This window comes from Caballeronia novacaledonica, from assembly GCF_900258035.1.
Taxonomy (GTDB): Bacteria; Pseudomonadota; Gammaproteobacteria; order Burkholderiales; family Burkholderiaceae; genus Caballeronia; species Caballeronia novacaledonica.
In genome coordinates, this window is the sequence record NZ_OGTP01000005.1 from 172,348 (window position 1) to 230,018 (window position 57,671).

At 56.2% G+C, this 57,671-nt stretch carries 45 protein-coding genes (1 of these 45 running past the window's edge); 21 read left to right on the plus strand and 24 right to left on the minus strand.

The genetic code is table 11. From position 1 onward, the window contains the following. The first annotated feature begins 276 nt into the window (after positions 1-276). Positions 277-501, plus strand: coding sequence for a rubredoxin (locus NOV72_RS10385; protein WP_106854616.1), 225 nt, complete (start codon positions 277-279; stop codon positions 499-501). 216 nt (positions 502-717) lie between these two features. On the opposite strand, the gene NOV72_RS10390 is transcribed toward NOV72_RS10385, so the two are convergent. Beyond that, positions 718-1,692 (minus strand): Bug family tripartite tricarboxylate transporter substrate binding protein, encoded by a 975-nt coding sequence (locus NOV72_RS10390; protein ID WP_106854499.1) that lies wholly within the window; start codon positions 1,690-1,692, stop codon positions 718-720. Positions 1,693-1,807: 115 nt separating this feature from the next. After that, a complete protein-coding gene (locus NOV72_RS10395) occupies positions 1,808-3,133 on the minus strand; it encodes an NAD-binding protein (RefSeq protein WP_106854500.1) in 1,326 nt (441 codons plus the stop codon). Between the two features lie 545 nt (positions 3,134-3,678). Here NOV72_RS10395 and NOV72_RS10400 point away from each other — a divergent pair. The 7 genes from NOV72_RS10400 to NOV72_RS10430 all read left to right on the plus strand — a co-directional run bounded on the left by NOV72_RS10400 (position 3,679) and on the right by NOV72_RS10430 (position 14,575). Continuing rightward, on the plus strand, positions 3,679-5,046 hold the full coding sequence (locus NOV72_RS10400; protein WP_216858873.1) for an MFS transporter: 1,368 nt from the start codon (positions 3,679-3,681) through the stop codon (positions 5,044-5,046). 57 nt (positions 5,047-5,103) lie between these two features. Continuing rightward, positions 5,104-6,957, plus strand: coding sequence for an NAD-binding protein (locus NOV72_RS10405; RefSeq protein WP_106854502.1), 1,854 nt, complete (start codon positions 5,104-5,106; stop codon positions 6,955-6,957). Positions 6,958-7,075: 118 nt separating this feature from the next. Beyond that, positions 7,076-8,146: an amidohydrolase family protein gene (locus NOV72_RS10410; protein WP_106854503.1), complete on the plus strand. Its 1,071-nt coding sequence runs from the start codon at positions 7,076-7,078 to the stop codon at positions 8,144-8,146. A gap of 698 nt (positions 8,147-8,844) precedes the next feature. Then, positions 8,845-10,203, plus strand: coding sequence for an MmgE/PrpD family protein (locus tag NOV72_RS10415; protein WP_106854504.1), 1,359 nt, complete (start codon positions 8,845-8,847; stop codon positions 10,201-10,203). Between the two features lie 116 nt (positions 10,204-10,319). Further along, a complete protein-coding gene (locus tag NOV72_RS10420; RefSeq protein WP_245932981.1) occupies positions 10,320-11,297 on the plus strand; it encodes a Bug family tripartite tricarboxylate transporter substrate binding protein in 978 nt (325 codons plus the stop codon). 169 nt (positions 11,298-11,466) lie between these two features. Further along, the gene (locus NOV72_RS10425) at positions 11,467-13,164 is read left to right on the plus strand and encodes an NAD(P)-binding domain-containing protein (protein WP_181290969.1); all 1,698 of its coding nucleotides are present in this window, start codon (positions 11,467-11,469) and stop codon (positions 13,162-13,164) included. After that, positions 13,151-14,575, plus strand: a complete 1,425-nt coding sequence (locus tag NOV72_RS10430; protein ID WP_106854506.1) for an aldehyde dehydrogenase family protein — start codon at positions 13,151-13,153, stop codon at positions 14,573-14,575. The genes NOV72_RS10425 and NOV72_RS10430 overlap by 14 nt, the downstream gene beginning before the upstream one ends. A 778-nt stretch (positions 14,576-15,353) precedes the next feature. On the opposite strand, the gene NOV72_RS10435 is transcribed toward NOV72_RS10430, so the two are convergent. The 3 genes from NOV72_RS10435 to NOV72_RS10445 all read right to left on the minus strand — a co-directional run bounded on the left by NOV72_RS10435 (position 15,354) and on the right by NOV72_RS10445 (position 19,449). Next, complete coding sequence (locus NOV72_RS10435; protein ID WP_106854507.1) at positions 15,354-16,574, minus strand: porin; 1,221 nt, start codon at positions 16,572-16,574, stop codon at positions 15,354-15,356. A 324-nt stretch (positions 16,575-16,898) separates the two neighbouring features. Next, the gene (locus NOV72_RS10440) at positions 16,899-17,939 is read right to left on the minus strand and encodes an amidohydrolase family protein (RefSeq protein WP_106854508.1); all 1,041 of its coding nucleotides are present in this window, start codon (positions 17,937-17,939) and stop codon (positions 16,899-16,901) included. 169 nt (positions 17,940-18,108) lie between these two features. Further along, a complete protein-coding gene (locus NOV72_RS10445) occupies positions 18,109-19,449 on the minus strand; it encodes an MFS transporter (protein WP_106854509.1) in 1,341 nt (446 codons plus the stop codon). Positions 19,450-19,781: 332 nt separating this feature from the next. On the opposite strand from NOV72_RS10445, the gene NOV72_RS10450 reads away from it, so the two are divergent. Next, the gene (locus tag NOV72_RS10450) at positions 19,782-20,756 is read left to right on the plus strand and encodes an NAD-dependent epimerase/dehydratase family protein (RefSeq protein WP_106854510.1); all 975 of its coding nucleotides are present in this window, start codon (positions 19,782-19,784) and stop codon (positions 20,754-20,756) included. A 46-nt stretch (positions 20,757-20,802) separates the two neighbouring features. Here NOV72_RS10450 and NOV72_RS10455 read toward each other — a convergent pair whose 3' ends face one another. The 14 genes from NOV72_RS10455 to NOV72_RS33115 form a co-directional block, all read right to left on the minus strand. Continuing rightward, positions 20,803-21,675, minus strand: coding sequence for an IclR family transcriptional regulator (locus NOV72_RS10455; RefSeq protein ID WP_181290971.1), 873 nt, complete (start codon positions 21,673-21,675; stop codon positions 20,803-20,805). Between the two features lie 289 nt (positions 21,676-21,964). Then, the gene (locus NOV72_RS10460; protein ID WP_106854512.1) at positions 21,965-23,338 is read right to left on the minus strand and encodes an MmgE/PrpD family protein; all 1,374 of its coding nucleotides are present in this window, start codon (positions 23,336-23,338) and stop codon (positions 21,965-21,967) included. 127 nt (positions 23,339-23,465) lie between these two features. Continuing rightward, positions 23,466-24,380 (minus strand): NAD(P)-dependent oxidoreductase, encoded by a 915-nt coding sequence (locus tag NOV72_RS10465; protein ID WP_106854513.1) that lies wholly within the window; start codon positions 24,378-24,380, stop codon positions 23,466-23,468. A gap of 23 nt (positions 24,381-24,403) precedes the next feature. Beyond that, entirely contained in the window at positions 24,404-24,976 is a 573-nt protein-coding gene (locus NOV72_RS31885; RefSeq protein ID WP_146149980.1) for a carboxymuconolactone decarboxylase family protein, read from the minus strand. Beyond that, the gene (locus NOV72_RS10470) at positions 24,963-25,832 is read right to left on the minus strand and encodes a carbon-nitrogen hydrolase family protein (protein ID WP_106854514.1); all 870 of its coding nucleotides are present in this window, start codon (positions 25,830-25,832) and stop codon (positions 24,963-24,965) included. Before NOV72_RS10470 ends, NOV72_RS31885 begins: the two co-directional genes overlap by 14 nt. Next, positions 25,829-26,713, minus strand: a complete 885-nt coding sequence (locus NOV72_RS10475; protein ID WP_425428724.1) for a beta-keto acid cleavage family enzyme — start codon at positions 26,711-26,713, stop codon at positions 25,829-25,831. Before NOV72_RS10475 ends, NOV72_RS10470 begins: the two co-directional genes overlap by 4 nt. A 120-nt stretch (positions 26,714-26,833) precedes the next feature. Then, a complete protein-coding gene (locus tag NOV72_RS10480; protein WP_106854516.1) occupies positions 26,834-28,258 on the minus strand; it encodes an aldehyde dehydrogenase family protein in 1,425 nt (474 codons plus the stop codon). Positions 28,259-28,336: 78 nt separating this feature from the next. Further along, positions 28,337-29,161 carry an SDR family NAD(P)-dependent oxidoreductase gene (locus NOV72_RS10485; RefSeq protein ID WP_106854517.1) on the minus strand — a complete coding sequence of 275 codons (825 nt, stop codon included), beginning with the start codon at positions 29,159-29,161 and terminating at the stop codon, positions 28,337-28,339. A 73-nt stretch (positions 29,162-29,234) separates the two neighbouring features. After that, complete coding sequence (locus NOV72_RS10490) at positions 29,235-30,320, minus strand: ABC transporter substrate-binding protein (RefSeq protein WP_146149981.1); 1,086 nt, start codon at positions 30,318-30,320, stop codon at positions 29,235-29,237. Positions 30,321-30,375: 55 nt separating this feature from the next. Then, on the minus strand, positions 30,376-31,245 hold the full coding sequence (locus NOV72_RS10495; protein WP_106854519.1) for an ABC transporter permease: 870 nt from the start codon (positions 31,243-31,245) through the stop codon (positions 30,376-30,378). Beyond that, positions 31,245-32,036 (minus strand): ABC transporter ATP-binding protein, encoded by a 792-nt coding sequence (locus NOV72_RS10500; protein ID WP_087086944.1) that lies wholly within the window; start codon positions 32,034-32,036, stop codon positions 31,245-31,247. The genes NOV72_RS10495 and NOV72_RS10500 overlap by 1 nt, the downstream gene beginning before the upstream one ends. 605 nt (positions 32,037-32,641) lie before the next feature. Then, a complete protein-coding gene (locus NOV72_RS10505) occupies positions 32,642-33,430 on the minus strand; it encodes an SDR family oxidoreductase (protein WP_106854520.1) in 789 nt (262 codons plus the stop codon). After that, positions 33,414-35,150, minus strand: a complete 1,737-nt coding sequence (locus NOV72_RS10510) for a GMC family oxidoreductase (protein WP_106854521.1) — start codon at positions 35,148-35,150, stop codon at positions 33,414-33,416. The genes NOV72_RS10505 and NOV72_RS10510 overlap by 17 nt, the downstream gene beginning before the upstream one ends. 32 nt (positions 35,151-35,182) lie before the next feature. Then, a complete protein-coding gene (locus tag NOV72_RS33115; RefSeq protein ID WP_106854522.1) occupies positions 35,183-36,538 on the minus strand; it encodes a beta propeller repeat protein in 1,356 nt (451 codons plus the stop codon). A gap of 434 nt (positions 36,539-36,972) precedes the next feature. Between NOV72_RS33115 and NOV72_RS10525 the strand changes: the two genes are divergently transcribed. From NOV72_RS10525 to NOV72_RS10535, 3 genes are all read left to right on the plus strand, one after another. Beyond that, positions 36,973-38,031, plus strand: coding sequence for an amidohydrolase family protein (locus NOV72_RS10525; protein WP_106854524.1), 1,059 nt, complete (start codon positions 36,973-36,975; stop codon positions 38,029-38,031). Positions 38,032-38,270: 239 nt separating this feature from the next. Further along, a complete protein-coding gene (locus tag NOV72_RS10530) occupies positions 38,271-39,362 on the plus strand; it encodes an ABC transporter substrate-binding protein (RefSeq protein WP_106854618.1) in 1,092 nt (363 codons plus the stop codon). 206 nt (positions 39,363-39,568) lie between these two features. Further along, positions 39,569-40,918 carry an MmgE/PrpD family protein gene (locus NOV72_RS10535; protein ID WP_106854525.1) on the plus strand — a complete coding sequence of 450 codons (1,350 nt, stop codon included), beginning with the start codon at positions 39,569-39,571 and terminating at the stop codon, positions 40,916-40,918. A 134-nt stretch (positions 40,919-41,052) separates the two neighbouring features. Here NOV72_RS10535 and NOV72_RS10540 read toward each other — a convergent pair whose 3' ends face one another. Further along, positions 41,053-42,036 carry an NAD-dependent epimerase/dehydratase family protein gene (locus tag NOV72_RS10540; RefSeq protein ID WP_106854526.1) on the minus strand — a complete coding sequence of 328 codons (984 nt, stop codon included), beginning with the start codon at positions 42,034-42,036 and terminating at the stop codon, positions 41,053-41,055. Positions 42,037-42,394: 358 nt separating this feature from the next. Between NOV72_RS10540 and NOV72_RS10545 the strand changes: the two genes are divergently transcribed. After that, on the plus strand, positions 42,395-43,303 hold the full coding sequence (locus NOV72_RS10545) for a LysR family transcriptional regulator (protein ID WP_106854527.1): 909 nt from the start codon (positions 42,395-42,397) through the stop codon (positions 43,301-43,303). A 355-nt stretch (positions 43,304-43,658) separates the two neighbouring features. Here NOV72_RS10545 and NOV72_RS10550 read toward each other — a convergent pair whose 3' ends face one another. The 3 genes from NOV72_RS10550 to NOV72_RS10565 form a co-directional block, all read right to left on the minus strand. Next, the gene (locus tag NOV72_RS10550; protein ID WP_342753388.1) at positions 43,659-44,843 is read right to left on the minus strand and encodes an arabinose transporter; all 1,185 of its coding nucleotides are present in this window, start codon (positions 44,841-44,843) and stop codon (positions 43,659-43,661) included. 295 nt (positions 44,844-45,138) lie between these two features. Then, positions 45,139-45,513: a DUF2255 family protein gene (locus NOV72_RS10560; protein ID WP_106854529.1), complete on the minus strand. Its 375-nt coding sequence runs from the start codon at positions 45,511-45,513 to the stop codon at positions 45,139-45,141. Positions 45,514-45,719: 206 nt separating this feature from the next. Next, a complete protein-coding gene (locus NOV72_RS10565; RefSeq protein ID WP_106854619.1) occupies positions 45,720-46,073 on the minus strand; it encodes a cyclophilin-like fold protein in 354 nt (117 codons plus the stop codon). A gap of 411 nt (positions 46,074-46,484) precedes the next feature. On the opposite strand from NOV72_RS10565, the gene NOV72_RS10570 reads away from it, so the two are divergent. The 8 genes from NOV72_RS10570 to NOV72_RS10605 all read left to right on the plus strand — a co-directional run bounded on the left by NOV72_RS10570 (position 46,485) and on the right by NOV72_RS10605 (position 55,460). Next, positions 46,485-47,471, plus strand: a complete 987-nt coding sequence (locus NOV72_RS10570) for an aldo/keto reductase (RefSeq protein ID WP_106854620.1) — start codon at positions 46,485-46,487, stop codon at positions 47,469-47,471. 72 nt (positions 47,472-47,543) lie between these two features. After that, entirely contained in the window at positions 47,544-48,209 is a 666-nt protein-coding gene (gene paoA, locus NOV72_RS10575) for an aldehyde dehydrogenase iron-sulfur subunit PaoA (protein WP_106854530.1), read from the plus strand. Then, a complete protein-coding gene (locus NOV72_RS10580; RefSeq protein WP_106854531.1) occupies positions 48,206-49,156 on the plus strand; it encodes an FAD binding domain-containing protein in 951 nt (316 codons plus the stop codon). The genes paoA and NOV72_RS10580 overlap by 4 nt, the downstream gene beginning before the upstream one ends. A 3-nt stretch (positions 49,157-49,159) precedes the next feature. Beyond that, the gene (gene paoC, locus NOV72_RS10585; RefSeq protein WP_106854532.1) at positions 49,160-51,370 is read left to right on the plus strand and encodes an aldehyde oxidoreductase molybdenum-binding subunit PaoC; all 2,211 of its coding nucleotides are present in this window, start codon (positions 49,160-49,162) and stop codon (positions 51,368-51,370) included. A 114-nt stretch (positions 51,371-51,484) separates the two neighbouring features. Then, a complete protein-coding gene (locus tag NOV72_RS10590; protein ID WP_106854533.1) occupies positions 51,485-52,252 on the plus strand; it encodes a glucose 1-dehydrogenase in 768 nt (255 codons plus the stop codon). Between the two features lie 135 nt (positions 52,253-52,387). Further along, entirely contained in the window at positions 52,388-52,894 is a 507-nt protein-coding gene (locus NOV72_RS10595; RefSeq protein ID WP_106854534.1) for a (R)-mandelonitrile lyase, read from the plus strand. A 97-nt stretch (positions 52,895-52,991) separates the two neighbouring features. Next, positions 52,992-53,669 (plus strand): carboxymuconolactone decarboxylase family protein, encoded by a 678-nt coding sequence (locus NOV72_RS10600; RefSeq protein ID WP_106854535.1) that lies wholly within the window; start codon positions 52,992-52,994, stop codon positions 53,667-53,669. A 984-nt stretch (positions 53,670-54,653) separates the two neighbouring features. Next, positions 54,654-55,460, plus strand: a complete 807-nt coding sequence (locus tag NOV72_RS10605; protein WP_106854536.1) for an H-NS family nucleoid-associated regulatory protein — start codon at positions 54,654-54,656, stop codon at positions 55,458-55,460. A gap of 1,296 nt (positions 55,461-56,756) precedes the next feature. Here NOV72_RS10605 and NOV72_RS10610 read toward each other — a convergent pair. Next, positions 56,757-57,671, minus strand: partial view of a hypothetical protein gene (locus NOV72_RS10610; RefSeq protein WP_106854537.1) — the 3' portion only. 432 nt of this gene lie beyond the right edge of the window; the window shows 915 of its 1,347 coding nt (coding positions 433-1,347); its start codon lies beyond the right edge, outside the window — the gene reads right to left on this strand; its stop codon occupies positions 56,757-56,759.

Here is a 57,671-nt window from a genome sequence, read left to right on the forward strand (position 1 = left end):
GTTTCGATGGATGAAACCGGTGCTGTTCAGTAAAACCAATGATACCATTGGTGGTGTGGGGCAGGCTAACGCTAAATTGGGAGGAGACAGAGGGGTGGTGGTTGATGTGCTCGGGGCGGCCGGCTTTAGCACGGTTTCGGTGAAAGCCTTCTCGGGCTCGTTGTCTCGTGGGCGACGATCTGCCCGTGCAGCTTTTTAATCGACTCTGAGTCGCAGGGCGCGTTTTCGGCTGGCGACGTTTTATACCGGCTAGTGGTGCCGGTTGTTGAGGAAAATATGAACGCGAAATTGAACGAACTTGACGATGTCTCGGCGGCTGCGCCGGTTCAGTCGGACTTTAAGGTGTGGCAGTGTGTCCTTTGCGGTTTCATTTACGACGAGGCCGAGGGTATTCCCGAGGACGGTATCCCTGCTGGCACGCGTTGGGAAGATGTGCCCGCCGACTGGCTGTGCCCGGAATGCTCGGTGGGAAAGAGTGATTTTGAAATGGTGGAGGTTTGATGTACGAGGGAGCTTGCGCCGATACTTCGTTATTTGGAATCGAGCGTCTGACTCGGGCCGCAAGAACGCGAGATCTCCGCATGCTTCCTTGTCTCGAGGATCTTTTATAATCACCCGCGCCGAGCATAGCGGGCAGCTCGGCGCAGGTCCCCTTGGTTCTCGCGATTCTTAGAGGCACGGAACAGCGCGCGTTACGCGCCCTAACAATGTTCCGCGTTATTGTTTTTGTATTCCGAGATTGGTAACGACTCGGCTCACTTCTGACACTTCATTCCTAAGGTACTTATTAAACTCCGGGGGCGTCATGGGAGACGTCTCAATGCCTTGACTAGCCAATCGCTCTCGAAGCGAATTATTGTTTATCGAGTCGCGCAGTGCCTCTGAAAGACGTTGAACCGCGTCTTTCGGGGTTCCGACGGGTGCGACAAGGCCCATCCAGGTGTAGAAACTATACCCGGGAGCTCCTTGCTCAGCCAAGGTTGGAACATTCGGTAGCGCCTTGAGCCTTGAGTTTGACGTAACTCCGAGGGCTCGAAGCTTACCTCCGTCCAGATAGCCCTTACTGCTGCTGTAAGCTTCGAAGATCATATTCACACGACCGCTCATCACGTCAGGCATCGCTGGTCCGTTGCCCTTGTAAGGGACGTGCAGAAGTTGCAACCCGGCCTTCTGAAGATAGAGTGCCGCCCCTAGATGTGTCCCGGTTCCGATGCCAGCCGAAGCATACGAAAGCTTGCCTGGATTCGCTTTCGCGCGGCTTATGAAGTCTGAAAGGGCTTTCTCTGGTTCGCTGGTAGAGACTTCGAGAAGTAGGGGCGATCTGCCGATGAACCCGATTCCGGTGAAGTCGCTCAAGAGGTTGTAGCCCGGATCCTGTCGCACCGATTGCTGATAAACCATAGTGCCCGCGGATGCTAACAGGGTGTATCCGTCGGGCCGAACCTCCTTGACGACGTTGATGCCTACCAGACCATCGCCGCCGGCCCGATTTTCGACGATGACGGACTGTTTAAGGCTGAGACTCATTTGCTGGGCAATCAGACGTGTCGTTACATCGAGCAGGCCGCCCGGACCGGTGTTCACAATGATCCGGACAGGGTGTGAAGGAAATGAATCTTCAGCGTGCACCTGGCTCGTTGAAATAAGCGAAATGCAAAAGACGTGCGCAAGGTTGACCAGAAGCTTTGACATTGAAGGCGACTCTTGAGAGGAAAATGTTTCTCAAATCCCGGCACCGGTCAGTTCGAAATTACCAGAAAAGGCCGATGCTCGAGATCGGTGTCTCTAACGTTGGCTTGCCGAGGCGTCACTCTTGTCGCCGCATCTTGACTCCGGCCGTGTCCTCATACATGCGAGCGAGTTGCTCAACGCTGGAGGAGCCTCCAAGCTGATTTTTTGCCTGTTCGAAGATCGCGAGGACCACATTCGGTATCAGCGTGGGCGCGCCCACTCGGTTGGCCAGGGAGGAACATGCCTTGAGATGACCGAGGTAAGAATCTATGGCAGCCCCAGATTCTGACTTGCCAGACGCAAGCGCCGGAAGAAGCGTTCGCGAAGCGTCGCTCCAACCCGAGCCTTTATTCACAACCAGCGCTATGTCATCGAGCTTGAGCCCGTACTTCAGCCCGGCGGATACGCATTCGTAGGTCACAGTTCGCCCGAGACATTCAAGACTGTTGATCAGAACATCCTCAATTGCTGGCAGGGGGTCCGTCGAACCTGCAAGGTCAGGCTTTGTCGTCTCCTTAGCCGCGGCCAGCTTGGTCGCTGCCATAGACTCGACGAGACCAACCATGTCTTCCAAACGTGCGCGATCGCCAATGGTGTTCAAACCAATCTGCAGCAGTCCGCGGGTAATGTTCATGATGGGCATCGGCACTGAGCGAGTCATGCCAAGTGACACCGCCTGATTGACATCCTTCAGCATCAGGGAGAGGGCAAAGTTGGTCGACTCCTTTCCTTCGACCAGAGCCGGAAGCATCTTCAATGTCGTTTGATTGCGAGCAGGTTCCCGGTTCAAAAATTCACTCAGGTATGCGAGCGAAAGGCCGGCCTTCACTCCCAGAGCGGCGATCTCCAAAGTGCCAAGGCGACAGGCCGCGTTCATCGCATTGTTGACCATCTTCATGGCTTGTCCGTCGCCAACGCGAGTGCCGCAGCGGAAGATTGTTTCAGTGATGGTTCGAAGCGCTGGAAGCGCCTTCTCAACTACATCGTCGGGGCCCGAAACCATGAGTGTTGCGCCACCGCTGGCAACAATGGATGGAGAAGCCGATACAGCGGCATCGATCATGCCAACGTCTTGACGAGCAAGAAGCTCTGCAATTTCTCGAGTCTCCTCGGGAACACCGCTGGTCTGATCGATAACAACTTTTCCGGCCGAAAGTCCTTCGCCTAAACCGCCAGGCCCGAAAATCAGTTCTCTTACATCGGAGCTTCGTGGAAGGCAAAGAAGGATCACGTCGCTCTCAGAGGCGAGCGCGGCCGCCGACGGAGCGACCTTCGCGCCCGCCTCAGCGAATGCCGTTGCAGCGTTCGCATTCAAATCCCACACGCAGAGCTCGTGCGCTGATAAAAATCGACGTGCCAGTTGACCGCCTAGCGCTCCCAGTCCGATGTAACCAATCTTCATCTTGCGTCGCCTCCCTAGTCGTTTGCCTATCTTTTCTACAGAACCCGCCTTCGTGGGCCGAGATCAAACGCCGGCTGAAGTGTTTCGGGTGTATGCGAAGCATCGTAGCACGCATTCTACTCATCAGTATCGATTCCATACAATGAAACCAAAAATGAAAGACGGCAGTCTGACGTCGTCGCGCTTACGGTTTCGTTGAATGGAACGGATTCCATTTATATTGACGTAGAAGCGCCCCGGATATAAAGTTGATGCAAGATTTCGTGGCGGCGCCAACCGTTGTATAGGACAGGGGTTAACCCTTTGTTTGTTCAGATGTGGCGAACGCGAAGTTGACATTCACAAAACTTAGGAGACGACCCACCATGCGGCATTCGACAATCTTCCAGACCGAGCGTTGACCGAAGGCATCCGTACGCTCGCCCTCTGCATGCTGTTCAACGCAGTGGACAGCCAGGCACGGGCCCTTTGCCTTTCGTGTCAAATGAGAACACCCTTGTGAACACAGACCAGTACGCACGATAACTGGCGGGATGGAGCAGACCATGGAGCAATCAGTACAGCCCCCTGTACAGGGTTGGAGCGGTGATCAGCCTGCTGAGGCATCGGCGACTGACAAGGAGGTGAAGGCAGCGTATCGGAAGGTCACCCTGAGACTTGTTCCGTTCTTATTTCTTTGTTGGGTAGTTAACTACATTGACCGGGTGAACCTCGGGTTCGCGAAGATTCCGCTGTCGAGAGATCTCGCGCTCTCGGACGCAGCCTACGGATTGGGGGTAGGGTTATTTTCGATCGGCTATGTCCTGTTTGAAGTTCCGAGCAACCTGATGTTGGAGCGAACCGGTGCGCGGCTCACCATGGCGCGAATTATGTTTCTGTGGGGCTGCATCACTTGCTTGATGATGTTCATACAGACGAGCACGCAGTTCTACATCGCCCGAATTGCGCTTGGAGCTGCCGAAGCCGGCTTCTACCCTGGTCTATTGCTCTATCTCACCTATTGGTTTCCGTCCGCTCGTCGCGCACGCATCACGTCGCGCTTCTTGCTCGCAATTGCGGTATCAGGAATGATTGGAGGACCCTTGGCCGGTTGGATCCTCAACACGTTCGTCGACGTTGGCGGACTTCGTAACTGGCAATGGCTGTTCTTGCTTGAAGGGATACCCGCAGTCCTGCTCGGGGTCTTCGCTTACTTTTATCTCGATGATAAACCCGATCAGGCAAAATGGCTGACGGACGCGGAGCGCAAGATTATCTTGGATAACATCCAAGCGGATCGCGCATTCAAAGGCAAGCCTGCTCATTCTGGACTGGTCGCGGTTCTTCGCGACCCACGCGTCTATGTGGTCGTGCTCGCATCGTTGGTTACGCCAATGCTGGGCATCGTTATGAATTACTGGACGCCCACTATCATTCATCGAGCAGGTGTCACCAACATCCTGCACCTATCTCTACTTTCTGCGATCCCGTCCGTTATCGGTGCGATTGGGATGATTGTCATTGCCCGACACTCCGACCACCGCGTCGAGCGCCGCTGGCATTACCTGTTCTCGATATCTATTGGGGCAGTGGGGCTCGTCCTGCTTCCGAGTGTGGTCCACAGCCCGGTCTTGACAATCGGCTGCCTTTCGCTGCTGGCAATCGCATATTACGCGGGTAGCACAATGTTCTGGACGATTCCCCCGGCGTATTTCCCGGCAGCATCTGTTGCGGCTGGCATCGCGTTGATGAGCAGCTTGGGACAGGCAGGTTCACTGCTGACACCGACCTGGCTGGGCTGGCTGATGACCAATACTCATAGCATCGCCATCGGGCTATACACCATTGCAGCAATCGCACTTGCCGGTGGCTTCATCATTGTGTTGGGGGTTCCGGCTTCCAAGCTGAGGGAACGGCGTGATGAGTCCGTGTAGCAGAAAGGCTTGGCGCTGTCCAAGAGATAATTGAATCTTGTCCTCTCGAGTTTAACAATGACTGAACCAACCGCTCCTGCAAACCACGTTATCTCTGAGCCGATCGGATTTATCGGCCTTGGGGCGATGGGCGCCCCAATGGTGCGTCATCTTGCGACGCTCGGGTACTCGTTGCTCGTGTACGACACCAACGCATCGGCCGTCGCTTCGGCTGTCGAGCGAGGTGCGCAATCGATGACGTCAGCCAAAGCGATTGCTGATCGCGCCGCAATCGTGTTGACTTGCTTGCCATCACTGCCGGCCATCAAGGAAGTCGTTTTTGGAGAAGAAGGTGTTTCGAAAGGCGGCGCCGCACGTATCCTGGTTGATTTCTCGACGACCGGGGCACGATTCGCTCAAGACCTCGCAGCGGATCTCAAGTCCTTCGAAATCGACCTGCTTGACTCTCCTATTACAGGCAACGTGACAACGGCGGGGAATGGCAAACTCGGAATCATGTGTTCTGGGCCCGAGCGCGCGTTCGAACGTGTTGCTCCCATCATGCGAGACCTGGCAAGCCTGGAGGTGCTGTATCTAGGTGAGGAGACCGGAAAGGCTCAGACGCTCAAACTTCTCAATAACTCGCTGTCGGCCACCGGCATGGCGTCCGCCTGCGAAGCGTTCATTCTGGGCGTCAAGGGCGGACTAAACCCTCAACGGATGCTTGAAATCATAAATTCAGGCGACGCAAGCAGCAGCGCGACCCGAAATAAGTTCGGACGGTCGGTGCTGCCGCGCAAGTTCGATTTCGGAGCTCGCATGGCCATTACGGCCAAGGACATCTCACTGACGGTCGAAGAGGCCCAAAATCGCGGGGTTCCGATGTGGGTTGCACAAACCGTGCAGCAAGTCTGGAAGTATGCAGCAATGCAGGGGGGAGCGGACCGCGACGGAACTTCGCTTATTACCTATCTTGAGCCGTGGTCTGGGGTCGAGGTGGCGAGCCGCGGAGAGGCCATCTCTTGCGAGCGGGCGGTTTCGGTGGGCGCAACCTTCGTTCCCCACATTCTTATATGTGACGAATCCGAGGCTGAGCCTATTTCTCTCCGATTGCGTGAGCAGGGATTTAAAGTCGAGATACCGCACGGTGAGGCAGGGGCGGCGCAACCTACGACCGTGCCAGCTCGATCTTTCGGGACGTGCGTCTTGATCGGCGTGAAGGAAAGTGACGAACAGTCCCTTCTTGTGAAGCGCATTCGCCAAGCAGCCGGCGAAGGCGGGGTTGTCATCAACACTCGAACGATGTCCATAGCCGAATCCACTCGTTTTCACCAGCAGACACGAGAGCTCGGCCTCAAATGCGTTGATGGCTTGCACACTGGACCGTCCCACGAACGTCGATCGGGCCAAGGGGTAATCATCGTCGGCGGCGCGGCCGCTGCCATCGACGCAGTAGTGCCACTACTGGCCGCGTTGAGTCGTCGAGTGTTTGTGATCTCGGAGCGGCCAGGGGACGCCCAGTTGATGCACATGATTCACGCGTCGTTGTTTGCGACACTTCTTGTCGTTACGTCCGAGGCATTCGTCGCAGGGGCCAAGGCTGGACTGACTCCGTTGCAGATGAGAACGATTATGGGCATCGAGACCGGAAGAAACGCCGCGAGCGCTCGGATCCTCCCAGAGCAGGTAGCGACTCGCCGCTTTGACTATGGGTTGACCCTCGCACAGGCTAGGCGCCACCTGACTATGGCAACGGATGCGGCGCGTCAACTGGGTGTTACAACGTGGATTTTCGACAAGGTCTTGGGAGTCTATGGCCTCGTGTGCAGTGGCGGACATTCGCCTGAAGACGTGAGTTCTATCGCAAAGCAGTACGAGTCCTGGGCGCAAGTCAAGGTCGAAAACGTCGATCGCGCACAGCAGGCCGCGTAGAAACGTTTTTGTCAGCGAGTATCTCTAGTCGTCGAAGTGCCGGGGGCGGCGAGGCGAAGCTTCTGCCGGCCCGACAGTCGACAGCCAGCATCAGCATTGAACGAAGAGAGGTTCCGAAGTGACGACGCAGAACGAGACTGACACCAGCCCAGCGACAGTGGTGGATTTTCGGGGCAACAACGATCGAGATCTCAAAGCGCTGGATTCCTGGACAAAGCGACGCGTCGAAGAAGCCCTGGAGCCTGAGCTTCCTATCATCGACCCGCATCACCATATTTGGAATGACGAGCGCGGGCGCTATCTCGCGGACGAACTGCTAGCTGACATAGGAACGGGCCATCGGATCGAGGCGACCGTGTACATGCAGTTTAAAGCGAACTACCGTGAGACCGGTCCAGAGTCGATGCGCCCAGTTGGTGAAGTTGAGTTCGCTAGCATGTTTGCCGATGCATGCGCGACCGAGCGACCGGAAGGCCCCAAGTTGTGCGCCGGAATTGTCGGGCATGCAGATCTTCTGCTCGGCAGCGATGTGCAAGCTGTACTCGATACGATGCTTGAGGCGGGTCGCGGCCGCTTGCGCGGAATCCGGCACGGTGCAACGTTTGATTCGGGACAGGCCGGATTTGGGCGCGCGTTCGCCCGTCCTCACGTTCTTCTGGATTCCAACTTCCGAGAAGGATTCGCGAGGCTCGCGCCACTGAACCTATCATTCGATGCGTGGATTTTCTATCCCCAATTACCAGATCTGATAAGCCTTCTTCGCGAGTTTCCGGATACGAATGTCATCCTTGACCACGCGGGTGGCATCCTCGGCGTTCCGCCGCATGTGAATCGTCCCGAGGTGTTCTCGACTTGGCGCGCGTACATCCAGCAGCTTTCGCAGCATCCAAATTTGACGGTCAAGATCGGTGGGCTCGGGATGCTCTACTGCGGCTGGAACTATCATCTGTATTCGGAACCCCCGACATCCGAAGCACTAGCCGCATCTTGGAGACCGTACATTGAGACCTGTATCGAATTCTTCGGCCCTGAACGTTGCATGTTCGAGAGCAACTTTCCGGTCGATAAGCAAACCTGCGGATACGGTGTGCTTTGGAATGCCTTCAAGCGCGTAACGCGACACTACTCCGAATCTGAGAAGCGCGCGCTTTATCGCGACAATGCCGCTCGGATCTATCGGCTTCAGTAGGGGTTCAGAACCTCCGGTGAGGTGCAATACCTGTTAGTTGGAAGCTTCGGTTGCTATGTGGAACGTGTTACGCCGTGAGCTTCACCGCCGCGTAAATTTAATCGGTGCGCTCATCGGGGAGTCGTTTGAGGAAACCTACCAAAGATTTCCGCAAGCGACTTTTTTTCACCCGCAGCTCAGCGGCGAGCAGGCATTTCTAGCTGGATATATCGTTCGCACCAACGTACTGGCCCGACGTTGGCCGCTCGGAGCTGTCGATAAGCGTTTTCGTTTTGAGCATCGAGCGCTGCGTGCGCCCAGGAATGTTGACCGACGCGGCAAGACTACGACTGCTGTGACATAGGAGGCGTGGCCGAACACAAGCAGTCGTTCAACCGCTCAAGTAGAAATGCGAGTCCCGTCCAGCCTCGCTCCTCGATCAGCGCTCGGCGGTTCGAGAGTGCGGCGCTCACCAAAAACATTGTAAAACGCGGTCATCTTCAGGGCCGGCGACAGCGTTTTCACACCATATCTGAGCCTCGATAGCCTTTCCGTAATCTACGGTCTCACCGAATTCGTAAGTTTCACTCAATGAAACGCGTTCCTTTTTCGTTGACACTGCGGTACCTTCGACGTACAGTCGATTCTGACGCTGCCGAGATTGCACGGCACCGATACCCTCCAGCTAATTCGCAGAGATGTGGGAACGCTAACCATCAATGAGTGAATATCTCTCTCTCCGTTACGCCAGCTTCATAACGGAATCGAATATTGAGCATATGCCGCCAGACGCGGTCGACTACGGGAAGATGCTTCTGGCAAGTACGCTCGCCAGCGCGGCGTTGGGATCAACTCTCGATTCGAGCAAGCTCATCAGGTCGCTGGAGCTGAGCAGAGGAGGAGCGTCTGAGAGTTCGGCGTGGTTCGGCAAGTGGGAGCATTTGCCAGTGGTGGCAAGTGCTAGGTTGAACGCGCTAATGAGCGACGCTGCTGCGTCTGACGATAGCGACCTTCGTAACATCGTGCATAGCGGAACCCAAGCATGCGCAGCGGCGATGGCAGTGGGAGAAGCGCGCGGAGCATCGGGCGCCGAAATCGTTGAGGCGATCATTGTTGGGTATGAGATCGCGGGCAACATCAACACAGCGATGATTGGCGGGTTGCAGCGCAAGGGTTTCCACGGGTGCGTTGTTGCGACTTTTGCGGCGGCGGCGGCGGCCGCGCGTTTGCTCAACCTGAGCCGAGACGCTGCGGCGCATGCGTTATCGTTGGCCGCCACTTCCATGGGCGGCCTGCACGCAGCGGCAGCGACAAGTCTTGCTCGTGAATACCACGCTGGCAATGCTGCAATGATGGGCGTCTACAGCGCTCAGGCGGCCGGGCTGGGATACGAGGCAGAGCTCGGAACATTCGAAATGAAGCGTGGTTTCTTCGAGACTCTGGGTGGGGAACACGATGCCAGCGCCGTGATCGACCAGTTGGGAAGTAAGTGGAGCATTTTGACTGAACTCGGAATCAAGATGGTCCCGGGCGGCTCTCCGTTTCATGCGGTGGCAGAAGCGGCGGCCCTCGCCGCAAGAGAAGGAGAGTTGGATGTGACTGACATCCACCACATCTCGTTCACGTTGCCCGACTACCCGTTTCCCGGACCAAAGAATCCAACCGATCTAATTGGCATCGCACATAGTCCCTTCTACTTTGCTGCGGCCGGCGCAGCTGATCAAGATTACAGTTGGCCGCATGCATTCCCCGAAAAGATTTCTGACCCCCGCATTAGATCTCTGTTCGATCGCGTGACGCGGGTCGACTACGACGTCCCAGATAAGAACCTGTACAAAAGCGGCGCTATCGTCAAGATTGAGACGAATGATGGACGTGTTATTGAGCGGTCGATCCGCTTTCCGAAAGGCGCTGCCGTGCGCGGCATCGAATGGGATCAGGTCGAATCTAAATATAGGGCGCTCATGCCATACGGAGGCGCCAATGTGGACGCGATTGACAGAAGCTTTCAATTGATACGAGGGCTGACCGCACTTGATGATATTAAGGTTTTGGTCGACACGCTAAACAACGAGTAAGAAGATTCTAAGATCCGTTGGTCGTCGCCTGCATCGAATCGAGCGAGCCTTCGGGAAGAGATGCAGGCGGAAGAGGTCCAGTAAGCGAGACACAAAACAAGATTAGGAGACAGTTAATGACTAGGTTGACGAGACTTATCGCAGGAGTGATCATTTCGGCTACTGTGGCCGCGCCCCTCGGCGCTTGGGCCGCCGATGACTTCCCGACACGCTCGATCCGCGTTATCGTGCCAGTCGCTGCCGGCGGCTGGGGAGACGTGACGACTCGTGTGATTTGCCAGCGGCTCGGAGAAATCTTGGGGCAATCGATTATCGTTGATAATCGTACTGGGGCTGGGGGCTTGGTAGGAATCCGTTACACCAAGGAGCAACCGGCAGATGGATATACTTTGATGTCGACAGGTAGCACGCTCGCAATCCAGCAGTCCCTCAATAAAGAACCCGGCTACGACGCACTGAAAGATTTCATCGATGTAGGGACGATGGTTCGGTCACCGGCGCTGATCGTGACGAGCAGCAAGTCAACCTACAAGTCTCTCTCAGACTTGCTTAAAGACGCGAAGGAAAAGCCAGGCACTATCAGCTATGGCTCTGCCGGCGTCGGCACTACGACACACATCGCTGCCGCAATGCTGCTGAAGAAGGCGGGCGTACAGATGCAACACGTTCCCTATAAGGGGAATGGTGCAGCGATGCCTGACGTAATTGCAGGTCGGGTCAGTTTTTTGATTGATGCGTACGGCAGCAGTCAACCCGGTTTGAACGGCGGACTGCTGCGTGCCTTGGCAGTCACGTCCGACGCGCCGGTCAGCGTGCTTCCGAATCTCCCGACGGCAGCGCAACAGGGAGTTCCTGGCTTCAGTTACTACTACTGGCTCGCGCTCTTCGCACCGGCGGGCACACCTCCCGACAGAGTAAAGAAGCTATCCGACGCGTTAGCGAAGACGTTGAACGATCCGAAAATCAAGTCCAGACTTCAGTCCGAGGGAACTGAGCCTTTTTACGCATCGCCCACGGAATCCGAGGCCTTCTTGCGAAAAGATCTGGAAACCACTAGTCAAGTCATCAAGGATACGGGCATTCCGAAGCAATAGATTTCGAATCCGCCAAGGCATAAGTCAGGAGCAGACGATGATTTCGGTAGCATACATTGGACCGAGTGGCGATTGGGCGAACCGCCTGGAGTGCCTTCCCGAGTTGACGAGATGTAATCCAAGTGAGGCCGGGACGGCACCGGGAGGAGGTGGTCACCGCCGAGCGCTTGTGGCTATTGAACAAGCCCTCGGTTGCAACATCGTGTTCTTACGCCTCGGCGAAGCAGATAAAGCAGAGCCTGCGAAGTTCGATAGGGAAGAATGCCTTAGCCGGCTTTCGCCAGGGACAGTACTTGTCGACCTGGACGGTGAGGCGAATTGGTGGAGTGAGGAAGCCGAACTTCGACTTAAGCAGCACGATGTACTTTTTATATCGGCGACCACCATTCGCGACCTTGGATCAGAGGTGAGTACGGTACTCATTTCGGGGCACCAAGATGCCTATGCGAAGGCCTTACCTATTCTTCAAGCAATCGACTCGGTCGTATACTGCGGACCGCGATTGGTGCATGCGCACGCAGTGGCGTTGATGAACCAGACGATGTACCTCACGGGTCGGCTTTTGAACTTGGAATCGGTGGCGATGGGGTTCCGAGCGGGACTCGCGTTGGCCGACATGGTCGAGGCGATAAACCTGAGCAGCGGACGAAGTCGAATCTCCGAAAAACTGCTTCCCGTCTTGTATAAGGATGGTCGCACGAGTGAGCAATCTTTAACCTCCGCGATTGGCGATTTGAATCGGATGATCGACCTCGGCACGGCACTGGGTGTTCCCATGCCTCTGACGACGCACACACGTTCGTTGCTTACAATGGGTGCAAATATGGTCGGGGCTGGCGCAGACCTAAACGACATGCACACCGTCATTGGATCCATGGCGGGAATTTTGGTCGGCAAACAGCCGGTTGAAGTCGTTCCCAGCCATCGCTCAGAACTTTTCGATAGAGACGTTTCCTCCACTACGCAAGCGCCGATAATTGGCTACGTGGGCCTAGGAACGATGGGAGCGGCTTTGGCGCGGCAAGCGTTGAGCGTGGCAAGCGAACTCTATGTCTTTGATGTGAGTCAGGCGCGTGTCAGACAACTTGTCGAGATGGGGGCTTTTGCTGCGAGCGACATTCTCACGCTCGCGCGAAAGTGTGACGTCATCATGCTTTGCGTGCCGACTTCGAAGGACGTTCAGAATATCCTTTTTGGTGAGCGAGGAATAGCTGACGAATTAAGGACGGGAAAGATTGTCGTTGACCAAACGACAGGAAGTCCGTTCGATACGCGGATGATGGCTGAGAAGCTCCGAGAGCGGGGCGTTGCGCTAATTGATGCGCCTGTAACAGGCGGTCCAAAAGGAGCAGCCGAAGGTACGTTGGTCACTCTGTGTGGAGGGGACCCTACGGCGTATGCGGTCGTAGAGCCGCTATTGCAGAGGATGGGTGGGAAAGTTTCATATTTTGGCCCGAGCGGTAGTGGGCAAGCTGCCAAGCTGGTTAAGAACGCCCTAGGCGCGAGCAATCGAATCATTGTTTATGAATCGCTTGCATTGGCGTCAAAGATTGGCCTGCGTTTAGATCTACTGGATCACGTCATCGAACGAAGTTCGGGCTGGACTGCAGGCTTCCGCCGTGTCATTGCCGCAATTCGAACAGGTAAACCCACGGCCGACGTCAAGCTAGCATGGTATGTCAAAGACCTGGTACTGGTTTCGCAGATGGCGTCCGCCTTCTGTGTTCCGATGTCGCTGGCAAATACTGTTCGCGCCCGTGTTGAGGCAGCGCAGAACGTGCTTGGGGCAAATGTAAACGTCGATGCGCTAGCCGCTCTGTTTAAGATTCCACTCACGTATAGCGAAGAGAAAAATGAAACAATTTGATAAGTTCTATATTGACGGACGCTGGTGCGAGCCGGTTGGCAAGGAGAGCTTCGAGCTAATTGACCCCGCAACTGAGCTTCCATACGGACGCGTAGTTCTTGGCGCTCGGGAGGATGTTGATCGTGCAGTCGCGGCGGCGCGCAAGGCGTTCGAGTCCTTTAGCCAGACGCAGAAGGAACAGCGCATCGAACTGCTACAGAACGTCGTTGAGGCGTTCATACGTCGGCAGGATGACCTTATGTCGGCAGTCACGCAGGAGATGGGCGCGCCTGCTGCACTAACCGCACAAACGGGTACCGCATTGCAAGCCTTTCGGCAGGCTATTATCACACTCGGCGACTATTCGTTTGAACAGATGATGGCCGACAACATCGTTCGGAGAGAACCGATCGGTGTCTGCGGACTGATCTCGGCATGGAACTGGCCCCTGCAATTGCTTTGCACCAAGCTTGGATCCGCTCTGGCCGCAGGCTGTACTGTGGTGGTAAAGCCGAGTGAATACACGCCGGTCAGTGCATTGGTATTGGCCGAGGTCTTCGATTCTGCGGGCGTACCACCCGGAGTTTTCAACCTTGTCAATGGTGATGGTCCGACGGTCGGAGAGGCCATATCGAGGCACCGCGGGATCGACATGGTTTCGTTCACTGGGTCCACTCGAGCAGGTGTGCTCGTAGCCCAGGCTGCAGCCGATACGGTCAAGCGGGTGTGCCAGGAACTCGGCGGAAAGTCCGCGAATATCATTCTTCCAGACGCCGACCTGGAGGCCGCCGCGCGCTTTAACGTGACGAGAGGCTTTTCCAATACGGGACAATCGTGTCATTCTCCGACCCGTATTCTCGTTAAAGATGATCAACTTGAAACTTTTCTCAACTTCGTTCGCCGTGAAGCCGAGAAAGTGCGGGTCGGAAATCCACAGGACGCCAACACCACGATTGGGCCGGTTGTCAACCGAGCTCAATTCGATCGGGTCCAAAGCTATATCGAAAAGGGAGTACAAGAAGGGGCGAGGTTGATTTTCGGCGGACCCGGGAGGCCTGAAAGGCTCGATCGAGGTTACTTCATTCGTCCGACAGTATTTGCTGACGTCACGCCCGACATGACAATCGCTCAAGAGGAAATCTTTGGGCCCGTCCTGTCTGTAATCACCTATCGCGACATTGAACAAGCGATTCAGATTGCAAACGGAACGTGCTATGGCCTTGGTGGTTATATCTTTGCCGGAGATCTTCAGGCGGCGCGAAAGGTGGGTGAACGCATGCAGGCTGGCCGCATATTCTTGAACGGCGCACCGTCCAATAATGTAGCTCCGATGGGCGGATACAAGCAGTCGGGAAATGGTCGTGAAATGGGCGTTTTCGGTCTCGAGGAGTACCTCGAAGTCAAAGCAATGATTGGCTTTGCCAGTTCGTGAGAGAGGCCAAATCGGGCATCTGACTGCCCTACCTGTGTGTCCCTCTGCCGTCTTCACGTCCTGAGACGAATTATTCGACCTTCGAAAAGGAGGCCACCGAGCGCGCTTGTTTCCGGCGCGTTCGGCATTCACCTGCGGCAAACCAAGACCCGGCGTCGCGCGTCGACACGTTGCATCAATGGGGTGAGCGGATCAAGGGAGTGATCAACCGAGTTTAACTCATCGGACGGGCGCTGCAAAGTCAGCTCCTGTAATTGGAACGGCGACATTAAGCAATGGCGCAGGCGAGCTTTTGGTATCGATTCACGCATGCTCTGGACGGTGGAGTCGCGTACGATTACACGCATCAGTGGCGCAATTGAGTTTTGGCTGCCCAACATACCATCAGGCCGCCGCTGGCTCAGGTTACTTTCGCAGCAAACCGATGCGTACACGGCGGCACCCTTCAAGAAAGGGTGGAATCGATTCGACGGTAAGACAGCGGTTGCGTCGATAAACCAACTGACTCCGTCTGACTCGATTGAGGGCGAACGCCGATGGAAAAGGCTCCGCTCGCACTTCGGCGTGGCAACATGCTGCTCGCGCGCTAGATAACACGATCTCGGCTTCGCTCCCTCTCTCGAGGGGCTTCGACCGCGAGCTCTTCGCGGTAGCACAGACGCTCTTGTCGAGGCCGAACAATGTTCATCACGTGTTGGTCGGGATAGGTTGGTCGAGCGTACCAACGGATGACAACCGCGCCGTACGGCGCGGCTGGTCAAGAGATGACGCAGATGGCTCAGAACCGGTGAATAATCCCCACGCCCGCAGCAAACATACTTCTGGACGACGACGGGGTTGAACTGAAACCATCACCGATGGTGGCGGTTGCGTTGATAATGTTGCCAGCACCGTTAGTGCCTAGAGTCTGCCCGTTCGCGCGTTGATAGGCTTGAAGGGCATACAGACCCGTGCGCTTTGATAATGCATAATATTCAGAAAGATTAAACTGCTGATATTGGGCACTGCTGCTGATTCCGTTCGCTTTCGTGGCGCGGGTGTAACTGTACGCGGCAGCGAGGTCCAACGGTGTGCTCGGCTTCCAGTGCAACTCAACGCCCCCGGTATTGAAAATCTCAAGATCACGGAATCTTGATCCCAGACCCGGAATGTATTGCACGTTGGTGTACGTCGCTCTGATGTCGAAAGAACCGCTAAAAGCGTAGCTGGCGCCGACACCGAATCTTTGTTGCGCTTGAGCGGTTTGATAGCCGTTCGTGACAGCCGACACGCCGGCTTGGGCACCGTTATTGGACGTGGCGGAGTCTGCGCCGAATGCGCCTCCGCCAGGAGTCGAATTGTTGATTCGAGAAAAAGCAACCCCGAATCCAATAGGGCCCTGAGTGTATTGAAGCCCCGTCGCCCAGGTCGAGCCTCTATACACACTCCCCGCTACGTTCCCGAAGGAATACGAACCGCTAAATCTGAAGCCGGCGATGGTTGGAGACATGTATTCCAGGGTGTTGTTCGCGCGGTACGTCGTGTCAAGGCCGTCAACGTCGCCAGGATGCGCGGCGAAATACCCTGATGTCCAACTGGTCGGTCCAAATTGCTGCAGGATCTGATAATACGAAGCATATTGGCGGCCCGCCGTGAGTGCCCCATATCGATCGTTTGTCAACCCGACAAAGGCCTGTCGGTTGAACAGTAATCCGCTTACGGACTGTGCGCCAGTCGAAGAGCTGAATCCTGCCTCCAACTGCGAAATTGCTTTAGTACCGCCACCAAGATCCTCGGCTGTCTTAAAGCCGAAACGGCTGCCTGCCCAGACACCGGTTGTCATTTTGATAGCGGATCGACCACCGGAGGTTGATCCCAAAGTGGTCTGGCTTGACTGATAGCTAAACCCCTGGTCTACGATCCCGTAGAGCGTGACGCTACTCTGCGCGTGTGCCGCGGACTGCCAAAGCGCCGCTGTACCCGCAACAATAAGCGCCGCTTGAAACTGCTGCCTCTTCATCTCCAATTCTCCTTTGTGGTTAGCTTTCGAGGGAAGCCTAATCTTTTACTGTGTGAGTAGTACTACTATAGAAACACGGGGCGCGATAGGCTAACGCGCTGTATTGCGGGACTGCAGCTTTAGGCAAGCAGATCCCGTTCTTGGAAAGCTTAGTAAGCGTATTGAGGCGCCGATACGATCGGAAAACTTGCGCGCCCCGATGATCCCTCTCTCGCCATTCTTCGAGCAAGGGATGCGATTTATTGTTGGGGCGCAAACAGGCGGACTCTAATCATCGGACCGACGGTGGTCACGCCCCGTGATGCGTGAAGTACGTGTCCGCCTTCAGTCCGCCAATCGATAAACACGAGCAGCAGTACCACTGAAAAGACATTGACGCTCGGTTTCCGAGAATTGACGCGTCAGTTTTTTGAACGCGTTCCAAAGCACCTGGTAACTACACATTCCGCGATCTACGGGAAAGTTGCTTTCGAACATGCAACGTTGCGGGCCGAATAGTTCGATACAGACATCAAAATATCGCTTCCAGTTTTCGACTAGTAAGTCGGAGGAAGGTGGTTCAGGAAGTTCGTTAAACGCGAATCCACCATACCGCATGGCGAGTCCGCCGAGCTTGATCACCGCGTTTTCACAGCGCGAAACGATTTCCAGCTTCTTTCGCCATTCGACGAAGACGTCTTCGCGCCGATCTGCATAAGGGCCAATACCGAGCGGACCGCCTGCATGATTAACCACGACGGTAAGGTCGGGGTTGTCGCGACAGACTTGAGCGACTTCGTCGAGTTGGGTGAAGAACGCCCAAAGGTCCAGCGAGAGCCCAAACTTGGAGATTGATTTCACAGCGGCCATCGCCTCAGGACGCGAGAGGACGTTCGGTACGTTATCGGCTGGCAAGACTTCCTTGCTCTCGTGCCAAACGATAGTCGGACGCACTCCGCGAAATCGGTCACCTCCAGCCGCCAAGTGAGATTCCAGCACAGGCTCGACCCGATTCCCAAGTAGCAGGTCGACGGTTCCAACGATGCCGGCACAAACCTTTGTCGGACCATAGAGGCCGCTGGCGCTCTGAGCCGCAATTCCGTTGATGAACTCCGTTTCTCCAACCGGCTTAAACTCTTCAGGACTAGAGGCACGGTACATGGATCTGCACTGTAGATGTACAGTTGCGACGACGTTATGCCCGGATGTGAAGTCCTGCAGGGCCTCGTCGAGGAGGTACCGGTCGCCAGGATGATCCCAGAGATGATGGTGCGGATCGATAATCGGTAGCGCAGGCTCTACGATTTCTTCTTTGCGCCGTGCAAGCCATGCTAAGTCTGCAACTGGGTGAGCTTTCAGCGCCGCTTGGATTGATTCGTCAGGCATGGGTGATTGGGTACTCGTGAGGGTTCGCAGTTTCGAGAGCAAGACGCTCGCAATCGGTCATTACTGATCTCGATAGGGCAAGACGCTCGCAATCGGCCATTACTGGTCTCGATAGGGCGTGGGTGCAATGGGATAGTCCACTCAGTCGCACCCCGCCTTCTTGTGGGACTCAGGTCGAGGCGTTTGCTTGACGCGACTTATCATCCTGCCCGGCTGAACGATTAACGAGAGAGTAATGAGGTTTGCTAGCCATGATTGCGACCAGGCTAACGAACCCAATGAACATGGTGTATCCAAAGAACAGGCGAATGCCTCCACCTTGCGCTGCGATGAGTGCGGTTGCGACGATGGGAAGCGGGCCTCCGAAGATTGCGCCAGAGGTTTGGTATCCAGCGGAGATTCCAGTGTAGCGAACAGAAGTCGGAAACATGTCTGCAAAAAGGGAAGCTTGAGAGCCGTGACAGGCCGCGTGTCCAATACCCAGCACGAAGACATAGCCCACTACGATTCCAATGTAAGACTTTGCTTCAACTGCGAAACAGAAGGGGAGCGCAGAAGCGAGGAGTACAAAGATGCCCCACACGAAGACCTTTCTTCGACCAATCTTGTCTGCCAGCGCACCGTACATCGGGATGGTGAACATCTCGACTGCCGCTCCGATACATACGGCGATCAGCATATCCGACTGGTTCATGCCGAGCTTTGATACGGTGTAGGAAACCATTGCTACAGCGCATGTATAGAAAAAGGTGTTCGGCGCTGCTTGGGCAAACATTACGCCGAAGAGCTGCCTCGGATATTCGCGAAGGACGGTCATGAACGGAACCTTCTCGATGTTTCCCGAAGCTCTGGCCTTGATGAAGGCAGGGGACTCAGAAACCTTATTTCGGATGTACATGCCTACGCCGAGCATCCCTGCGCTGAGAAGGAACGGGACTCGCCATCCCCAGTCCATAAGAGCCTGCTTGTCCAGGTTGATCATCAGCAGGAACGTTGCGTTTCCGAGTAGCAAGCCAAAAAACGAGGCGCTCTGCGGAACGCTGCCGAAAAGCCCGCGTTTCGACTCATCAGCGTGCTCGACCACTGCGACGATAGCGCCGCCATACTCGGCACCAGCGGAAAGGCCCTGCAGGACGCGAAGCAAGACTAGGAGAATCGCGCCGACCGATCCCGCAGTCTCATAGGTGGGGAGAAAACCAATCAGAGTGGTCGCCGCGCCCATGATGATGAAGCTCCAGAGCAGCGTCGTTTTCCGCCCAATCTTGTCACCAAGGTGACCGGCAATAACGCCTCCGATCGGACGAACCAACCAGGCCGTGGCAAATGCCATGAACCCCAAGATGGTTCCAATGGTGGGATCGAAGGTCGGGAAAAATAGCTTGTTTAGAAAGAGCGCGGAAATGATCCCGAAGATAAAGAAGTCGTACCACTCGATGGTGGAACCAATGAAGGTCGACGCGACGATCAAGCGCCGCTGGCGGACGCTAGAGCTAGGGGCAGATGTATCCATGTAGTGTCTCCGTTCGACCCGGTCTGAGTCTGTTTTATTGAGGCAACCGCAAAATTTCGAAAGCGAGATCAATCTAGCTCGGTTTACGGTTGTGGTCAATAAATTCAGAATCGGTTCCGAGCAGTGAAACTTGATGACTATCGTCTCACGCACGCATAATGCATATGGCTCGAGACCTAGAAGCTTCGGCAAGGCACCTATTGCGTATCAACTTGTCTCACTATACAGTACTTTTTAACGCCCGAACTCAGGGTATTCGCGGGGATGCGTGAGCGGTTCTTTGGCAGGATAGGTGCTGCCGCATTCCTTTGGATTGATGGAGAGGAAACTAGATGAACGTTCTTGTCACCGGCGGTGCTGGCTTTCTTGGCGCCTATCTCTCGAATGCGCTCCAGGCAGCTGGGCACGTGGTCTACACCTATGACATTGCATCGCCGCCTAAGGAGCTCTTGCATATTTCTCCCTTTTTGGAGAGCAACCTGCGTCGCGGGGCGATCGGTGACATTGACCGTTTGCTTGCTGTGTGCCGGTCGGACAAAATTGATGCCATCGTGCACGCGGCTGCCAGGGTGGGGCTCGAACCATCGCTGGACGATCCGGGTGGGTTCTATCAAACCAACGTGATGGGTCTGGTCAACGTCTGCGAGGTGGCTAGACAACTAGGCCTAGGCAAGGTGGTCTTTGTTTCAAGCAACACTGCATGTCATGCGGGGGTTGGCACCGTTCAGAAAGAGACGGACCCGGCGTTCTCTATCACGCGAGCTAACCCTTCGGCGCACTACGGAACGTCCAAGATGATTGGCGAAGCCATCGGGTTGTCGTACGCCGACTTCCACGATCTGGAGTTCGTTGCGCTTCGGGTTGCCGCGGTGTATGGCTTTGGCATGCGCATTCCGCTTTACATCAAGCCAATGGTTGAAAACTCTGTCGCGGGAAGGCCGACGCGCTTTGAAACCGGAGGGCGGATGAAGAGGGATTTGACTCATGTGCTGGACGTGAGCCGCGCCGTCGCACTCGCGCTGGACTGTCCGAAAATCGCTCGTGGAACGTCTCGGGTTTTAAATATTGCGGCGGGGCGGCTTGTTTCGCCTGCGGAGATTGCGGAAATCGTCCGTCGAGTCGTTCCCGGAGCGGATATCGAGATTGGCAACGAGCTCACGCCAATCGAGGAAGAGAACCTCAAGTCGCGTGTTCCTTTGGACGTAACCTTAGCTCGCGAGGTCCTTGGCTGGTCTCCAGCCTGGTCTATCGAAGAAGGAATCGAAGAATTCGCACAGCGCTTCCGGGATTATCTTAAGGCGACTTAAAGGCTGCGCCATGGCGTCTGCTAACGCCATGGCTCACGACGCAGCATTAGCGCGACGGAACGGACCCGTAGGCACGCGGTGGCAAGATGAGTTCGTCACCAGCATCGGCAATCGCCTCTGTGAGCATCTGGCCTGCTTTCACAACTTCGTTGCAGTAGGCCGGTAGGTTCTTTCGTTCCAATCGGTCCTCCCCGCCTGCGATGCCGACACTTCCGACGGCGAGTCCTTCTGCGTTGAAAACGGGTGCCGACACGCCGAAAACGCCTTGATTGAACTCGCCGTGGCTGACAACAAAGCCGTCCTTTCGGATTGCCGCGAGTTTTTCTCGGAAGCCTTGCCAGTCAGTGCCCAGTGCCGCGCGCGCGATTATGCGCTGATGTTGCTGAAAGATGCTTCTGAGCCGATGAGGGGGCACATACGGGAGGATCACCTTGGATGCAGCCCCAGAGAAGAGCGGCCGCCGTTGGCCTCGTGAGAAGAGATTAGGCGGGCTTCCTTCGGATAGGTCCTCCCTGATGCACATTACCGAATCCCGATATAGCGCACAAAGAAGGGCTGAATGCCCTGTACGCTTTACCAACTGGCGAAGAATCTTCCCCCCGGCCTTGTACAGCGGGTCGGACATCCGGATTTGACGATCGAACTCAACGAATCGCGGGCCCAAGACGTATTTTCCGTTGGCAACCGCTTCAATCAGACCAGCTTCGTGAAGCGCTTTTATGTACCGATAGGACGTTGATCGTGACGTACCCAAGTAGTTCACCAGGTCGCTCACGGGTCGGACGGGTGCCGCTGGCGTAAACAGGTCGAGTATGCCCAACATGCGCCCGATGCTCGTCTGTGCTTCGCTCTCTTTTTTCGAGGCAGCTTCCGTGGAGTCGCTCAACTGTGATGTTTGCTTTGCAGTCGCTTTGGCCATTTTCTGCATTCCGTGTGGCTTAACCTGCGAAAAGTGGACCGGTTTGCTGCATCGGCCCATCTACTCGAGCGCTCACTGCTGAGGTTTTGAGGATCGGCGTTGTCATCGCAATAAATGCGACGCAATTATATCAGAATGCGGGAATTTATTCGTATAATGAATAATTGCGTTTGGAACTTTCGATCCGCGCGGATGGCTGCGTTCGACCGAGCGAGCCAAACGAGCTACTATCGCTACGACGGTTCCCTTCGCTGTCCACCACTCGAAGAATTCCGCCTTCGCTGTCCAGTTAGATCGAGCTTGGCGCGGCTGCACGTATGATGTCTGCTGCGTCCTCAAGCTCCTCAATGCGCCAGGAGCGCTGGCACATGGTCGCTGCCTCTGACATAGGTATGTGAAGAAGCGCTTGATTGTAAAACTTTTCGTTGATGTCATCGTTGGACATCGGGTTCGTTACGCTTCCCTTGCAGTGTCCGATACAAACAGTTTGCTCCTCGCCGCTATCGAAGAGGACGTGCAAAACAGCGCTTTCCGGTGCGATGGCATCATCCGTCAGCACATTGATGCGATCCCTAAGTTGCGCGATGACCGGATCCTGAACCACTTGCAACTGTCCTTCAGCGATGTCCGCGCGGCCGTACCGGAGGGCGGTCGCCACCCAATGAAAAAGACTGACTTTGGCCTCGAGTACGTTCTCCGGATGCCGCCGAAATCCAAGTGCCATTGCGGACGGATGCGTGTGTAGGCGGACCTCTCTGATCTGGCGACTGCGGTCTGCGCCTTGAGAGTGGTGCCATTGAAGGGCCGCATTGACAACCGGATGTATGACGGCCCCACACGGATAGGGTTTGTAAGCGAGAGCTTCCACCTCGAACGGGCTGCCAAGGGGAGGTAAGAGATATTCAAAGTGAGGCGTGCTGGAGAACAGACTCAAATATCCGTACTTTCCTTCCAATGGAGCACGCGGGCCGTCGAACCCGTGCTGCGCGAGAATCGCCGCGCGCAACCCGGTTTGTGCCGCGTGACCAAAAATTAAGGTGGCACTCATGCTGCCATGAGCAGCTCTAAATCCGGACGACTGAGTGGCGGCGATTCCTATCGCCCAGCCAATCTGCTCGGAGGTCAGTCGCAGTGCTTTGGCCGCAGCCGCCGCTGCGCCAACGCCGGCGGCAATGCCCGTCTGCGACCATCCGATATCGCCCCGAGCGGGAGGAACCGATACCGCCTTGCTCAACCGACTGGCGATTTCGATGCCGAGCACCATCGACAGCAAGAAGTCGCTGCCAGTCAGTCGCTGCCGTTCTGCGAGGGCCAGAAGGGTCGTAGCGACTGCGCCACTGGGGTGTAAGAGCGCTTCCGAATGGGTGTCGTCAAACGAATAGGCCGCGGAGCTTAGGGCATTGATTAAAGCGGCCGTAAGAACATCTACGCGTTCAGGTCGGCCGAGAAGCGTACAGGTTTGGCCTCCGGCAAGCGGGATCAGTGCTCTAGCAGCCGTCTCGACGATTTCATGGTGGGATCCGCCAATACAACATCCTAAGATATTGACCAAGGCTCGCTTCGCTGATTCACGCGACGACGGCGATAGATCGTTTGATGTCGTGCGAAAGACGAACGAGGCAACGTCGTGAGTGAGCGTATCCGGCGGTGCTTTATCGTTCATGAGGTTTCCGTTGATCCGAATGCAGGTGCATCACTGGCGTCTGGTCATTGTTTCAGCCGACGCCGGTGGGCTAGACAGTTACATAGATGATCGAGTTGCTCGAATTGCTCTCTAAGAGGCCCAAGGGCTATTGTTTGCCGCCGTTCAACTCTTCCGTTTTGCGCAGTGACCGAGACTGCATGTAGAGGAAAACCTTCATGCTATCTTCGTCGCGATATCCGGCTGCCGCGGCTTCCTCATAGAGTTCAAGGATGCGCGGGGCGATCCAGGTAGGGGCGCCACACCGCTGCGCCTCCTCTAACAAGAGCGCTTCATCTTTTAGGCCAATGGTCAACGGGCCGTTGAACTTAAAGGTTCCCGTAAGAATTGCCGCCGGTACCTTGTCAGTGGTGGTGTAGTTGCGCGCAGAACCAGCATTGAAGACATCGTTAAGGACCTTCGGGTCAAGTCCAGCCTTGATACCCATCGCAAGGCCTTCAAACACCGCCAGGCGACCGGCCGCGGAGATGTGATTATTGATCACCTTTGCGACTTGGGAGACCCCCGGTTTGGCGCCAAGATAGAACAGCTTGGCTGCGAGTTTTTCTAGCAAAGGTTTCCCAAGTTCGAAATCGCCCTCGGCGCCCGAGGCCAAGATTGCGAGAGTGCCGGCGCGTGCTCCAGGCGGACCGCCACTGACTGGCGCATCAATCATTCCGACACCGTCATCCCGTAGACGCGAAGCAATCGACTCGATCGTGCTGCTTCCAATGGTCGAGGTTTCAATATAGACGCATATTTCCTTGCCTTTGACCACGCCGAACTCGCCAAGGGCGACATCTAGGCTTGCTTCTCGCGACGGCATCGATGCGATCACGATCGAACATGCATTCGCCACTTCCAACGGGCTCGCTGCAACCTTTGCTCCCAATCGCTGTAGTTCCTGCACTGCTTCGGGATTCCGGTCGCACACAGTGAGATCGACACCTTGCTCGAGCAGGCGTAGAGCCATCGGCTTCCCCATGTTGCCTACGCCAATTAGTCCCACTCTTAACGGATTCATTGATGCCTCACACAAAAAATAATTTATTCAACGCTTGCCGCTTTTTGCCCCCAACCTGCTGGCAGCTTGCCCGATGGCAGGGGAAGTTCTGCGGCATTAAGAATGAAAGCAAGCGTCGTGTAGTAGCCGCATACCGCGAGAACATCAAGGCTCGTCGCGCTACCGAATCGGCTTTTCAACGCACTGAAGGCGGAGTCCGACGGGCGGCCCTGCCAGGCAGTTTCGTACGCAAAATCGTAGATTAGTGAAGCATCCGAATCCAGCGGATCCGGCCTTCGTCCCGTGCCCAATGACGTAATAACTTCATTTGACAAGCCAGCCTCCCGCCCAATACGCGCATGGGCAAGCCATTCATAGTCGCTGGACCATCGATGAGCGGTGATTAGAACAGCTATCTCGACCAGATGTCCTGGCAATCCTGTTCGAAAACGCAGATGTTCCCCGAGCGCCTGCAAGTGATTTGCGAGTTCAGGGTTATGAATCAATGCGATAAAAGGACCTTTTATCGATCCTCTGGGGCCAGCGGCAATAGCGTCAGCGACTTGTCGCTGACGAGGTGACATTTCGTCTCGAGTCAGGATTTCATATTTGCTCATGCTTGGTCTCTATGCTGTTCGCGAAAATATGGCTCGTTTCAAAAGCGCGATCATGCGTAAGTGACGGCATGCGCGCCCTTGCGACCGACACCACGTCAAGGTCGATCTCTGCGCAGATGACATCTGGCGCTTCGCCGGCCGCGGCAACCTCCCGCCCGTCCGGGTCGACGATTAGGGAGTGTCCGTAAGTTTCGTGACCGCCTGGGTGCGTTCCGCAGGTGGCCGGAGCGACAACGAACGCGCGATTTTCGATCGCGCGCGCTTTCAACAGGGTATGCCAATGTAGCGATCCTGTCGCCCGGGTGAATGCGGACGGCACAAGGAGAATCTGAGCACCCGACTGCGCTAAGGCCCGGTAAAGTGCTGGAAAGCGTAGGTCATAGCAGACAGTGATTCCCAACCGCCCCCAGGGAGTGCTAACAAGAACGGCTCTTGTCCCCGGCGTGTAGGAAGACGATTCGCGAATTGTCCTGCCGCCTGGTAACGTGGCGTCGAACATATGGATCTTGTCGTATCGCGCAACGATTTCCCCTTGAGCCGAGATGACAATTGATCGATTAACGATATTGCCTTCGTCTGTGCGAATGACGAGGGAGCCGAGTATCAGCCAAATGCGATGCTTTCGAGCAATCGAGACGAATTGAGGCAGTGCTGGATGATCTTCCTCACGAGCTGCGCTGTCGCGCATCGAACGGCCGCTCGCATGTAAGAAGAAGCTATATTCAGGGGTGGCGACTAGTGTCGCTCCCCTTTGGGCCGCGATCTCAATCGAACGTGAGACCTGATCTATGTTGGCTCGTAGGTCATCTGTCGGCGTAGTTTGCACACAACCGACGATGAAGTGTTCGTTGCTCATGACTTTGCGATACCAAGGATCAATCGAGCTTCGTCCGGAGTGGCCAAACGTGTTCCGAGAAGCTCGACAAGCTGTGAAGCTTTGCGCACAAGGGAGGCGTTGTCCGGGGCAAGCACCCCTTTTTCCAGATAAAGGTTATCCTCCAGGCCTACGCGTACATGGCCGCCGAGAAGCACCGATTGCGCGACCATTGGAAATTCCGACCTCGAGACTCCGAACGCTGCCCATTGTGAACCGACCGGCAATAGACTCTTCATCGCCGCGAGTATCTCGGGAGTGGCTGGTGCTCCCCACGGCACGCCAAGGACCATCTGAAAGAGCGGCGTCGGTTCGAGCAGGCCTCGACGGATCATATCGATAGCCAACGCCACGTGTCCCGAGTCGAAGACTTCCAGTTCCGGTTTAACCCCAGCTCTGCGGACTTCTGCCGCAATGGCCTCCACGTGCGCCGGCACGTTGATGAGCGCACCTTTGCCGAAGTTCAGTGTGCCCATATCCAGACTGCAAATCTCAGGCTTCAATTCCAAGATGTGGTGGACGCGCTCAACTGGTGGACGGAGGTTGGACCCCGCGCCCGCCAGGTTTGCTTCCGTGTCGCTAGGCACGAACCGGGCACCCGGGCCGGTTGTGAGGTTGACGATGACGGGACTTCCACTGTCGCGAACGCGATCTACAACCTCGCGGTACAGCGCAAGATCCATACTTGGTTTGCCTGACTCGGGATTGCGAACGTGAATGTGAGCGATCGCCGCACCCGCTTCGCAGGCTTCAATTGCGGCGGTGGCAATTTGAGCGGGCGTCACGGGGACAGCCGGATATCGTCCGGCGGTGTCGTCACCGCCAGTGACTGCGCAAGTAAGGATGACAGGCTGCTGCAAGATAATCCCTCAATATGTCAATGAAACAACGCGTCACTGTGCTAGGTGACATCGTGAACTTGGTGAGCCGACTCATGCTGACTGTCGGCCAGCCGTTCGATCGGGTGGGGCACGATTAAGTCGTCAACGGTCAACAAACCCGATCATTGCCTTGACTTCGAGATACTCTTCCAAACCGAACACTCCCATCTCCCGCCCGTTCCCTGACTGTTTGTAACCACCCATCGGCGCCGCCGGGTTCGAAGCGACTCCGTTCAGAAAAACACGGCCTGCGCGCATGCGAGATCCGACTTCGTGTCCCGTTTTCCTGTCGGATGTAAATACATAGGCCCCGAGGCCGTAGCGGGTGCCATTGGCAATTTCCAATGCTTGTTCTATGGAACGATAAGGCATGACAGCGAGGACGGGGCCAAAGATTTCCTCTTGTGCAATCGTCATCTCTGGCTTTACGTCTGCGAACACAGTGGGCTTGATGAAGTAGCCGCTCGTGAGTTCTGGCGGGCGTCCAAGCCCCCCACAAACGAGGCGAGCACCTTCGTCGATACCCTTCTGGATGTACATTTGTACTCGATCGAATTGAGCCTTGTTCACGACCGGACCAAGGGTCGTTGAAGCGTCCTCCGGATCTCCAACCTTGATCTTTTTGACCTCTTCACAAAGCAAGTCGATAGCCTGATCAAGCTGGTCCTCATGTACAAGCATGCGAGACGGAGCATGACAAGATTGTCCGCTGTTAGAAAAGCAACGAGCAATGTTCCACTGGGCGGCCTGACGAAGGTCAGCGTCGGGCAACACGATGTTGGCAGACTTGCCGCCGAGTTCCTGACAGACGCGCTTGACGGATGCCGCGGCCGCTTGAGCTACCTGCACTCCCGCCCTGGTCGAACCGGTAAAGGACACGAGGTCAATATCTGGATGTGTGCTGATAGCATGGCCCACCGTTGGCCCATCGCCGATCACCAGATTAAACACGCCCGGCGGAACACCCGCTGCGTCCAGAATTTCAGTCAGAATGATGGCGCTCAGTGGCGTGAACTCGCTTGGCTTGGCAACAACGGTACAGCCCGCTGCAAATGCGGACGACAACTTCGTGCAGAGAATTTGCACGGGCCAGTTCCACGCGGTGATAAGTCCGCAGACACCGATAGGCTCGCGTCGAATGACGTTGCTGCCTTCCTGAACTTCGAAGTTGTATCCGCGAAGGGTGGTAATCGCCTGTTGGAAACCCTGTAGCGCAGCTTGGGTCATGATGACCTGCGACTTAGGAGAGCCCATCTCAAGGGTGATAGCGGCCATCAGATCCTTCTGGCGTGCTTGGTAGACCTCGATGATTCTCTCGAACAGGGCAATCCTTTCCTCCTTGGAGGTTTCGGAGAAGGAGGGAAATGCCTTTCTGGCCGCCTTGACGGCGAGATCCACGTCGCGCGCGCTCGCGAGACAGACGCTTGCAATCGGGTTCTCAGTTGTTGGGCTGATCAGTTCGAGCCTTTTCGGGTCGACCGGAGCTACCCATTGGCCATCAATATAAATTGTCTCGTGATTTCTCATGACGTTAAGCCTCTTCTCAGCAATGGAATGAAAGCGCGAGGCCGCTTTCAAAGTATGTGGACTCGACCTCAGTGCGACTCAGTTACTGTGGGTGTAACCGCCGTCGCACGCGATTGTTTGGCCGGTTATGAAAGCCGAAGCGTTCGTGGAGAGGAAGATCGCAAGCCCCACCAAGTCTGTGGGCAACTGGCCCTTGCGCAGACATTGTTCGCTGAGAAGCTGGACGCGTCGCTCCTGCGTTGGATTGACCGCGCGGTCAACCTCCGTCGCGACGGCTCCCGGGCGGATCGCGTTTACCGTGATGCCGAATGGTCCGAGTTCACGAGCAAGAGAATTCGTCATTCCGATGATTGCAGACTTCGATGTGACATAGTGGAGGTAGTTAGCAACCCCCCTAGGAACGGAGTCAGAAGATGTGTTGATAATGCGTCCCCAGTTGGCCTTGCGCATGGCGGGAGCGACGGCCCTTGCGCATAGAAAAGCGCCAGTGATGTTGATGCGCATCACACGCTCCCATTCATCAAGGGGAATTTCATCAAAAGGGCGCTTTGGCAGGGTTGCGAAGATTGCTGCGTTATTAATGAGCGTATCTACGCGGCCGTACTTGTTGAGGGCGCTCTCAACCATCGCGTCGACAGATTCCCTATCTCCCACGTCCACGGATACGGGCATGGACAGACCGCCAGCTCGCTCGATCTCGGCACAAACGCGTTTCGCGTTTTCGACGTTCAGATCCGCCACAACTGGGATCGCGCCGGCCGCCGCAAACTGCCGCGCATACTCTCGCCCGATCCCTTGACCTGCTCCAGTGATGATTACCACGCGCTCCTTAACGCTGAAATCGCGAGCCGACTCGGGCACGCCTGAGTCATCGGGTGCGTGAACGCTTGTTTGTTGATTCATCTCGAGGCTCCGATATTTAAAAGAATGAGCAGCTTCATACAAAGCTAGCTAGGTAGGAATTCAATGACAAGCGCTATGCGGATACCTTCCAATTGAGGCTTTGCACTGCCTGCGTCGCGAAACGCATGTCGATGATTTCGCCGGACTTAATCGCCTTTGGGTCACCAACCCCGGGTACCATACCCATCGCCACCCACGACTCTAGGCTCCGCTGCGATACGAATGGTGTCTTGAACTGCGGAATACTTGAGGCCCATACCTCAGGCCAGATCTCCGCCTTCACAAGGGAGGAGTATTGCGATTTATAGAGCGTGTCACCGGCTGCCTTGGAATTTTCGACAATGTACTTTAGGCCGCGCGTGTCCGCTCTCACGATTGCCCGATATACCTCCGGCTTTTGCTTCACGTCATCTGCGCGAGCCTCAATGAGGTGGCCGGAGATGGATCGGAAACCAGATATCTCGTCGCGGCCGACCGAGAACAGGATCACACCTCCAAGTTGAGACTGAGCTAGGCTTGAGCCCGGCGGAGCAGATACAAGGGCATCAATCGTTCCGTTTCCGATTGCTGCAATGGTGTTCTCAGTCGATTGTAGGGGAACAATCGAGGCATCGCTGGCGCTGATGTTTATTTGAGAAAGGACTCTTCTCGCGCAATAGTCGGTGACGCTACCCGGTGCGGACACACCAATACGAATCCCCTTAAAGCTTTTTGCCGTGGAGAGCCGGCGTTCGAAGGGCGTTGCCGCCGTGATGCCGTGCTTCTTCGCGTAATCGTTCGAGATAATAAAGTAAAGGTCTTGGTACACACTTTGTGCCATCACGATCTTAAATTGCTGACCCCTGACCGTGGCTGCCAGCAACTCTCCGGGGGCAGTGTAGTACGCGTCTCCTGCACCAGAAACGAGAGCCGTCATACCAGCAGGGCCGCTTCGGGTGTAGATCCGCTCAATGGTTAGGCCCTCGTCCTTGTAGTATCCCAGCGCTTCGGCGATAAAGGTTGGAGCCCATGCGATCAGAGGGCCGCCACTTCCCATGAGCAGTGTCACGTGATCTTGCGGGCGTCCGTGGCTTATACCCGGCACGACGAGGCTTGCCGCGCCGGCAACCGTCAAGCCTAGCAATTGCCGTCGAGAAATTGGTCGATTGGTTGCGCCCACCTATAGTCTCCCGAAATCTAGTTGAAGTTGCGTTCTATCTACGCGTGTCGTGAGATCAAGCTCCTTCAACGGGGCGCCATCGTAGAAGTCGCTTCTCAATAAGAACCACGAACGCATTGAGCAGTAATCCCAACGCAGTCGTAACTGCGAGAGTCGCGAAAAGACTCGAGGTATCGAATTGATTGGCGTAGTAAGAAACCAAGTAGCCTAGGCCGACATTCGACGTAAACATTTCTGCCACAATCGCACCGGTCAATGCATAGGTGACGGAGATGCGAAGACCGGCGAAGAGCCATGCGAGTGCGGATGGAATCAAGATCTTTCGGACCGTGTCAGAACGAGTAGCGCCCATCACACGAATCACATCAATTAGGTCCTGATTTACATCGCGTACTCCCGACAAGGTATTCATGAACACAGGGAAGAACACCAGCAGCGCGATATAGATCACCTTTGTCTGAAACCCAATTCCGAAGTAAAGGATAAACAATGGAATCAGTGCGATCCGAGGAATCGAGTAGAAGCCCACCAAAAATGGATTGAGGACCTTAGAGATGACCCGACTGGTGCCGCATGCGACGCCCATCACCATCCCTCCGGCTACGCCGAAGGCGAAACCAACCAGCGCTTCTGCAATCGTTGCATATAGATTTCTAAGCAGGCCGCCGCTGTTCCACATATTCAACGCCGCGATGGCGATGCGCGATGGACTGCTAATCCAGAACGCAGATATCCACCGACCGCAAGCCCACTCCCAGACAAGAAGAGCGACTGCCGCCAAGATAAGCCGTGAAAGTACGACGATCCTTGTCTCTCTGCGGCGAGCCCTTATGCTCGGATCGACAACAAAAACCTCGTCTGCATCGGGCGTTCCCGACAAACCCGCGAGTGATGGTGCGACGGCTTTGGATTTGAAGTTGCTCATTAGACTTCCGCTCCTTGATGCATGTCTTCGCGAAGTGCTGCCCAGAGATTCTCGAAATACTCCCCGAACTCGGGAACGAATCGGATGGTGAAGACGTCTCGCGGCCTCGGTAACTCAATACGCTGAACGGTACGGATACGTCCGGGGCGCGCCGACATGACGATCACTCGGTCCGCAAGCGAGATCGCTTCCGTCAGGTCGTGAGTGACGAGGATGAGCGTCTTCCCCGAGCCTTCCCAGGTCTTCAGAAGTTCGGCCTGCAGCATAAGACGTAGTTGTGCGTCAAGGGCACCGAACGGCTCGTCCATAAGGAGGACGTCGGGTTCATAGACCAAAGAGCGGGCGAGCTGCGCTCTCTTGCGCATCCCTCCCGAGAGTTCGGCTGGATAGTGCTTTTCAAAACCCTTCAGTCCAACCAGCTCAATGTACTTTCTCGCCCGATCTCGACGTTCCGACGACGAAACATTGGAACGAGGACCGAGTTCGAACGGAAGCAGGACATTTGCTTCAACCGTTCGCCACGGCAGGAGGTTGTCACGCTGTGTGACATAGCTGACGTGAGTGTTCACCCCGGAAATCGGCTTGCCCTGATAGAGCACTTCACCAACCCCAGGCTCCATCAGCCCGGCGGTCAGATTCAAAAGCGTCGACTTTCCGCAGCCACTCGGCCCAACAATGGCTAGCAGTTCGCCGGGCTCTACTCTTGTCGTCACGTTTGAAAGAGCGTGGACTCTCGTGTCTCCTTTATAGAAAACCTTCGACACGCTTCTGAAGTCAAGTATGGGCTGCATTACCTTTCCTCTTTGCAAGTTTCTTACAAAATCACCGATTCAAAAGCGGCTGTTGACTCCAGATAACGAGGTGATCTCGGAGCCTCGGTCGTCAGCCGGAAACTAGCTAATCGGAAGGAAGTTAGCCTGCGCTCGCTGAACGCGCGGGTAGGCTGGTCGCGCCGCACTTTGCAAATTCGCCGCATCGTCTCCCCCGTTTCCGATTCGTCTCATCGTTCCTCGGTGCCTTCGCGCCGCGACGAGCTCGTTTATAAAAATGTACTACCCATTGAGACAAGTTTCAACGGTTTGACATCGGAAAATATGCTCGGAATTACCCCACCTTCATCGATCTCGCGCTCGTCGAGGCCTCAGCCGCGGCCATCGGTTCATGTCAGACGGGAACGTGACGACCGAGCGCCGGTCCGAGTGGCATGGATAGCGTATGAAGTCCTATATGGAGGGAAAAATGGCTCGCCGTTGGGTTCTTGTCTGTGTGGGCCCTTGGGCGGTGTAATGCAATCTGACAATGTGACGGCGCGAGCGTAGGACGGGCCGCAACCGTGCGGACCGCCTCGTCGGATTTTGAAGGAAGGATCGGGAAGGGAAACGCGGTCGGAACGGGCTTAGACCACCATCGGGCGAGCGGCACCGTCCATGGAAACAATCGCCCCGGAGATGTACCCAGCCTTTGGGGAAGCCAGGAAGGCCACAACCGCCGCCACCTCCGCAGGAGAAGCGGGTCGACCAAGAGGCGATGAATTGTTCGCCTCGGCAATGGCTTCAGCGGTAGTTATCCGTTCTTGCCGAGCAAAGGCACTGACGCCTTCTGCTAGCCGGTCAGTGTTCGTCTTTGCAGGATTCAGGGCATTAACCCGAACGCCCATCGGTCCATATGCCAGCGCGAGGCCTGCCGTGGCGAGCATCAGTGCAGCGTTGGCGGACCCGCCAGCTAGATGCGTTGTGATTGGTACTTTTCCTCCCATTCCCACCACATTGACTACCGAACCGGCGCGACGCTGTGCCATGAGCTTGACGAGAGGATCCAAGACGTTGATATACGTCAGAAATTTGGCTTCCATTGCGGCCCGCCAGTCTTCAGGCTGCAATTCATCGAAAGGCTTCCGACGAGCACCGCCTGCGGCGTTGACGAGAACGTCGATCGGTCCACGTTCTTCCTCAGCATCGGCAATTACGCCCAATGCGGCGGCCGGTTGGGACAGGTCAGCGGCATATCCGCTGATTCGCTTCATGTGGACGTCAAGCGTCCTGCATGCGTCACCGATTCGGCTTTTATCACGTCCTACGATGCTGACGACGCAGCCTTCCGCCAGAAATTGCTCGGCGCATGCGAACCCAATTCCTCGCGATCCACCGGTCACCAGAACGTGCTTGCCTTCAAGTTGCAGATCCAATGCTAGCTCCAGAAATGGCTGTGGTCTCGCCTTTGACAATGGCGTCGGAAAGCTTCTCTGCGACCATGATCGTTGGAATGTTGGTGTTGCCGCGAGGAATTGTCGGCATGATGGACGCGTCGGCAACGCGCAGATTGGCGACGCCTAAAACGCGCCCAGCAGAGTCAACAACGGCCGCAGGGTCTGTATGGTTCCCCATTCGGCACGTTCCGACCGGGTGATAGACACCTGTGATCTCACGGGTGACGAAGTTCAGCAGGAAAGTCGGATCACTTATGAGACGCTCACTGTCCAGCCTATGCCCCGTTAGCGCTGCGAGGACTCGGTCGCCGAGGGCGCTGGGCATTGCATCGAGCAACGTCGCGAACGCGCGTGCGTTCACGGCACTGGACGCCGTATGCGTGTTCCACCGTCGGATGCGGTCTCCCACGCGTACTACGAAGGGCGCACCGACCAATGGTGCTACTACTGGGGACTTTAATACGTTCAGTATCCGGAGCACCGCTTTAGAAAGTCGTTCGATGTCGCGCGCGTTGTCGCCAAATCCAAATTCGACGCGAGGAGACTGGTTGGCATCGCGCACGTTCAAGCTCACCTGACCGGACCCAGCCGGCTTCAGGAGTACAGCGTTTAGGCTCGCCACTCGGGTGCCCATCGCGTTCCAGGAAGTTTTGCTCTGGATATTGATGTAAAGGTCTGACTTAGGCGCGCCCAAGAGGTTTGACGACATGCGCATACATGCGGTCGGATGCGTTCGTAAAGAGGACGACTGTCTCGAATTTCGATGCAGCATCGCGCAAATAAAGACAGCGGCATGATTGCGCAAGTTTTTCCCTACGCCGTCGAGGTCCGCGACGACGCTGATCCCGAGTTTCTGTAGAGCGCCCCCTTCGCCGATGCCCGATCTCATCAGCAGGGCCGGTGAATGAATCGCTCCAGCTGTCACGATTACTTCAGCTCGCGCAGCAAATTCTATTAAGCGGCCGTCGACCTCTGCTAGAACGCCGGTCGCACGCTTATCGCTGAATCGGACCGAACGCACACATGCGCGAGAAAGAATCGTTAGATTCGGTCTTTGTCGAACGCTGGATGTGAGGTATGCCGCAGCGGTCGTTACTCGGCTGTTCGCGGTATTACTGATCGGAGTGGCGCCGAACCCATCGCGGAAATCGCCGTTCATATCGGCGATAAACGGGTAGCCGGATGCCTTTGCGTATTGTTCAATCGCCGAGGTCAGGGGAGGCCACATATTTCGAGGCACCCGTCTGATCGGAACTGGGCCTCGCCGTCCATGCAGAGAGTCCGAAAAATCTTGATCCGTCTCGAGCTTGCTGAAATATGGCAGCACGCTGTCCCAGGACCACCCCGCAGCGCCCATTGCCTGCCACTCGTTGTAGTCATCTGGCGTACCTCTGAATGCAACCATGCCTGCGACGGCTGACCCGCCGCCCATTACCTTTGCTTGTGGAAATGCAGCCGGGGCCCCATGGGAGCTGTTGTGCCAAAAAGCCTTCAACCCATCCCACATGTACGACGGATTGTATGACGACAGCGGGTACGGGTCGACGATGTCCGCAGGCTCATCGCCCGGAAGATAATCTTCTCCCGCCTCAAGAAGCAGAACGGAGCGACGGCCATCTTCTGTAAGGCGGCTCGCCAATACGCACCCAGCGGATCCTGCTCCAACAATGAGGTAATCGTAAGCTTTTTCGATGTGCATTTCGGGACACGCACGTGCGGCGTTTCTAGAGATTACGTGGCTGCCACTAGCTTGGGCGCCACGGCTCGGGTCAGAGAGTGGAGCGCGCCTCGGGTCCCCTTGGGCACTGCCCGCCAATGCAGACTCCGAATCTCTCCGAACTCATGCGGAAGCCGCGTCCAGCTGTCTCCTCCGTTGGTCGATCGGAAGAGTTGACCTAGGTTCGTACATACGAATATCAGGTCAGGATTTGAGAAATGAGTTGCGATGCACCAGACCGTGCTGTTGATTGATCCTGGCAAGGTCAACCTTTCCCAAGTTTCGCCGCCATCCAAACTGCGAAGTAAGCGGCCATCGTTTCCAGGTGGGCCGTTCCCGTTGGCCAAGAATACGACTGAAGGATCATCCGTGCGAGTTACGACTGCGCGTGTATATTGCCATGGCGATTCTAATTCTGCGAAGCGCCACGTCTCTCCGCCGTCATCGCTAATGTGCAGTCCGCGGTTTGTGGTGGCGAGGATTCGACGCTCGCCCCTCGCAGTGCGCGATACCGCGATCCCGTGTACGTCGCCCGAATTCAAGCCGTTGCTTAGCGCACACCAAGAGCTTCCGCCGTCGGTGCTTCGGTAGATGCCGCCGATCTCGATCGTTGCCCAAAGGGTATCCGGGACTAATGGGTCGGCCAGCAACTGTGTCACCCGTGTCGGTCCCATATTAACTTCAGAGAACTTTGCGATACCCGGGACGGTTAGTTCGCTCCATGTCTCGCCGCCGTCCCGCGATCGGTAGAGACCAGCTGGCCGCGTTCCAGCATACAAGGTCGATGGGTCGCGAGCGTCATAGGCGATCGACCAAACGTCCTTGATCTGAGTCGATATGCACTCCCAGCGCGCAGTCCGCTCGCTCCACCGAAAGACACCCTCGTCAGTCCCGGCGACTAGCGTATCGTGCAACTCGGCATGGCTCCCAAAACACCACACGCGAGCTTCGAGATACATCCCTGAATGACTATTGGGGTGTGACCAGGTCAGGCCTTGGTCTTCACTGAACCATGCCGAATGGCCAGCGGTTCCAGCGTAAACGTGAATCTCGTCGAGCATATCGGAGTCGACCTTCCTGAAATGTTCTTGGGTAGTCATCGTGAGCCTTTGGACCGGTTGCTTTCTAATATTGTCTCGGCATTTGACATTTAATGCAAGATGAACTTCCTCTCGATGCGTAAGGACCAGTATAAACCCTGTCTTGAACGATGTTGGGAACGTCAGTAAAAAGTAGCGTATTATGGGATTTCGTGAGATGACGGTGACGGCGCAGACTGAACGCGGCGCCGGATCAGAGCGACGGTACGCCCCGGGGCCGTTCCCGCGCGACAACATTTTGTGCGTTAGCACGCCGCATCGTCTTGTCATTCTTCTAACCGCAAATTAAGGGGTCTTCGATGTCGTCTGTGTTGAGACCGGCAACAGCGAAAGTGGGGGCAGTCAACGCCCAAGCCGTGGAGCGGTATAAGGAAATGCGTAAGGCACTCATGGAAGTGCCAGAGGTCGATCAGAAGACGTGTGAGATTGTCCACGCTTGCCAACTTGCAGCGCTCGGAGTGGAGATCTCTTTCAAGATGCACGCGATACGCCTCTTCGATCTCAAAGTGTCGAAGGAAGCGCTCCAGCATATTATCGTGTCCGGAGTTGGTGTGACCCTGATCATTGGACAAGCAGCCAGAGTGTTGGATTGGATCGAGGAGGCGCACGCTCACTATCTTGGGACGCGACAGCAATAGGGCGTTGCTTGCTCAACCAAATGCTCGGCGCTCGCGCGACTTGTCCAAAATTCTTAACCTTGTCACATGACACTTGTACCGGAATTTCGTGGCAACACTCCACGGCCCCTCGGGGAATTAGATGGCTGGCTCGCCGGCGTTCACGAAGATGCCCTGGAACCTGATCTGCCAATCGTCGACCCTCATCACCATATTTGGGATGGCGGGCACGGTCGCTATCTGTTGGACGAGTTTCTGAGAGATCTACGCTCCGGTCACAACATTGTTTCGACGGTATTTGTGCAGGTCAAAACGATGTACCGGGTCGATGCCTCTGAGGCAATGAAGCCGATAGGAGAAGTGGAGTTCGCCAATGGGATAGCTGCGGCTAGCGCGAGTGGGTACTACGGGAAGACGCGCGTCTGCGACGGTATTGTAGTCTTTGCAGACTTGCTTTTGGGCGACGAGGTCGAGCCCGTGCTCGAGCGATTGATACGAGCCGGAAATGGGCGCCTCCGAGGTATCAGGCAGGGGGCTACTTGGGACAGTGGCAGCGCCGCCTACGGCAGAAAGTTTGGGCCTCGCCACCTTCTGAGGGAAGCATCATTTCGGAAGGGATTTTCGCATCTTGCGTCCCTCGGCCTGTCCTTCGATGCATGGCTCTACTATCACCAGCTTCCGGATCTCGTCGACCTTCTCTGCACGTTTCCGGAAACTTCAGTGGTTCTGGACCATGCGGGGGGCATTCTGGGCATTCCGCCGCATACCGATCGCCGCGTCGTATTCCAGATTTGGCAGTCCAATCTTCGTTCGCTTGCACGCCTTCCAAACCTGACAGTAAAGATTGGCGGCCTCGGCATGCTTTATAACGGATGGGATTTCCATGTTCGCGAGAGCCCGCCATCTTCGATAGAGTTGGCCAATGCATGGCGCCCGTATGTCGAAGAGTGCATTGAGATATTCGGACCGGAGCGATGCATGTTCGAGAGCAACTTCCCCGTGGACAAGCAGTCGTGTGGATACGGTCAGCTTTGGAATGCCTTCAAACGCATCACACACGAATTCTCCGTCGATGAGAAGGCGGCACTCTATCATGATACGGCGGCGCGCATATATCGACTAGGCGGGGAGGCGATGCGCGGCTGACCTTTTTTGCATCGAGGAACCCACCGGTAAGCTAACAGCCCTGGATTGACAATCGAGCACCTTAGAGAGTTTGGATAACTAAGGGGTATTGCTTAACGTAACTAGGTCGTAGAGCACACCGGTGTTCTGTTCTTGAGGGGCTGAATAGATTATCGCGCCTCCATAATTTCCAGGATCACCGGAAAAAGGAAGGCGCACAGACACGTCCGAATCCTTCAACTCTGCAACGGAGACTGCAGATGAACACAAATGATCTAAAGGTATCTCGACGCCAATTTCTAGCAATGGCGGCCGCGGGCGGCGCGAGTCTCGCGCTGCCACGTGCTGCTCTCTCGAAAGCGGGCGATCACTTGACGATGCTCATGGGTAGTGGTGGACCGCTGCTGGCCTGGGCTCCGCACTTCCTCGCTGAGACGATGGGGTATTACAAAGAGGAAGGCTTGACCTTGGAGAGAATCTACACCCGCAGCGGGCCGGCAGGAATGACCGCTCTGGTTTCGGGTGCGGGAAATGCTTATTACACTGCGCCCGGCGAGCTTCTTGCCGCAACTGCGCGAGGGCAGAAGTTCAAGATCTTGATGGCCCAGAGCGCCTTCAACGAGCTCTATTTCATGGTGTCACCATCTTATGCTGCCAAGCATTCGATCACCGGTGACAGCACTCCGCTGGGTCAGAGACTCTCGACGGTCAAGAACTTCAAGGGATTGCGTTGTGGCGTCACGTCTCCAGGCAGCATCACCGACTATTGCGCACGACAGGTACTTGCGCAAAGTGGGCTCGACCCGGCTTCGGACGCAACTATCGTTCCCCTTCAATCGACGTCGAATATGATCGCAGCTATGGCGAACGGCACGATTGACGCAATGGTTGCGACGCCTCCAGTGACAAGCATTGCAGCCGCTCGCGTGGGGGCGGTGTTCTTCCTCTCAGTTTCCAAGGATGAAATCTCAGGGTTCAAATCACTTGCTGGCCATCTGATTGAAGCGCGGGTCGCGGACGTTGAGCAGAATCCAGACTTGTATACTGCCATCGTACGGGCAGATACGCGAGGCCTCCGCTACGTCATTGAGAACAAGAAGGAAGCAGGCGAGGCCTTGTATAAGGCGCAGTTTTCGTCAACCGTCGAGCCGACAGTATGGGCATCCGTATGGGAGCAAAATTGGTCTCAATTCAAGTCTCCTTACGTTACAAGGCAGAGCCTCGAAGCTTGGGTAACCATGAAGCTGGTTCCGGGAGTGTCCGATCCAAAAGCGTTGCATCTCGATGAGGTATTGGATATGCGCTTTGTTGACCAGGCAGTAAAGAAGATCGGTTGGAAGGCGTCTGCTTGAACTGGTCGCGCCGAGTCCCCGGCCATTCTTTCAAAGCCGGCATCGAGTCATAAACGGTCTACGGAAAAGGGCTTTGACTCTAATGAGCGAGGCTATGGTCTGCTTGCAGACGTCATGAGTCTCGCGCTCTCGGCCCCGTAGGCAGTTATTTGATACTCAAGTATGAGACTAAGGAAGTAGTTGTTTTCCGACGGGAGTAGTGAACCATGACTGTAGCATTGAGATTGGGCGAGTTCATAACAGAATCCAAGTTTGAAGATCTGCCTTCGTTAGCCAAGGACTACGGCGAAATGTTAATCGCCAGCACGATCGCGAGCGCCGCGGTCGGATTCAATCTATCGTCATCCAGCATCATCAGACAACTGGAGATTGACCGTGGGGGTAAGCCAGAGTCGACGATATGGTTCGACGGCTCCGTGCGGCTTCCCGCAGCGGCCGCCGCGCGCGTGAACGCCGTCGCGAGCGATGCCGCCGCGTCGGACGACAGCGATTTGCGAAACATTGTCCACCAAGGGACAACTGCTTGCGCCAGTGCTTTGGCCGTCGGCGAGCGCTTTTGCTCAAGCGGCGAAGACATTGTGGCGGCGATCGTTCTTGGATACGAGACGGCGGGTCGCATTAGCACTGTGATGCAGTGCACTTTCAAGGACAAAGGCTTTCATGGAAGTATCATCGCCGCTTTCGCTGGCGCTGCTGCGGCAGCCCGACTCATGAGACTCTCGGTAGACAAGACGGCCCAGGCACTTTTAATTACCGCGACTTCAGTTGGCGGATTGAACGCAGCCGCCGATACGAGTGTGGCCCGAGAGTATCACGCGGGACAGGCGGCCACATCGGGTGTTCAAGCTGCTTTGGCGGCCGCACGAGGCTTTACCGTTGAGCGTGAACTGTTCGAGATGAAACTCGGATTCTTCGACTGCTTCGGTAGAGACGCGGACGCATCTCTTATCACGAACGACTTCGGATCCAGGTGGAATATTCTCACAGAGATGGGCATCAAGCTTGTGCCGGGGGGGCATCCCCACCACGGAGTTGCCGAAGCGGCAGCCAAAGCTGCGCGAGACGCTGGAGTTGAACCCGAGGAAGTCGAGCTTATTGAGATCTCAAGGCCGGGCTATGCTGGCTTTGCCAATCCACACAATCCAACGGATCTCATCGGAATGGCCCACAGCGCCATATTCTTCGCCGCTGCTGGAGTGGCCGACCGCGACTTCTCCTGGATCCATGCTTCCGCCGATAAAATTACCGACCCCCGGATTCGCATGCTTTTGGATAGGGTGCGTATGGTTGCTCCGCCGACAAGTGATCTCGATCGATACAAAGGCGGGGCGCGCGTGACTATTGTGACGAAAGACGGAAAAAAGACGTCCGCAACTGTCTATGCCCCGAAGGGTGCCGCGATCTTGGGGATCGACTGGATCGACGTTGAGGCCAAATATCGCACGCTTGTAGGGAGAGCGAATATCTCCGCAGGCAATGTCCATGCAAGCCTTGGTGTAGTTCGGACCTTTCGTCAGGTGGAGAGCGCATCGGCTCTACTGAATCTGCTGCGTTAGCACTTGACGGCTATTAGACTGAAAGAGGAGGGTGCTGGCAGATACGTCGTCTTGCCGTAAAATGGTGAACACAAAGGCGGTCTCTCGTGAATGCAAACGCGGGCCGCCAATCTCAAGATTTGTGACCTAGGCAATTACACTGAATGGCCATGCTGAGCAAAGTGCGAGAAGCGGCTGGCATAATCTCTGACCCCTTCCTCAATCGTCCATTTCGAGCTCCAATTTAGATGCCTTTCGGCGCATCCGTTGTAAAGCGGAGCGCGCATCTTTAGGTTGGCCTCTTCCAATGCGGTCAGTTCGGAACCGACTTCGATTTGTGCACCAGGGATCACACTCCGCACGATCTGTGCGACCTGCGAAACCGTACAGACCTTACCTGCGGAGACGTTGAAAACACGCTGGGAGCCAAAAGGGAGCGCGGGAGCGTCGACTGCCGTGGCTATGGCGTCCGCACAGTCCAATACGTATGTATAGTCTCTCTTCATCTTTCCACCCGTCTCGAATCGGGTAGGTTTGCCGAGCAAGGAATTCTCGACCATCGGCTTAATGTGGATCGGACTGCGCATCCCGAAGCCGTAAACTGCTGTCACGCGAATAGCGAGAAAATCGACGTTGTGAAACTGTGCGTACGCCATCCCGATTGCTTCTGCAGCCATCTTCGACGTGCCGTAGTGCGCGGCCGGGTTGCCGCGAACGATGGAAAACGGTTCGTCCGTCTCCAAAAGCTTCGCGTTGGAGCTAGCGTGATAGACGGCGTTGCTCGACACCAGTATGAGTTTTCTCAACCCCAACGCTCTGGCTATTTCGCAGACGTTCACGAAGCCCATCACGTTGGTTGCATAGAATTCCTTTTGCCTGTGCAGCGAAGGTTCGAGACCCAGCAACGCGGCGCCGTGGACGATAGACTCGATTCCCTCGTTCCGGCAGATCTCCAACAGACGATCATAGTCACCGATTTGGCCAGATCTGAAAGTCTCTGATTCGGTGCGGGACAAACTAAGGAGGTCCGGCTGAGGTGGCGCCAAGTCGAAGTTGAGCGCCTTATGCCCCCTCGATTCAAGGGCGGCCATAACGTACGATCCGAGGAAGCCCGAGCCTCCGGTCACGAGGATGTTCATGTTTTAGCGCTCTCTTTGAGATGACCTTCCCGATGTGCTGGACTGGTTAAATCAGAATAACAATGTACGATAATGTGAGACAAGTTTCAACATTGCTGGTTCTTGGTTCGTTAAGGGGAGGAATCGCACTATTTGTCGAGTGCAGCCCACGTGGCCCGTTTCGGGCGCTGAGACGTAGGCCCGCCTGGAGGGCTGTAGCACGCGCAGTTTGAGCAGCAGACCGAATCTTTTGTTATGGAGAGGGCCGTTGGCCCGTTTGGAAAGTCACTCGGGGAATCGTGCGGCGCTTGCAAGCGTCCGTTAGGCTGTGCCACCAGCGGGCTGATATCAGATAATCGACCGAAGGAATGTTCAGGAAATGCAGATCAATCGCGCCGATGTAGCAGATCTCATCTACTTTCTCGCTATTGCACGTCATAAAAGCTTCAGTCGCGCTGCGATTGAGCTTGGGGTGACTACTTCAACCCTGAGCCATGCTCTGAAGGGCCTTGAGAATCGCCTTGGAGTTCGACTCCTGAATCGCACAACGAAGAGCGTTACCCTGACGGGCGCGGGCGACGCGTTGGCGGCTACGGTAGAGACGCCCTTCGAGGTGATCGACGTCGCGCTGGAGACGCTGAATCGGTTTCGTGATGCGCCCGCTGGTCGTATCCGGCTCAATGTCGCCGTCGAGGCCTCGACCTTACTGCTCGCACCGATAGTTCCCGAGTTCGTTGAGCGGTACCCGGATGTGGAACTCGACATCGTTGCAAGCAACCGCATGGTGAATGTGACCGAGGGCGGCTTTGACGCAGGAATTCGTTATGGGGGCACTGTCCCCGAGGATATGATTGCCCAACGTCTTTCCGCGAACATTCGATGGGTCGTTGCAGGATCGCCTACATATCTCGATCGATTTGGCACTCCGGTTCATCCAAGTGACCTTCTTCATCATCGCTGCGTTAGCAACCGTCTGGGAGATGACCGCGTCTATCGTTGGGAGTTTGAGCAAGGAGACGAGAAAATCGCCTTATTGGTTCCATCGTCGGTTACGGTTGACCAAGCTGAAACAGGACTAGTTGCCGTACTAGGTGGCGTGGGTCTCATGTACTTTCCTGAACCCTTAGTCGCGCGGTACGTCAGCGACGGGCGGCTGCGGCTCGTGCTCACCGACTGGGCACCCTCCGAGCCCGGTTTTCATATCTACTATTCCAGCCGGCGTCAAATGCCGACGGGGTTGCGTCTTCTGATCGATCTGGTGCGAGAGATTCAGCCGTTGGGACTATGACAGCAACGCAACCTCGACAGTCAAGACGGTCGCGCAATCAGAGAGGCCGTAGGACCGTAGCGGTAACGGGCGGAAACGCGTGCGTTGTGCCGACAGTTGGATGCCGGAAATCTCCGGCCCATTTTCGCAGGTGTCTATCAGCGCAAGATGAACAGTCGTTAGGACGTCGCTCTGCGCAATTAGATGGTGATTGCGGTCCGTTGCTCGCCACTAGAGTCGAGTTCACTGTCGGAAAGTCCTATCGCGGGTGAGGTGTCAAAGCACCGGCATCCTCAGGCTCGGCAGTTTTGCGGTTTTTCAACATGCTTTGCGACCGGCTTTCGGGATATGTCCTCTCCAACCCATATCGGCGAGATCACTGCGATTTATGGGACGCGTGAAGTCGGATCGCAATTGGAATAGCGCAAAGAGCAAGAGTCGCCGCAACAAGAAAGATCGGGCCAAGTCCGGTCAGATTGGCGAGCAAACCAAGAACAGGTGCGAATATGCCGAGCGCCACATCGATGAAGGCGGTGTAGATACCCATAGCGAGGCCTCGCGCATCCGTGGGGGCGCGCGCGACCGCCTCCATTCCGAACCCCGGATAGACCAGCGCGTAGCCGAATCCGGCCAAAGCAGCGCCTGAGAACGCAAGCCACGCGACGGGCGAGAGGTAAATGAGGGCCATACCGGCACTGTGGATGACGATAAAGACCATCGCAGTTCTTGCGCCACCGAGGCGGTCGGGCAACGGGCTGAGGAAAGCACGGGCGACGATCAGACCTGCGGCGAATGCAGTAAATGATAGCCAAGCTGGCTGCCAACCTCGTTGGACGAAAAGAAGAACGGCGAACGCAGTCACTATGCCGTAACCGAGGCTCGAAAAGGCCATCCCCATGCCAGGCAGCCAAACGGCTTTCAACACCGTAGCGACGACCCTATTGCTCTGTGGATTGACTTTGACGGCGGGAATAGGAGTGATCAAAACGAGCGTAAAGACTGCACCGACGGAGGTCGCTAAACCAATCGAGGCAAACCCATAGCTCTTGAAAAGAAAACTTCCAAGTGGCGAACCGAAAGCCAACGCCACAAACATTGACGTGCCGATCCATGCAATCATTTTCCCGACGTTGCCCGGGCCGGCAAGGGCTAGACACCAGCTTTGAGCGCCGGTCATGATGAAACTCTCGGCGCCGCCGAGCAAAGCACGACCCACTATCAATATCGCGATGGAAACTAGCGCGTTACTGATGGTCTTCAATGAGACAAGATAGAGCAGACCGGCGAGCGCTGCCATGACAAGTCCTGCGGTCACGGCGTACTTCGGACCTCTCTGATCAGAGATTCTGCCCGACCACAGACGCGAAAGTAACGACGCCGCGAATTGAGCACCGGAAACGAGGCCAACAGTGAACGTTCCAAATCCCAGGCCGTCGTGAATATGTAGTGGAAGAGCCGGTAGAGCGGCTCCTGTAACCAAGAACACGGTGAATACGCATGCCATCAGCGACAGCAGCGATCGATTGGTGGATGATGTGAACCGGTGGGGTATCACGAACACGTCTACTCCTCAGGCTGCGGACACATCAGAGGCCCGAGCGCCTCAGCATCGCTTCCGGGTATCGGGCTCCCTCGACTGCTATCGCCGCAGCGCCCACTTGGATTTCAATGAGTTCGTCGTTTGAGAGCACAACCGATAGTGCGCCCACATTCTCCTTAAAGCGTTCCACGTTGCGTGTGCCGAACAATGGAACGATCCAAGGCTTGTCTCTGGACTTTCCGTATCCCATGCAGCCCAGGGAAAGTGCCGAAACTACAAGTCCTTAGCCCGCTCGCGTTTTCTGCATGTTTGCACCTCAGTCTGCAGGCAAGATGTTGATGGTTGTCACTCGAACGCGCTCATCAATCATGGGAGCGAGATAAGGACTCTTGCCGTATTTCAGGCGATAGGCTTCATCAACCTGGTCGTTGATTGCGCCCCTGGCGCCCGCGAAGGACACGTCCCTTGTTGTTCCCGCAACTGTGATTCGGCCAGCACCCTGGCGGATGGCGGCTTGATACCAGCGAGATGCTTCGCCGTTATAGGCGCGAACGTAAAGATGACCGTCCACGATCACCGACCAAATCCACGTCGGTGTGCCATAGGTTTTGTGATCTTCACGGAATGGAGCAATGTACAGATCGTCGGAAGCTGCAATTCGCTCAAGTTCGCTTCGCGTCCACATACCCATGTTGCGTCCCTCGGAGGATGGAAAGAAATCTGAAGACCGTGTAATTGATAATCTGCTCGGTCGACTCGGCTCGCGAAATTGCCCGAGCCAGATGGCGGACCGACACGAATTTGAGGTTCCCGAAGAGGGCTGATGCATGCGCGGAGAGTGGCCATGATGCTTTGATGAACCGATGACGCTTTCCAACGCGCATAACGCCGAGGCAATTAGTCGTCTGCCCGTTCGATGAGTATGTCCGATGCCCCGGTCGTACGCAGTTCTTCCAAGCCACAATCGAGACGCCCAAGCTTCACAAGGCCCGGCGAATGCCGAAAGTCCTTGTGAAAAACTGCAATGTTTCCCCACGGTTCGTAATATGTAACGTCGCCCGCGTAAGGGACAATTCCTGATGGTGTTCCGTCCGTGTTCAGCCTTCTTGGGAGGTAAGCAATCTTCTCCGTCGCCGCGAAGTCGACCAGCCGGAGAGGCAGCGGCAACATGGCTACAAAGTCGCGCGATGTAGCGTTGTCGTCCAAGCGCCCGGTCACAAGCGTGCCATTCAATACAAATCTGATCTTCACGACTATCCCTTGCTCGCGATTTGACTGGCGACCCACGTTGGCGTGTTGCAAGACCGTCCGGCAGCGGGCACGTGGGAACTGTAGCCGAATCGCTGCAACTGGGTTAGCCGCGCTCGTGCCAATGTTGTTGTGAGCAAGATTCACAAAAGCCTGAGACGGCCACACAGACCGCCCTGGCGAGCCAAATAATACAGGGCAGTCTCCGCGCCGTGCCGTTTGTTGGCGAATTCTCACAAGTGCATGCGACATAGGCCGGCTTTCAGATTGAGATATTCCCGTTAAAGTTAGTCGATAGCGCGGTGGGGTTCAACACGCCGTGCAGGTCGACCGCGCCGAGGAATCGGCCAGTAAATCGATTCGGTTCAACACGTCGCTGATAGAGGCGTGCAGGAAGAAAGGGGCGGAACTGAAATGCAATATGTTCATCTCGGACGGTCGGGCCTAAAGGTTAGCCGTCTGTGCCTCGGAACCATGAACTTTGGCGACCTGACGGATGAGTCGACCAGCTTTAGGATCATGGACGATGCGATGGGATTCGGCGTCAATTTTATCGATACCGCCGATGTGTACGGTGGACCGCAGTCTCCGCAGATGAAACAGGGCTTTGGCCTTTCGGAAGAGATCATTGGTCGCTGGATCGCCCAAGGTGGCAGACGCGATCAAATCGTACTCGCGTCAAAGGTCTACCAGCCGATGGGACTGGGGCCGAATGACCGCGGACTATCGGCATTTCATATCAGAAAGGCATGCGAGGACAGCTTGCGCCGGCTGAAGACTGATCACATCGATCTCTACCAGATGCACCACATCGACAGACGCACGCCATGGGAGGAGGTTTGGCAAGCCATGGACGTCTTGATTCAACAGGGAAAGGTGCTCTACGTCGGAAGCTGCAATTTTGCCGGCTGGGATATTGCTACTGCCCAGGCGGCGGCGCAGTCACGCCACTTCATGGGACTCGTCGCGGAACAGAGTCTATATAACCTGTCTGCGCGAACCATCGAACTTGAGCTGATTCCAGCTTGTCGTCACCATGGCGTAGGACTACTTCCATGGAGCCCCTTGGGTGGCGGACTGTTGGGAGGTGTGCTCCAGAGGGCGCTCGATGGTCGCCGCGCAAAGCCCGAAATGGCTCGGAGAATTGGCCAATATCACGACCAGTTGCAGGCGTATGAGGCGCTGTGCGCCGACCTTGAAGAGCGTCCAGCCGACATCGCCCTAGCCTGGCTGCTCCACAATCCTGTAGTCACCGCCCCAGTTGTCGGTCCACGTACGCCAGACCAACTGTCGCTCGCACTTCGAGCCGTCGATATTTCCCTGTCTGAGGACACCCTTCGTTGCCTGGACGAGATCTGGCCGGGTCTCGGAGGGGAAGCGCCAGAAGCTTATGCATGGTAACGCGCGGCGCATCTTCTTCTCGACAATCCCGCTCAAGACGGACTGTCTAAAGAGCAAAAGGAGTAACGACCTATGGACGAATCCGGCCAACCGAATCCGACGCGACGAAATCTGCTTATCGTGGGGGCAGTCTCAGCTGTAGCCCCGATGCTGCCTGTTGGGACAGCAAACGCGCAAAAACAAATCGGCGGTCCATTAAACGGAGATTCTCCGGCGCTGACGACAAAGCATATGCGCGTCAATTTTAATGTGAATGGCGTCGTTCAAGCACTTGAGCTCGACCCGCGAACTACTTTGCTTGACGCCTTGCGGGAGCACCTCCGTCTTACCGGTACCAAGAAGGGGTGCGACCACGGGCAATGCGGCGCGTGTACCGTCCTCGTGAATGGAGTCCGCATCAACGCTTGCCTGAGCCTTGCCGTAATGCACGAGGGTGACGCGATAACAACTATCGAAGGGCTTGGCACGCCGGACCACCTTCATCCAATGCAAGCGGCCTTTATCAAGCACGATGGCTATCAATGTGGATACTGTACGCCGGGCCAAATCTGTTCGGCGGTTGCCGTCCTCAGCGAGATCAAGGCTGGGGTGCCCAGCCACGCGACCGGCGACCTGACAGCCTCCGTTGAGGCCACCAACGTGGAAATGCGCGAACGAATGAGCGGCAATATCTGTCGCTGTGGCGCCTACTCGAATATCGCCGATGCGATGGCCGAAGTGGCGGGGAGCCGGGCATGAAAGAGTTCACCTACGAGCGAGCGAAGAGTCCCGCCGAGGCTGCTGTGATCGCTTCGCAGCGACAGGGCGCGAAATTCATTGCCGGAGGCACCAATCTGATCGATCTTATGAAGCTCGAGATAGAAACGCCGGCTCATCTGGTCGACCTTCGGCATATTGGTCTCGACCGCATAGAGGAAACCGCTGACGGAGGTCTTCGTGTCGGCGCACTGGTCACAAATACCCAGCTTGCTGCCGATCCGAGGGTGCGACGGGACTATGGGGTGCTTGCGCGCGCGATCGTTGCCGGTGCGTCGGGGCAATTGCGGAACAAAGCGACAACGGGCGGCAACTTGCTTCAGCGCACGCGCTGTCCATATTTCTACGATCCGAATCAAGCCTGCAATAAGCGGCAACCAGGGTCAGGTTGTGCCGCAATCAGCGGGTTCAGTCGCCAGTTGGCCGTGATCGGCGGGAGTTCTGACTGCATCGCAACGAACCCAGGCGATATGGCTGTGGCATTGCGCGCTTTGGACGCAACCATCGGAACCGTTCGAGCCAATGGCCAGACCAGGGTGATACCGATCGCCGACTTCCATCGGCTGCCAGGCACCACGCCAAATGTCGAGACCGAACTTATGCCCGGCGAACTCATTACCGAGGTGACATTGCCTCCGCCGATCGGTGGGCGGCACATTTATCAGAAGGTCCGAGATCGCGCATCGTATGCGTTTGCCCTGGTCTCGGTCGCAGCCGTCGTGCACGAGGACGGTCGTGGGCGGATTGCAGTGGGTGGTGTAGCGCCGAGGCCGTGGCGAGTTGCAGCTGCAGATGCGGCGATGTCCGAGGGTGCCAAGGCAGTCGCACACGCACTTATGAACGGAGCGCGTCCGACGCACGATAACGCGTTCAAAATGGCCTTGCTCGAGCGGACGATAGCCTACGTAATGGCGCAGGCGAGGGGATGATTAATGAAGTTTGAGATGCCAGCAGGACAGAATCCAATCGACCAGATGACCGTAGTCGGTCAACCACTTGATCGCTTCGAGGCGAAGCTGAAGACAACTGGTACTGCGACCTACGCTTACGAGTATCACAACGTCGCCCCGAATATCGCGTACGGCTACATCCTTGGCGCTGCGATTTCCAAAGGGCGAATCAAGTCAATCGACACTAGGCAGGCCGAGTCTTCCCCTGGTGTGCTGGGTGTTGTGACGTATCGCAACGCTGGTCCTTTGGGGGTCGGCAAGTTCTACGTCCAACGGATGCTCGCTTCGCCAGAAATCGATCACTATCACCAGCCGATTGCGGTGGTGGTGGCAGAGACTTTCGAGCAAGCGCGCGCGGCTTCGTCGCTCATTCGCGTCGATTACACGCGCAGCGCAGGCAGATTTGATCTCGCTGCCCAACTCTTCAGCGCTCCAGTCGCACCACAGATGGCGTTTGGCGGCCCAACCGAGACCCACGTAGGAGACTTCGAACGAGCTTTTTCAGACGCCGAGATGAAGGTAGACGAGACCTATACCGTTCCCGACCAAGCCCACGCCATGATGGAACCCCATGCCACGATCGCGGTTTGGGAGGGTGACCGGGTCACTTGCTGGACCTCGATCCAGCAGATGAACTGGGGTACCCGCGATCTCGGACTCATTCTCGGTATTCCGCGTGACAACGTTCGACTCATTTCGTCTTTTATCGGCGGCGGCTTTGGAGGGAAAGGCACGGTCCAGTCTGATCTTGTGCTGGCGGCCCTCGCCGCGCGGTTAGTGCGTCGGCCAGTCAAAATCGCGCTTCAGCGTCCAATCATGTTTAATAACACGATCCATCGGCCGAAGACGATCCAGCGCGTCAGACTTGGTGCCGGGCGCGACGGGAAACTCACGGCGATCGGCCACGAAAGCTGGTCTGGCAACCTTGCGGGCGGACGCACGGAGCCGACAACCCTGTCCACGCGAACCCTGTATGCGGGGCCAAACCGCATGACCCGCGTCCGATTGGCAACGCTAGATCTCGCAGAGGGAAACGCCATGCGAGCGCCGGGGGAAGCGCCTGGTCTAATGGCGCTTGAGATCGCGATGGACGAAATGGCAGAGAAGCTTGGAATGGATCCGGTCGAGTTCCGAATCCTGAACGACACGCAGGTCGACCCAGAAAATCCCAATCGACCCTTCTCATCCCGTCCCTTCGTCGAGTGTCTGCGAACTGGCTCCGAACGCTTCGGATGGAAGACACGAAAGGCGCGGCCAGGTCAGCTCCGCGATGGCCATTGGCTCGTTGGGACAGGGATGGCCGGTGCGATTCGAGGGGCACCCATCGGCAAGGCGGGAGCACGGTTACGCCTTGACCGCCGAGGTTCTATCACCGTCGAGACCGATATGACCGACATCGGCACGGGCAGCTACACCATCGTGCAGCAGACGGCAGCCGAGTTAATGGGCGTCCCGATCGAGAAGGTCGTGGCGAGACTGGGCGACTCGAGCTTTCCAGAGACTCCTGGTTCAGGAGGGCAACAAGGTGCCGCGTCTGTCACTGCGGGCGTATATGCCGCTTGCATGAAGCTGCGGGAGATTGTTGCCGAGCGATTGGGATTCAAAGCCGCTGAGACCGAGTTCACGGCTGGCAAAGTTCGTTCTGGCGGGCGAAGTGTGCCGCTTACTCAGGCGGCTGCAGATGGCGACATCGTCGTCGAAGACAGCATCGAATTCGGTGATTTATCCAAGCAGTTCGCGATTCAGACTTTTGGAGCGCATTTCGCTGAAGTTGCTGTTAATGCCTTTACTGGCGAGATCCGTGTTCGCCGGATGCTCGCGGTATGTGCTGCCGGGCGCATTCTGAACCCCAAGACGGCACGCAGTCAGGTGATCGGTGGGATGACGATGGGCATTGGCGCGGCGTTGATGGAAGAGATGGCAGTTGATAAACGGCTTGGCTTGTTTATCAACCATGATTTAGCCGGATATGAAGTACCGGTTCATGCGGATATACCCCATCTCGATGCCTTCTTTGTCGAAGAGGTCGATCCGGCGATTTCGCCCTTGAAGGCGAAGGGTGTCGGCGAATTGGGCCTCACGGGAGTTGCACCTGCGGTCGCGAATGCAGTCTACAACGCGACCGGTATACGTGTGCGGCAGTACCCGATCACGCTGGACAAGTTTCTCGATCGGCTGCCGGTCATCGCCTGAGATTGTGATGTCAGGTGGCGGACGGAAGTGCTGTCGGCCCGTAGAGCGGTCAGCCACTGCAAGTCTTTCGCTGGCTGGTAGCACTTTCAACTCAACAAATATGGAGGAAGTATCTTGGAGGTCACGTTCGATTTTTCTGGACGGGTTGCGCTTGTAACCGGCGCGGCGTCAGGCATGGGTCTCGCGACGGCCAAAGCGTTTGCACAGGCAGGGGCCGCCGTGACGCTCGCAGACGTGAATGCCGACGCTCTGAGCCACGCGGTCGATTCATTGAGAGTTCCGGCGCATCAAGTGTTGGCGGTGCCCTGCGATGTCACCGATGAGGCACAGGTTGCTCAGATGGTAAATCATACGGTGACGACCTTTGGCCGGCTAGACGCTGCCTTTAACAACGCAGGGATTCAGGTGCCGCCAAGTGACGCTGCTGACGAACCTGCTGAGAATTTCGAGAAGGTGACGGCGGTCAACCTGCGCGGCGTCTGGGCGTGTATGAAACACGAGTTGAATCAGATGAGAAAGCAAGGCAGCGGCGCAATCGTCAACTGCTCCTCGCTCGGAGGACTTGTGGGGCTTCCCAGCCGGGCGTCCTACCATGCTTCCAAACATGGGGTGATCGGGCTGACGCGAAGTGCTGCTCTCGAATATGCGCCGCGCGGGATCCGCATCAACGCCATTTGCCCTGGTACGTTTGATACGCCAATGGTCGCAGAGATGCTCCAAAAGCAGGCTGACGCGATGAAGGAGATTCTGCGTGAACAACCGATAGGACGCCTGGGGCGCGCCGAAGAGATCGCGGATGCCGTTCTTTGGCTTTGCAGTTCCGGTTCCACCTTCGTCATTGGTCACGCACTCGCCATTGACGGTGGGTTCACGGCGCACTAATGACATCGTTCAACCGCAATTACGCAGGTCCGATTGTGACGGCGTCGAATGCAAATGCTTGTCACAGACGTCTGGAGCCAGAACCCAGCCCACGATTGTTGCAACAACATTCGCTCCATGAGACCGGTGCATTCCATGATCACATCCTTGTTTCGCATCATGCTTGCTGTCGCCGTCGTGCACACGTCGTTGGCTATTTCCACCGAGACGCAGGCCAGCGAATCGATGACAAATGTCGCGCAGCAGGAGATAGTGCGTGCCGGCTCTCAGCCGTCCGTGGCTGGTTCGGACGAGTACTTCGTCGGTAAAGTACGTGTGCAACCCGTATGGCCGGCAGACGCGAGCATCAACGCCTCAGGCGGACTGGTGACATTTGAAGCGGGCGCGCGTTCAGCGTGGCACACCCATCCGGCCGGCCAACGACTTGTTGTGACATCAGGTTCCGGGTTGACGCAAGAATGGGGCAAGGAAGTCAAACAAATCCGGGCTGGTGACGTGGTTTGGTGTCCGCCCGGTGTGAAGCACTGGCATGGGGCCGCGCCCAACTCCGCGATGACTCATCTGGCTGTAACCGGCACAGTGAATGGAAAGAACGTTTCCTGGATGGAGAAGGTCACCGATGAGCAATACAACGGCCGTTAAGCGCCTAAAAAGGCGAGTTCAGACCTCGGCGTTGGCCTTGGTCGTGAGCCTGGTTTCGACACCAGGCTTACCATCTACAAACGAAGGAGCATCAAACATGACGAACGCGGGAATTAACTCGCCGAGTGCCTCTGAGACCTTGACCGCTCGCCAACAGGCGATCGTGCCTATCGCAGCGTTCGCTGCTGCAGGCGATATGACCAATTTGAATGCTGCTCTGAACCATGGTATGGACGCTGGGTTCACGGTCAGCGAAGCAAGAGAGATCTTAGTGCAAGTGTATGCCTATGCTGGTTTCCCGCGCAGTCTCAACGCGCTCGGAGAACTCATGAAGGTTCTTGAGTCGCGCAAGCAGCGTGGCGTCCAAGACGCACTAGGCAAGCTTCCCAGCGCTCCTATTCCCACCGGAGACGCTTTGCTCGCTGCTGGCACTGCGAATCAGACTAAGTTGTCTGGCGCCCCGGTAAAGGGGCCGCTCTTCGATTTCGCTCCGACGATTGGTGAATATCTCAAAACCCATCTTTTTGGCGATATCTTCGAACGGGACAACTTAGACTGGCAGAGCCGCGAGCTTGCTACCGTAAGTATGCTTTCCGTTATTACGGGCGTAGAGTCACAACTGCAGGCCCACATGCGCATCAGCATGAATGTAGGGCTATCTGCGGACCAGCTGCGTCAGGTCGGACAAGTATTAGCAGACCGCGTGGACGGAAGCGCTGCACAACGGGCACGCGAAGCACTAGATCGGCAACTTGCAGCGACACAGGGACACTGAAGGCTGCTGAGCAGTCGCGGTCTCGAGCCAGCGCGGTCGCGATTCTTGTGGGGCCTCGATTACCATTATCGTTTGTACGTCACGGTTTCGCGCGGCCCCATGGACGCCGTTCTTGAAGAGGCTAACTTTCGGTATCTCAAGGGCGTTCTAACCGCTGCGCACGAAGAACATCGTAGGAAGGCAGGCCAACGGCTGATGACTGGACCGGCGGTTAAAGACAAAAGGATGTGGGGAATGCATGACGCGCTGCTGAATAGGTTGGAAGCACATTAGGACGCTGGGTCGATTACAGCCCGTGCTGTTTGCCGTGGCCACAGGAGAAAAAACGACGACCGTCAAGGTTGGAATAAGGCATACGTCCTAAAGTTGGGACGAACTTCCCATCGCTTGGCGATTAATTCAGCGCATGCAAACCGATGGATTTTGCTGCATTGCCGTGCACTTTCGGGGCCTGCAAATCTGCCGACCTAAAGTCGCGGCTTCAACGAAAGAGATCGTTCTCTCAGGGCTCCCGCGACGGGGGCTTTTTCCGGCCGGCGCAGTCGCCGGCTTTTTTTTAGTCAGAGATGTTAATTTCAGTCAGAGAAAGTGAGCATTCGTCCGGCACCGTGGAGTCATGGTCCGCTTCTTTGTGACGAGCGACGCGATAGAACTTCTCTGCTACTTCCGGCTGACCGAGGTCAAGGGCGTGTTGGAGGATCTGGACGGGGGGATCTGTTGACGACTTCCTGGCCCGTCGGTTATTCGAAAAGAGGGCGCGGCCTCCGTGCATGACGCGTGGTGGGACGTGGAAGCGCTGACCCATGGTCTAGCCGCTCCGAGCCTTCTTCAACGGCAGTTGATCGAGAAAGCGGTGATGTCAGTCTTCGCAATTCCGATGTAAGTATCTGCTGCGTCTCCTTCCCAGAAAGCCCGTAAAACGACTGACATTTCGCAGAATGGTGTGGCATAGTGCGACCATCGCAAACATAAGGTGGGTATGTGATGGCAACGCTGAGCGAAATCCAAGCAAAGATCCAAAAGCTACAGGCGCTGGCAGAGGAAATTGCCAAGAAGCAATCGTCCAAGGTGCTGGAAGAGATTCAAAGTCTGATGGACAAACATGGCGTGACGATTGCCCAAATTGAAAGCTACCTTGGCAAATCGGGACGAGGTCAGAAGGCACCGTCTTCGAAATCGTCTGGGAACCACGCAGGAGCCGAGAAATATCGCGATCCAAAAACAGGAGCGACGTGGACTGGCCATGGCCGCGCGCCCGCGTGGATTGCGAACGCCAAGAACCGAAACCGCTTCTTAATCGATGCTGACACGAGCACGCCACCGGTCGCGGCTTCGAAGCAGCCAAAAGCCGGAAACTACGTGCGCGGACCGCAGGCGCCGAAGTATCGCGACCCGGAAAGTGGGGCGACCTGGAGTGGCCGTGGTAAAGCTCCGGCATGGTTGTCCAGCGCCAAGGACCGAGCAACTTACCTTATCGACAAGGTGACTGACGGGACTGTGGCGTCCGACTCCGCTCCGGCTAAGAAGAGCGCCGCCAAGAAGGTGGCGACGAAGAAGATTGGGGCGAAGAAGGCGGCGACCAAGAAGGTTGCCAGCAAAAAGGTCGCGTCAAAGAAGGCAGCAACCAAGAAGGCAGCCTCGAAGACGACGCCCGTGAAAAAGGCGGCAGCGAAAAAGAGCACAGCAGCGGGGAAGAAGGCGCCGGCGAAGAAAACTCCGGCTATTGCGGAGGTTCCGTCTTCAGCTGCTGACCAGGGAAGCGCAGAGACGAACACGACTACGACGGTCTGAGCCGTTCCTCAAAGTCGTCAGTTTTGAGCGGGTCCGTTCTGCCTTCTCATACGGTATGGAAGGCGGGACATGGACCCGATCCTCAGTGCGCCGGAAGAGGCAGGAAGGCGCCCGACGCCCGGTGAGGGCGAAGCGACCGGCCTTTCTCGTGTGTCCAGGTGGGCGTGCCGAGGCGTGTCCGCGAGCTGGCGATCTGACCCGCGCGAGGCAACCTGATCAGCGGCAGGTGGCGAGTCCAGCCTCCATACGCGCTCTGCGCCAGATAAGCGCGAAATCGACTATAACGGGAATTCGTATTGTTACAAAATTCTTCAGCCAAAGCGTTTTGTAGAGACGCTAGTCGATTAAAGGAAGATTTCGGTGGAATGAAATCCCACAACGAATCTTGGACCGATTTTCTGTTGGCGATTGAGCAATTCCGGTGTTATACGTCAATAGTCACGCGTCGGCCGAGCACCGAGCCGCCCGACGTTAACGTCGCTTCTTCCGGCTGAAGAGCTCCGGCGGTGACCTTCAGCGTGGACGGGTGCGACCGGTGGCGCGCTGGGGAAATCGGACTACCACGGGGTAGGTTGAAATAGTCCGTGCGGTGGCGAAGATAGAGCCGCGACCTCGAAGTCTGTCGGAGCCATTCAAATACGAGATGGTGGAAGGGGAACCTGCGGTGTTTGGCAGGGGCCCCGGCTATTCCTAGCTACCCTAAAGGAAGATATGCTCACTAGGATCTGCTTCCGTGAGCGTGTTTTTCTATTCTCAACAGAGCATGTTTCACTTTAGCATGTGCTCAATCTTCAAAAGCATATGCTTGCGTAAGGATATGCCTCCCTCTCGTTGCGTGCATCATCAAAGGCCGCTGCGCGGCTGGCAGCCAGGAGCGAATGCTTGCAGCGAGCGTCCTTCTCCTGTTGCCGACGAACACGCGCATCTGCATGGGCGCGCGCGCGCCTCGTCACTGGCTTACTCCGAGGGCGAATGTCCTACATGTTTCGCCTTGGTGGGACTGCGCAACTGGCGGCGAAGGAGCGGATGTCTGAGTCGCGCATGCAACTCGCGTTGGCGGCGTCCTGGGGAATAGGGCGACGGTACGCTGTCATCGGTGCTCTCGCGTGATCTGCTGTGCGGAGTGCGATTCAGTCCTCGCGCTGCTGGCCCGGCGCTCAACTTCGCTTCGAAGGCAGCCTCGTGCTCGGTCGCTCTCTGGTGGCGGCATGCCCGTCGGCGCGCTCTTGGCAATGAGAGTGAGAGTTTTCCGCTACCGTCTTTCAAAAGTCGAACGGCCAGTTTGCTTCTGTCCGATTAACTTAGCGAGCGTTGCTTTTCGACTGATACGGCCTCGGTTTCCGCGTCTCCGATGACTTTGAGTGGGATCTCACCTACACCCGTTGCGCGCTCAATGAGCAAACTATCGCCTTCGGCAACGAGGAACTCCTGGAGGCGGCCGAAATCCCCGCACCAAAGCATTTCGACGCCTTTGTCGCGGGCGACATCGCGATTTGCGGATAGTGCTACTGCGCGAACTTGTAGTCGGCTCGATTTTGCTTGTCCACCAATTTCCACACCGTAACCAGGCAAGGCTGGGTTCTTAAGGACGACGCGGCCATCGCGCGCCCATGCGGTCTCCATGCCGTCGTTGACCTCGTAACCAAGGCGCGCGAAGCCCTTCAGAATTGCGTCGCGTCGTGCATGTGCCGCCTGGCGTTGCTGCTCTTGCTCAACAACCTTCTTGCATTCCTCCGCAAGCTGGGCAATCGCTTGCAAGGACGTTGCGGGGCCGCATTGCTCGATTCGCGTGAACAAAGCCATTGCCTCGGCGGACGTGTTTGCGCTGATCTCAGCCGCGAGCTGTTGCAGTTCTTCGATTGCCGAACGATGTGCACGGGTCGCGTCGACAGCAATAGAGAGGTCGAGTATCAGACTATCGAGCAAGAGATTACGACGCTGTTCGTTCGCCTCAGTTTCGATCGAGCGCAATTTGGCCGCAAATGTTGCGACATCAGCGTCTTCAAGGAACACTTGCGCTTCGGAAACCTGGCGGTCGACGCGGTCGTAAAGAAGGTTGTTCGAGCGTGAAATATTCGTTGCTTTCCACTCACTAAAGTCTTGAGCCGTATCCTTGCCCAACAGACTACTCGCCAGCTTTTGCTGCGCCTCGCTGATAGTCTGCGATGACTCCGGTACGAGAAGGCTGAATCCTTGAGCGAGCAGGGTGTC

Bases quoted from the DNA above. Each gene is read 5' to 3' on its own strand.
- NOV72_RS10385 (WP_106854616.1), top strand. From the start codon at position 277: ATGAACGCGAAATTGAACGAACTTGACGATGTCTCGGCGGCTGCGCCG.
- NOV72_RS10390 (WP_106854499.1), bottom strand. From the start codon at position 1,692: ATGTCAAAGCTTCTGGTCAACCTTGCGCACGTCTTTTGCATTTCGCTT.
- NOV72_RS10395 (WP_106854500.1), bottom strand. From the start codon at position 3,133: ATGAAGATTGGTTACATCGGACTGGGAGCGCTAGGCGGTCAACTGGCA.
- NOV72_RS10400 (WP_216858873.1), top strand. From the start codon at position 3,679: ATGGAGCAATCAGTACAGCCCCCTGTACAGGGTTGGAGCGGTGATCAG.
- NOV72_RS10405 (WP_106854502.1), top strand. From the start codon at position 5,104: ATGACTGAACCAACCGCTCCTGCAAACCACGTTATCTCTGAGCCGATC.
- NOV72_RS10415 (WP_106854504.1), top strand. From the start codon at position 8,845: ATGAGTGAATATCTCTCTCTCCGTTACGCCAGCTTCATAACGGAATCG.
- NOV72_RS10420 (WP_245932981.1), top strand. From the start codon at position 10,320: ATGACTAGGTTGACGAGACTTATCGCAGGAGTGATCATTTCGGCTACT.
- NOV72_RS10430 (WP_106854506.1), top strand. From the start codon at position 13,151: ATGAAACAATTTGATAAGTTCTATATTGACGGACGCTGGTGCGAGCCG.
- NOV72_RS10435 (WP_106854507.1), bottom strand. From the start codon at position 16,574: ATGAAGAGGCAGCAGTTTCAAGCGGCGCTTATTGTTGCGGGTACAGCG.
- NOV72_RS10440 (WP_106854508.1), bottom strand. From the start codon at position 17,939: ATGCCTGACGAATCAATCCAAGCGGCGCTGAAAGCTCACCCAGTTGCA.
- NOV72_RS10445 (WP_106854509.1), bottom strand. From the start codon at position 19,449: ATGGATACATCTGCCCCTAGCTCTAGCGTCCGCCAGCGGCGCTTGATC.
- NOV72_RS10450 (WP_106854510.1), top strand. From the start codon at position 19,782: ATGAACGTTCTTGTCACCGGCGGTGCTGGCTTTCTTGGCGCCTATCTC.
- NOV72_RS10455 (WP_181290971.1), bottom strand. From the start codon at position 21,675: ATGGCCAAAGCGACTGCAAAGCAAACATCACAGTTGAGCGACTCCACG.
- NOV72_RS10460 (WP_106854512.1), bottom strand. From the start codon at position 23,338: ATGAACGATAAAGCACCGCCGGATACGCTCACTCACGACGTTGCCTCG.
- NOV72_RS10465 (WP_106854513.1), bottom strand. From the start codon at position 24,380: ATGAATCCGTTAAGAGTGGGACTAATTGGCGTAGGCAACATGGGGAAG.
- NOV72_RS31885 (WP_146149980.1), bottom strand. From the start codon at position 24,976: ATGAGCAAATATGAAATCCTGACTCGAGACGAAATGTCACCTCGTCAG.
- NOV72_RS10470 (WP_106854514.1), bottom strand. From the start codon at position 25,832: ATGAGCAACGAACACTTCATCGTCGGTTGTGTGCAAACTACGCCGACA.
- NOV72_RS10480 (WP_106854516.1), bottom strand. From the start codon at position 28,258: ATGAGAAATCACGAGACAATTTATATTGATGGCCAATGGGTAGCTCCG.
- NOV72_RS10485 (WP_106854517.1), bottom strand. From the start codon at position 29,161: ATGAATCAACAAACAAGCGTTCACGCACCCGATGACTCAGGCGTGCCC.
- NOV72_RS10495 (WP_106854519.1), bottom strand. From the start codon at position 31,245: ATGAGCAACTTCAAATCCAAAGCCGTCGCACCATCACTCGCGGGTTTG.
- NOV72_RS10500 (WP_087086944.1), bottom strand. From the start codon at position 32,036: ATGCAGCCCATACTTGACTTCAGAAGCGTGTCGAAGGTTTTCTATAAA.
- NOV72_RS10510 (WP_106854521.1), bottom strand. From the start codon at position 35,150: ATGCACATCGAAAAAGCTTACGATTACCTCATTGTTGGAGCAGGATCC.
- NOV72_RS33115 (WP_106854522.1), bottom strand. From the start codon at position 36,538: ATGACAAGACGATGCGGCGTGCTAACGCACAAAATGTTGTCGCGCGGG.
- NOV72_RS10525 (WP_106854524.1), top strand. From the start codon at position 36,973: ATGACACTTGTACCGGAATTTCGTGGCAACACTCCACGGCCCCTCGGG.
- NOV72_RS10530 (WP_106854618.1), top strand. From the start codon at position 38,271: ATGAACACAAATGATCTAAAGGTATCTCGACGCCAATTTCTAGCAATG.
- NOV72_RS10535 (WP_106854525.1), top strand. From the start codon at position 39,569: ATGACTGTAGCATTGAGATTGGGCGAGTTCATAACAGAATCCAAGTTT.
- NOV72_RS10540 (WP_106854526.1), bottom strand. From the start codon at position 42,036: ATGAACATCCTCGTGACCGGAGGCTCGGGCTTCCTCGGATCGTACGTT.
- NOV72_RS10545 (WP_106854527.1), top strand. From the start codon at position 42,395: ATGCAGATCAATCGCGCCGATGTAGCAGATCTCATCTACTTTCTCGCT.
- NOV72_RS10560 (WP_106854529.1), bottom strand. From the start codon at position 45,513: ATGGGTATGTGGACGCGAAGCGAACTTGAGCGAATTGCAGCTTCCGAC.
- NOV72_RS10570 (WP_106854620.1), top strand. From the start codon at position 46,485: ATGCAATATGTTCATCTCGGACGGTCGGGCCTAAAGGTTAGCCGTCTG.
- paoA (WP_106854530.1), top strand. From the start codon at position 47,544: ATGGACGAATCCGGCCAACCGAATCCGACGCGACGAAATCTGCTTATC.
- NOV72_RS10580 (WP_106854531.1), top strand. From the start codon at position 48,206: ATGAAAGAGTTCACCTACGAGCGAGCGAAGAGTCCCGCCGAGGCTGCT.
- paoC (WP_106854532.1), top strand. From the start codon at position 49,160: ATGAAGTTTGAGATGCCAGCAGGACAGAATCCAATCGACCAGATGACC.
- NOV72_RS10595 (WP_106854534.1), top strand. From the start codon at position 52,388: ATGATCACATCCTTGTTTCGCATCATGCTTGCTGTCGCCGTCGTGCAC.
- NOV72_RS10600 (WP_106854535.1), top strand. From the start codon at position 52,992: ATGACGAACGCGGGAATTAACTCGCCGAGTGCCTCTGAGACCTTGACC.
- NOV72_RS10605 (WP_106854536.1), top strand. From the start codon at position 54,654: ATGGCAACGCTGAGCGAAATCCAAGCAAAGATCCAAAAGCTACAGGCG.